This window comes from Chryseobacterium sp. Marseille-Q8038, assembly GCF_965111995.1.
The window spans coordinates 1,499,460-1,557,130 of sequence record NZ_CBCOPN010000001.1; the positions used below are offsets into that span (position 1 = coordinate 1,499,460).

52 protein-coding genes and 1 pseudogene (2 of these 53 cut by a window edge) are annotated in these 57,671 nt (G+C 36.0%); 25 read left to right on the plus strand and 28 right to left on the minus strand.

Annotation, left to right across the window (positions count from 1 at the left end; genetic code table 11):
• The 4 genes in view from ACWPWS_RS06935 to ACWPWS_RS06950 are tightly spaced (at most 21 nt apart) and all read left to right on the plus strand, a layout consistent with a single transcriptional unit that may run on beyond the window.
• Window positions 1-243 carry the end of a TonB-dependent receptor plug domain-containing protein gene (locus ACWPWS_RS06935; protein ID WP_454046007.1) on the plus strand. Its footprint begins 2,553 nt before the window's first position, so only the last 243 of its 2,796 coding nucleotides appear in the window; its start codon lies beyond the left edge, outside the window; it ends in the stop codon at window positions 241-243.
• A 21-nt stretch (window positions 244-264) separates the two neighbouring features.
• Window positions 265-1,485 carry a DUF4876 domain-containing protein gene (locus ACWPWS_RS06940; RefSeq protein WP_454046008.1) on the plus strand — a complete coding sequence of 407 codons (1,221 nt, stop codon included), beginning with the start codon at window positions 265-267 and terminating at the stop codon, window positions 1,483-1,485.
• A 1-nt stretch (window position 1,486) separates the two neighbouring features.
• Window positions 1,487-3,001: a DUF6850 family outer membrane beta-barrel protein gene (locus tag ACWPWS_RS06945; RefSeq protein ID WP_454046009.1), complete on the plus strand. Its 1,515-nt coding sequence runs from the start codon at window positions 1,487-1,489 to the stop codon at window positions 2,999-3,001.
• 7 nt (window positions 3,002-3,008) lie between these two features.
• Window positions 3,009-4,148 (plus strand): cytochrome-c peroxidase, encoded by a 1,140-nt coding sequence (locus ACWPWS_RS06950; RefSeq protein ID WP_454046010.1) that lies wholly within the window; start codon window positions 3,009-3,011, stop codon window positions 4,146-4,148.
• 109 nt (window positions 4,149-4,257) lie between these two features.
• On the opposite strand, the gene ACWPWS_RS06955 is transcribed toward ACWPWS_RS06950, so the two are convergent.
• The 6 genes from ACWPWS_RS06955 to ACWPWS_RS06980 all read right to left on the minus strand — a co-directional run bounded on the left by ACWPWS_RS06955 (window position 4,258) and on the right by ACWPWS_RS06980 (window position 12,548).
• Window positions 4,258-6,621, minus strand: a complete 2,364-nt coding sequence (locus ACWPWS_RS06955; RefSeq protein ID WP_454046011.1) for a patatin-like phospholipase family protein — start codon at window positions 6,619-6,621, stop codon at window positions 4,258-4,260.
• 168 nt (window positions 6,622-6,789) lie between these two features.
• Entirely contained in the window at window positions 6,790-9,477 is a 2,688-nt protein-coding gene (locus ACWPWS_RS06960) for a PD-(D/E)XK nuclease family protein (protein ID WP_454046012.1), read from the minus strand.
• Window positions 9,461-10,009 carry a DUF922 domain-containing protein gene (locus ACWPWS_RS06965; protein ID WP_454046013.1) on the minus strand — a complete coding sequence of 183 codons (549 nt, stop codon included), beginning with the start codon at window positions 10,007-10,009 and terminating at the stop codon, window positions 9,461-9,463. Before ACWPWS_RS06965 ends, ACWPWS_RS06960 begins: the two co-directional genes overlap by 17 nt.
• Entirely contained in the window at window positions 10,009-10,413 is a 405-nt protein-coding gene (locus ACWPWS_RS06970) for a hypothetical protein (protein ID WP_209784791.1), read from the minus strand. The genes ACWPWS_RS06965 and ACWPWS_RS06970 overlap by 1 nt, the downstream gene beginning before the upstream one ends.
• A 63-nt stretch (window positions 10,414-10,476) precedes the next feature.
• Entirely contained in the window at window positions 10,477-11,112 is a 636-nt protein-coding gene (gene rsmG, locus ACWPWS_RS06975) for a 16S rRNA (guanine(527)-N(7))-methyltransferase RsmG (RefSeq protein WP_454046014.1), read from the minus strand.
• A 98-nt stretch (window positions 11,113-11,210) separates the two neighbouring features.
• On the minus strand, window positions 11,211-12,548 hold the full coding sequence (locus ACWPWS_RS06980; protein ID WP_454046015.1) for a M20/M25/M40 family metallo-hydrolase: 1,338 nt from the start codon (window positions 12,546-12,548) through the stop codon (window positions 11,211-11,213).
• Between the two features lie 233 nt (window positions 12,549-12,781).
• Here ACWPWS_RS06980 and ACWPWS_RS06985 point away from each other — a divergent pair, with 233 nt between their 5' ends.
• Entirely contained in the window at window positions 12,782-13,975 is a 1,194-nt protein-coding gene (locus ACWPWS_RS06985) for a pyridoxal phosphate-dependent aminotransferase (protein WP_209784793.1), read from the plus strand.
• A gap of 33 nt (window positions 13,976-14,008) precedes the next feature.
• Window positions 14,009-16,948, plus strand: coding sequence for a M16 family metallopeptidase (locus ACWPWS_RS06990; RefSeq protein ID WP_454046016.1), 2,940 nt, complete (start codon window positions 14,009-14,011; stop codon window positions 16,946-16,948).
• 49 nt (window positions 16,949-16,997) lie between these two features.
• Here ACWPWS_RS06990 and ACWPWS_RS06995 read toward each other — a convergent pair whose 3' ends face one another.
• Together ACWPWS_RS06995 and ACWPWS_RS07000 are read right to left on the minus strand one after the other, a co-directional pair.
• Window positions 16,998-17,840: an IS3 family transposase gene (locus ACWPWS_RS06995; RefSeq protein ID WP_454046891.1), complete on the minus strand. Its 843-nt coding sequence runs from the start codon at window positions 17,838-17,840 to the stop codon at window positions 16,998-17,000.
• On the minus strand, window positions 17,828-18,352 hold the full coding sequence (locus tag ACWPWS_RS07000) for a transposase (protein WP_454046017.1): 525 nt from the start codon (window positions 18,350-18,352) through the stop codon (window positions 17,828-17,830). Before ACWPWS_RS07000 ends, ACWPWS_RS06995 begins: the two co-directional genes overlap by 13 nt.
• Window positions 18,353-18,525: 173 nt before the next feature.
• Here ACWPWS_RS07000 and ACWPWS_RS07005 point away from each other — a divergent pair.
• The 3 genes and pseudogenes from ACWPWS_RS07005 to ACWPWS_RS07015 all read left to right on the plus strand — a co-directional run bounded on the left by ACWPWS_RS07005 (window position 18,526) and on the right by ACWPWS_RS07015 (window position 19,838).
• Window positions 18,526-19,157 (plus strand): annotated as a pseudogene (locus ACWPWS_RS07005) (redoxin domain-containing protein).
• Between the two features lie 124 nt (window positions 19,158-19,281).
• Window positions 19,282-19,590 (plus strand): thioredoxin family protein, encoded by a 309-nt coding sequence (locus ACWPWS_RS07010; RefSeq protein ID WP_105682642.1) that lies wholly within the window; start codon window positions 19,282-19,284, stop codon window positions 19,588-19,590.
• Window positions 19,590-19,838 (plus strand): DUF6952 family protein, encoded by a 249-nt coding sequence (locus ACWPWS_RS07015; RefSeq protein ID WP_123939986.1) that lies wholly within the window; start codon window positions 19,590-19,592, stop codon window positions 19,836-19,838. Before ACWPWS_RS07010 ends, ACWPWS_RS07015 begins: the two co-directional genes overlap by 1 nt.
• Window positions 19,839-20,794: 956 nt before the next feature.
• Here ACWPWS_RS07015 and ACWPWS_RS07020 read toward each other — a convergent pair.
• Genes ACWPWS_RS07020 through ACWPWS_RS07030 form a run of 3 tightly spaced genes read right to left on the minus strand, consistent with a single transcriptional unit; the run spans window position 20,795 to window position 23,036 of the window.
• Complete coding sequence (locus ACWPWS_RS07020; protein ID WP_105682644.1) at window positions 20,795-21,484, minus strand: Bax inhibitor-1/YccA family protein; 690 nt, start codon at window positions 21,482-21,484, stop codon at window positions 20,795-20,797.
• Window positions 21,485-21,516: 32 nt separating this feature from the next.
• Window positions 21,517-21,954 carry a peptidylprolyl isomerase gene (locus ACWPWS_RS07025; protein WP_454046018.1) on the minus strand — a complete coding sequence of 146 codons (438 nt, stop codon included), beginning with the start codon at window positions 21,952-21,954 and terminating at the stop codon, window positions 21,517-21,519.
• Between the two features lie 47 nt (window positions 21,955-22,001).
• Window positions 22,002-23,036: an acyl-CoA reductase gene (locus ACWPWS_RS07030; RefSeq protein ID WP_454046019.1), complete on the minus strand. Its 1,035-nt coding sequence runs from the start codon at window positions 23,034-23,036 to the stop codon at window positions 22,002-22,004.
• Between the two features lie 59 nt (window positions 23,037-23,095).
• Between ACWPWS_RS07030 and ACWPWS_RS07035 the strand changes: the two genes are divergently transcribed.
• From ACWPWS_RS07035 to ACWPWS_RS07075, 9 genes are all read left to right on the plus strand, one after another.
• Complete coding sequence (locus ACWPWS_RS07035) at window positions 23,096-23,446, plus strand: 4Fe-4S binding protein (RefSeq protein WP_105682647.1); 351 nt, start codon at window positions 23,096-23,098, stop codon at window positions 23,444-23,446.
• A gap of 111 nt (window positions 23,447-23,557) precedes the next feature.
• Window positions 23,558-24,622 carry a 3-phosphoserine/phosphohydroxythreonine transaminase gene (gene serC / locus ACWPWS_RS07040; RefSeq protein ID WP_209784798.1) on the plus strand — a complete coding sequence of 355 codons (1,065 nt, stop codon included), beginning with the start codon at window positions 23,558-23,560 and terminating at the stop codon, window positions 24,620-24,622.
• Window positions 24,623-24,735: 113 nt separating this feature from the next.
• Window positions 24,736-25,701 carry a D-2-hydroxyacid dehydrogenase gene (locus ACWPWS_RS07045; protein WP_454046020.1) on the plus strand — a complete coding sequence of 322 codons (966 nt, stop codon included), beginning with the start codon at window positions 24,736-24,738 and terminating at the stop codon, window positions 25,699-25,701.
• 2 nt (window positions 25,702-25,703) lie between these two features.
• Window positions 25,704-26,948, plus strand: coding sequence for a DUF1015 domain-containing protein (locus tag ACWPWS_RS07050; RefSeq protein WP_209784800.1), 1,245 nt, complete (start codon window positions 25,704-25,706; stop codon window positions 26,946-26,948).
• A 54-nt stretch (window positions 26,949-27,002) separates the two neighbouring features.
• A complete protein-coding gene (locus tag ACWPWS_RS07055; protein WP_454046021.1) occupies window positions 27,003-28,406 on the plus strand; it encodes a M28 family peptidase in 1,404 nt (467 codons plus the stop codon).
• Between the two features lie 2 nt (window positions 28,407-28,408).
• A complete protein-coding gene (locus ACWPWS_RS07060) occupies window positions 28,409-29,767 on the plus strand; it encodes a M20/M25/M40 family metallo-hydrolase (RefSeq protein ID WP_454046022.1) in 1,359 nt (452 codons plus the stop codon).
• Window positions 29,768-29,770: 3 nt separating this feature from the next.
• Window positions 29,771-31,129, plus strand: coding sequence for a M20/M25/M40 family metallo-hydrolase (locus ACWPWS_RS07065; protein ID WP_454046023.1), 1,359 nt, complete (start codon window positions 29,771-29,773; stop codon window positions 31,127-31,129).
• 858 nt (window positions 31,130-31,987) lie between these two features.
• A complete protein-coding gene (locus ACWPWS_RS07070; protein ID WP_209784804.1) occupies window positions 31,988-32,218 on the plus strand; it encodes a hypothetical protein in 231 nt (76 codons plus the stop codon).
• Between the two features lie 719 nt (window positions 32,219-32,937).
• Window positions 32,938-34,272 carry a hypothetical protein gene (locus tag ACWPWS_RS07075; protein WP_454046024.1) on the plus strand — a complete coding sequence of 445 codons (1,335 nt, stop codon included), beginning with the start codon at window positions 32,938-32,940 and terminating at the stop codon, window positions 34,270-34,272.
• Window positions 34,273-34,528: 256 nt separating this feature from the next.
• Here the strand turns inward: ACWPWS_RS07075 and ACWPWS_RS07080 are convergent, their stop codons facing one another.
• The 4 genes from ACWPWS_RS07080 to ACWPWS_RS07095 all read right to left on the minus strand — a co-directional run bounded on the left by ACWPWS_RS07080 (window position 34,529) and on the right by ACWPWS_RS07095 (window position 38,142).
• A complete protein-coding gene (locus ACWPWS_RS07080) occupies window positions 34,529-35,104 on the minus strand; it encodes a hypothetical protein (RefSeq protein WP_454046025.1) in 576 nt (191 codons plus the stop codon).
• 165 nt (window positions 35,105-35,269) lie between these two features.
• Window positions 35,270-36,307 carry a peptidylprolyl isomerase gene (locus ACWPWS_RS07085; protein WP_245169878.1) on the minus strand — a complete coding sequence of 346 codons (1,038 nt, stop codon included), beginning with the start codon at window positions 36,305-36,307 and terminating at the stop codon, window positions 35,270-35,272.
• Window positions 36,308-36,388: 81 nt separating this feature from the next.
• Window positions 36,389-36,901, minus strand: a complete 513-nt coding sequence (locus tag ACWPWS_RS07090; protein ID WP_454046026.1) for an FKBP-type peptidyl-prolyl cis-trans isomerase — start codon at window positions 36,899-36,901, stop codon at window positions 36,389-36,391.
• 170 nt (window positions 36,902-37,071) lie between these two features.
• Window positions 37,072-38,142, minus strand: a complete 1,071-nt coding sequence (locus ACWPWS_RS07095) for a branched-chain amino acid aminotransferase (protein WP_105682659.1) — start codon at window positions 38,140-38,142, stop codon at window positions 37,072-37,074.
• Between the two features lie 85 nt (window positions 38,143-38,227).
• Here ACWPWS_RS07095 and mnmD point away from each other — a divergent pair, with 85 nt between their 5' ends.
• Together mnmD and ACWPWS_RS07105 are read left to right on the plus strand one after the other, a co-directional pair.
• On the plus strand, window positions 38,228-38,902 hold the full coding sequence (mnmD, locus tag ACWPWS_RS07100) for a tRNA (5-methylaminomethyl-2-thiouridine)(34)-methyltransferase MnmD (RefSeq protein ID WP_105682660.1): 675 nt from the start codon (window positions 38,228-38,230) through the stop codon (window positions 38,900-38,902).
• Between the two features lie 207 nt (window positions 38,903-39,109).
• Window positions 39,110-39,526: an NUDIX domain-containing protein gene (locus ACWPWS_RS07105; protein WP_142015296.1), complete on the plus strand. Its 417-nt coding sequence runs from the start codon at window positions 39,110-39,112 to the stop codon at window positions 39,524-39,526.
• A gap of 21 nt (window positions 39,527-39,547) precedes the next feature.
• Here the strand turns inward: ACWPWS_RS07105 and ACWPWS_RS07110 are convergent, their stop codons facing one another.
• On the minus strand, window positions 39,548-40,252 hold the full coding sequence (locus tag ACWPWS_RS07110; protein ID WP_209784808.1) for a DUF4294 domain-containing protein: 705 nt from the start codon (window positions 40,250-40,252) through the stop codon (window positions 39,548-39,550).
• Between the two features lie 51 nt (window positions 40,253-40,303).
• Between ACWPWS_RS07110 and chrP the strand changes: the two genes are divergently transcribed.
• Window positions 40,304-41,377, plus strand: coding sequence for a chryseobasin maturation metalloprotease ChrP (chrP, locus tag ACWPWS_RS07115; protein ID WP_062670358.1), 1,074 nt, complete (start codon window positions 40,304-40,306; stop codon window positions 41,375-41,377).
• Window positions 41,378-41,495: 118 nt separating this feature from the next.
• A complete protein-coding gene (gene rpe / locus ACWPWS_RS07120; RefSeq protein ID WP_126650401.1) occupies window positions 41,496-42,146 on the plus strand; it encodes a ribulose-phosphate 3-epimerase in 651 nt (216 codons plus the stop codon).
• Window positions 42,147-42,363: 217 nt separating this feature from the next.
• On the opposite strand, the gene chrI is transcribed toward rpe, so the two are convergent.
• Genes chrI through chrA form a run of 3 tightly spaced genes read right to left on the minus strand, consistent with a single transcriptional unit; the run spans window position 42,364 to window position 44,207 of the window.
• Window positions 42,364-42,849 (minus strand): chryseobasin maturation helper ChrI, encoded by a 486-nt coding sequence (gene chrI, locus ACWPWS_RS07125; protein WP_454046027.1) that lies wholly within the window; start codon window positions 42,847-42,849, stop codon window positions 42,364-42,366.
• Between the two features lie 35 nt (window positions 42,850-42,884).
• Window positions 42,885-43,982 carry an MNIO family chryseobactin maturase gene (chrH, locus tag ACWPWS_RS07130; protein WP_454046028.1) on the minus strand — a complete coding sequence of 366 codons (1,098 nt, stop codon included), beginning with the start codon at window positions 43,980-43,982 and terminating at the stop codon, window positions 42,885-42,887.
• 3 nt (window positions 43,983-43,985) lie between these two features.
• Window positions 43,986-44,207 carry an MNIO class RiPP chryseobasin precursor ChrA gene (chrA, locus tag ACWPWS_RS07135; protein ID WP_454046029.1) on the minus strand — a complete coding sequence of 74 codons (222 nt, stop codon included), beginning with the start codon at window positions 44,205-44,207 and terminating at the stop codon, window positions 43,986-43,988.
• A gap of 190 nt (window positions 44,208-44,397) precedes the next feature.
• Between chrA and ACWPWS_RS07140 the strand changes: the two genes are divergently transcribed.
• Window positions 44,398-46,245 carry an alpha-L-fucosidase gene (locus ACWPWS_RS07140; protein WP_454046030.1) on the plus strand — a complete coding sequence of 616 codons (1,848 nt, stop codon included), beginning with the start codon at window positions 44,398-44,400 and terminating at the stop codon, window positions 46,243-46,245.
• An 80-nt stretch (window positions 46,246-46,325) separates the two neighbouring features.
• On the opposite strand, the gene ACWPWS_RS07145 is transcribed toward ACWPWS_RS07140, so the two are convergent.
• The 9 genes from ACWPWS_RS07145 to ACWPWS_RS07185 form a co-directional block, all read right to left on the minus strand.
• On the minus strand, window positions 46,326-46,742 hold the full coding sequence (locus ACWPWS_RS07145) for a nucleoside-diphosphate kinase (RefSeq protein ID WP_454046031.1): 417 nt from the start codon (window positions 46,740-46,742) through the stop codon (window positions 46,326-46,328).
• A 589-nt stretch (window positions 46,743-47,331) separates the two neighbouring features.
• On the minus strand, window positions 47,332-48,258 hold the full coding sequence (gene rsgA / locus ACWPWS_RS07150; RefSeq protein WP_454046032.1) for a ribosome small subunit-dependent GTPase A: 927 nt from the start codon (window positions 48,256-48,258) through the stop codon (window positions 47,332-47,334).
• Window positions 48,259-48,423: 165 nt separating this feature from the next.
• Entirely contained in the window at window positions 48,424-49,503 is a 1,080-nt protein-coding gene (locus ACWPWS_RS07155) for a chorismate mutase (RefSeq protein WP_105682670.1), read from the minus strand.
• Window positions 49,504-49,905: 402 nt separating this feature from the next.
• Window positions 49,906-50,481, minus strand: coding sequence for a hypothetical protein (locus ACWPWS_RS07160; RefSeq protein ID WP_245169723.1), 576 nt, complete (start codon window positions 50,479-50,481; stop codon window positions 49,906-49,908).
• Window positions 50,482-50,519: 38 nt separating this feature from the next.
• Window positions 50,520-51,605: a DNA polymerase III subunit gamma/tau gene (gene dnaX / locus ACWPWS_RS07165; RefSeq protein WP_454046033.1), complete on the minus strand. Its 1,086-nt coding sequence runs from the start codon at window positions 51,603-51,605 to the stop codon at window positions 50,520-50,522.
• A 99-nt stretch (window positions 51,606-51,704) separates the two neighbouring features.
• A complete protein-coding gene (locus ACWPWS_RS07170) occupies window positions 51,705-52,337 on the minus strand; it encodes a TetR/AcrR family transcriptional regulator (RefSeq protein WP_077414530.1) in 633 nt (210 codons plus the stop codon).
• 5 nt (window positions 52,338-52,342) lie between these two features.
• The gene (locus ACWPWS_RS07175) at window positions 52,343-53,599 is read right to left on the minus strand and encodes an aminotransferase class I/II-fold pyridoxal phosphate-dependent enzyme (RefSeq protein ID WP_105682672.1); all 1,257 of its coding nucleotides are present in this window, start codon (window positions 53,597-53,599) and stop codon (window positions 52,343-52,345) included.
• A 426-nt stretch (window positions 53,600-54,025) separates the two neighbouring features.
• Window positions 54,026-54,379, minus strand: coding sequence for a helix-turn-helix domain-containing protein (locus ACWPWS_RS07180; RefSeq protein ID WP_209784816.1), 354 nt, complete (start codon window positions 54,377-54,379; stop codon window positions 54,026-54,028).
• Window positions 54,380-54,474: 95 nt separating this feature from the next.
• Window positions 54,475-55,212 carry a response regulator transcription factor gene (locus ACWPWS_RS07185; protein ID WP_454046034.1) on the minus strand — a complete coding sequence of 246 codons (738 nt, stop codon included), beginning with the start codon at window positions 55,210-55,212 and terminating at the stop codon, window positions 54,475-54,477.
• Between the two features lie 89 nt (window positions 55,213-55,301).
• On the opposite strand from ACWPWS_RS07185, the gene ACWPWS_RS07190 reads away from it, so the two are divergent.
• Both ACWPWS_RS07190 and ACWPWS_RS07195 read left to right on the plus strand, forming a co-directional pair.
• On the plus strand, window positions 55,302-55,949 hold the full coding sequence (locus ACWPWS_RS07190) for a DUF1349 domain-containing protein (RefSeq protein ID WP_454046035.1): 648 nt from the start codon (window positions 55,302-55,304) through the stop codon (window positions 55,947-55,949).
• A gap of 745 nt (window positions 55,950-56,694) precedes the next feature.
• Window positions 56,695-57,671, plus strand: the 5' portion of a protein-coding gene (locus tag ACWPWS_RS07195) for a sensor histidine kinase (RefSeq protein ID WP_454046036.1). The gene runs 2,014 nt beyond the window's last position; 977 of the gene's 2,991 nt are visible here — the first part of the coding sequence; it begins with the start codon at window positions 56,695-56,697; its stop codon lies off the right edge, out of view.

Consider the following 57,671-nt stretch of genomic DNA (forward strand, 5'->3'; position numbering starts at 1 on the left):
ACAATTCTGGAAAGCCTGATTATCGCTCAGAATGATGATCTATACAACACTTCCAGAAGACCTATGGAAATGAACCTCAATCTGAAAGTAACCAAAAGCTTCAGAAATAAAACGGTTGTGGTCTCGATGTTTGCGAACAGGTTATTCAGTTATTATACCCCTTACAATATCAATGGATTTACCATTAACAGAAAAGGAGCATACGATCCTTACTTCGGAATGGAAATCAATTTCAATTTATAAACAATTTCAATTCAATAAATTATGTTAAAACATGTATTAAAAACACTGTTCATATTGTATACAGTGATGGCTATAACAGCCTGTTCTTCAGATTCGAATGAAGCACTTGAAGCAAAAACTTCATTAAAACTGGAGCTTAAAGTAGTTCCTGAAAATATTCAGGTTAAAGAATACAAAAACCTTACGATAAGTTTCAAAGAGTTAAATTCAGGGTTTACCATCACTCAGGAACTTAAAAACACCAACGTTTTGCAGGTTGTTCTTCCTTCAGGAACTTACAACGTTACTACGGAAGGAAGAATTGTATATGGTGACAACTCCGGATCGGTGGAAGCTAAAGTTGCCGGCGTACAGAACGGAATGGTCATCAATGGCAGTGAAACCAGTAAAACTTTGGAACTTGCCTTGAAATCTGGCAACAGCAGTGATCTTATTCTTGAAGAAATCTTCTTTACCGGAACCAAAACCCCACAGGGAGCAATGTACTTTGGTGACCAGTATTTTAAAATCACCAATAATACAGATAAAACGTTGTATGCAGATGGTATGCTTCTGATACAATCCAGCTTTATGACCAATGAAAAACAGGATTACAGCCCGAATATCATGGCAACTACTCTATCTGCAGGTGCTATCATCAGAATTCCGGGAAATGGAACAATGTATCCTGTAAAAGCCGGAGAATCAATTATTATCGCTGAAGATGCCATTAATCATAAAAATTTTAATCCTTCATCTATTAATCTTTCCAATGCCAATTTCCAGATTTTCAAAGAAGACTCTGATGACATTGACAATCCTGCCGTTCCGAAAATGGTGAATGTTTTTGATAAAATGGTGATTCATACGCAAGGATATTATGCTTATGCTTTGGCACGTATGCCACAGGAAATGACTCATGAAACATTAGTTGCCCAAAATACCTATACATATACCTACAACCTTACCATCAACGGTGATGTATATCCTATGGACGGAACCGCAGTTAAAATCCCTAATGAATGGATCACAGATGCTGTTAATTTAAGCGTACAGGATTCATTCCAATGGCAGGTAACTTCCCCTTCTTTAGATATGGGATGGACTTCCGTAACCACTTTTGACGGTGATAAAAATCGTTTCGGAAAAGCTGTTCGCAGAAAAGTAACAGGGAAAACAATGGAGGGTAAAAATATTCTTAAAGATACCAACAACTCCACAACAGACTTTGAACATGGTGTAAAGCCATCTTTATTCAATTAAAATGAAATATTTTCTTTCCATATCCATCCTGCTGATTTCCTTTTCAGGTGTAAAACTGCATGCTCAGATCAATGATACCATCATAGAGAAAGTACGCGAAGAATATAGCTTTGAAAGGCTTATTAAAAACAGTATTACTCTCAATCCAGCCAGCTATAATGCAGCAAGGAAGCACAGCATCACAACGTTTAATGTATTTACTGAAAAAAGCAATACTCCCAGTCAGCTGCAACAAAAAGGGAGAGGTAAAAACCTATGGGGCGCAGAAGTTTACAGCTTACAGAAGCTTGATGATAAAACAGCTGTATGGGGCAATGCTTCCTATACACAGGGGAAAAATAAGCAGGTGGTATGGAACGAAAATTCAGATTATGACCTTATTTATCCTTATGTAGCGGCGGACAGTGTAGGCGGAGATATGAAATTTGAAAACTATAGTTTTTCAGGAGGCTATTCCAAAAAAATCAATACCTATACTTTGGGGATTACAGGAAGCTATCAGGCAACATTGAGCTATCGGGATATTGATCCCCGACCGAAAAATACAGCAGCTCATTTTTCTTTGGCAATGGGAGCTGATAAACTGGTATTCGGGAAATTCAGAGTTGGAGCCTATGCAAATGCTGAAAAATATACTCAAAAACATTATCTGAGCTTTGTCAGCAATCAGGGATATCCTATGATCTATAATATGAGCGGGCTCGGAAATTACAATGAGCTGCTTTCCGGAAAACTGCGCCAGGCTTATTACGAAGGCTGGTCTTATGGAGGAGGTTTACAAATTTTTGAAGCTGACAGCAGAAACTGGTACTTGAATATGGGTATTAAAAAGTTTAATCTTGATAAACTCTTGACTGAATATGCAGATCTCAATGCCTCAAAAATTAATGAACAGCAATTTACCTTTTCAGCCGGAAAATTCTTTAACTCGGGAAAAACAGTCTGGGGAATTTCCGCTGAAGGAAACAGCACAGAAAGAAAAGGAACTGAAAACCTGTTCCTGAATGAGAACTCAAGAAATTATATCCAGATTGGAAGTGTGGAAAAATACAATCACAAGATCAACAGTATAATTTTTAAAGGTCTTATCCAAATGGGCAATGAAAAAACAAAATCATCTTTAATTCCCTTTTTTGGATGGATTCAGGAAAAAGAAAAATACAGCAGTCCAGCATCAAGAATAGAATTAAGTAAACTTATGTATGGAGCAGATTATCAATGGCTGAAAACCTTCAACCATCAACAGACACTCTCTGTAGTAGCAGGGCTTTCAGCAACCAATGTTTATCAAAAGAATGCTCTGTTCAATAATTCAGGAAAACCAGCCATCAATAGTATGCTTCAGGAAAACTATGCTTTTCAGTCTTCAGATTTGTGGCAGGCAAAACTTGATGTTCATTTTCATTTCAGCTTTCCTGTTGTTAAAAATGCTTTTGTAGGAGGCAAGATCATGTACAGTAATTTTAAAACTGGCAGCAATACTTTATTGGCAGTCAGTATAGGAAGTATTTTTTAAACATATTATGATAAAATTTTCAGATCTTAAATTAGTCGCAGTTCTCGGGGGAATTTCCCTTTTCTTTATGCAGCATACTTTTCAAAAGTACAGGGTTGATTATGGAGAAACGGTAGAACAATATAAAAAGCCTGTAAAATTCTGGCCAAAACCCACAGTGGATGCAGAAGTGAACTGGAGAGAATTTGAGGCTATAGACTGGGATTCCAACTATTATGACACGCAGGAACTCCCTGAAGTAATGCTGGGAAAAAAACTGTTTTTTGATCCTAAACTGTCATCATCCAGCCAGGTATCCTGCAGCAGCTGCCACAATCCTGAACTGGGTTGGGGAGACGGCCAGGAAGTAGCATTGGGAACAGACCATTTGCAGGGAAAAAGAAATACACAGTCTCTTTATAATATTGCAGACCGTCATTCTTATTTCTGGGACGGAAGAGCTAAAACATTGGAAGAACAGCTTGTAGGACCTATTTCTGCTCATAACGAGATGAATATGAAGCCGGAAAAACTGGCCGGAAAACTATCGAAACTTAAAGAGTACAGACAACTCTTTAAAGAAGTATATCAATCTGATAAAATTACATTTGACAAAATCGCAAAAGCTCTGGCAACTTTCCAGAGAACAATCAGAAGCCAGCCCAGCAAACTGGATAAATTCCTGAAAGGTGATTATAAAGCGATGAGTGACAAGGAAATTTACGGAATGCATCTATTCAGGACTAAAGCAAGGTGTATGAACTGTCACTACGGAAAAAATCTTACAGATGAATCCTTCCACAATATAGGACTTACCTACTACAAACGGGAATATGAGGATCTTGGGCTCTATCATATCACCAAAAACTCAGATGATACAGGGAAATTTAAAACTCCTTCTCTGAGAGATCTCGATTATACCGCTCCATGGATGCACAATGGACTGATGGACGATCTGCATGGGGTGGTCAGCTTATACAACAGCGGCATGCAGATGATTAATCCTACCCCCGAAGAAAAGAAAGCTGATCCTAATTTTCCGGTAACCGATCATCTGATAAAACCTTTACATTTGAATGAACAGGAAATGGATGCTATTGTTTCATTTTTAAAAAGTATGTCCGGAAGTTATTATAAAATGCCCAGACCGGAGATTCCCAGAAAATAGATTAAAACAGAATAAATAATTGATCCTGATAAACAAAAATCCTTTTATCTAAAGTGACGGTTTAGATAAAAGGATTTTTAATACCTTCTGGATTGCTCTCAATTATTTTTTAAAATTTGAACCCGATACTGAAATAAATCCTTGAAAAATCAAGCTGGCTGTTTCTGGAAATATTCAGACTGATAGGGCCAATAAGAGATTCATATCCAAGATTCAGTCCATACCCAAACATATCGAAACTGTCATTAAAAGGAGAAAGTTCTTCACTCACTTTTCCATAACTGAAGGAAGGGGTAAGGTAAAGCTTTTTCATGATTCTGTACTGAAATGATAGCGCTGCCTTTGCAACCGAAGTCATAGGAAGCTCTTTCTGGCGAAGACCATTGAATTCAGGGCTTAGCAGATCATAATTATATTCACTTCCTCCCAGATTATACTTTTGGTTCAGGAATAGATACGGAACCTGATCCTCTTTCTTAGCACCGAAACTTGCCCCCAAAAATACATTGGCTTTTACCGTCAGCCTTCTTGTGATAGGATAGAAAAAGTTCTCATTTAATGTGAATGAAACAAGGTTTTTAGGCTCGGAATAGTAAGATTCTTTAGGGTTAAGGATCAGGTACAGGAGAGGCTGCACGGTGTTGAGATCATAAAGCTCATACTGGTCTCCGTAATAAAATCTTGTACTCACCTGAAGATGATTCCCTTTTGTAGTAAAATATCTTTTATTAAGATTGTTCTGCTCAAATTTCAGAAAAGTATTGAAATTACTATGGTTGTATAGTTTCTTGCTATAATTATCCACTTTCGACTGATCTACTTTATCCAGTAAACTGTACATTCTTTCTGTACTGAATTCTGTTCCCAACGATACATAAGCATTTGGACTGACATTATAATTCAGTGCAATCTTTCCGGTTATATTACGGTACATATGGTTGGGGAAACGATCTCCGCCATCTTCACTGATATCATAAAGCCTGAAATTCAGATCATTACTTTTAAGATGAACCATCTTCGCTTCCAGATCCAGCCACAAACGCTCTCCGCTGTCTAAGAATTGCTGGTAAGCAAGTTTAGCTTTGAAACGTTCGGAAATATCCACTGTTGCCAAAAATCGGGATCTGTTCAGAAGAATGTTTCTGTAAGTATAATTGACAATAATTCCTACGGATTGTTCTGTGTCATAGTGCAAGGCAAGTTTAAATGCTCCTTTTTTCGCTCTTTTCACAAAAATATTCATTACAAGACCCTCATTTACATTCGTGTAGGTATAATACACCTTTACATACTGGCGCATTCCGAAAACACGGTCTATGGCTTCGTTAACTGTTTTTGCATCGTAATACTTCCCTTCTGTAAGTCCCATCTGCTTTTTCAGCACTTCAATCTCTGCCGCATCTGTTATAGGAGTTCCGTCTTCTTCATTAAAAGTAAATTGTGTCGTAGGCAGTTTTACCTCTTCAATCATGGTATGCTCATACTTAATACCCAATTTCCTCTGAGCTTCAGCCAAAGCCACAAATTCCGGAAGGTGCTTTCTCGCTTCAACCTCTCCTATTCTGATGATCTTTCTGAATCTGGCAAAATCCTTGGTCGTAATCTCACCCAATGGATCCACAAAGTCTACAAGGATGTTAGAAAGCTCCTTTTGATGTTTAAAATCTTCCACAGAACGGATGGCATGCGTCTGATAAATCATCTTCATTGGGTTTTCAATCTCTTTTTTCGTAAATAGTCTGAAACCGGTATACCCTCCGATCACAAAATCCGCACCCATCTCACGCACCTCATTGGCAGGATAATTACGATCCAATCCTCCATCTACCAAAAGTTTCCCATCAATATAAACAGGAGCAAAAGCTGCGGGAATAGCCAATGTGGAACGAATAGCCAAGGGTAAAGAACCCTCTTTCTGCATCACCAGACCTCCGTTTTCAATATCGGATGAAGTAAGCTGAACCGGAATTCTAAGTTTACTGAAATCGTTGATGTGTTTGGCATTAAAGGTTAGTGTATTCAGTACTTCGCCCATGTATTGCCCTTCTATATAAGAACTTGGAAGAGTTGGAAATCCTTTCACTACAGGAAATTCAAGAATATATTTATCGTACTCGTCTTTTTCACTGATATTAACTTTACTGTAAGGAATTTTATTACTCAAAATCCTGTTCCAGTCCATTTTGTAAATCGTATGCTTCAACTGATCAGCATTATATCCCATTGCATATAAACCTCCAAGAATTCCTCCCATACTGGTTCCGGTAATGTAATCCACTTTAATTCCCAATGAGTCTATCATTTTCAGAATTCCAATGTGGGCAAATCCTTTTGCGCCGCCACCGCTAAGAGCCAGACCAAACTTAGTATCTTTGGTTATACTCTGAAGAGCCGTAGTAAGGGAGTCATTTTTTTGTTGGGAGTGAATAGTAAGAGAGAAAGTAATTGCTAAAAATATTAGAATCTTTTTCATTTATATGCTTCTTCTTGTTTTTGATTTAAACCTTAAAAGTTTCCAAGAGTTAAAGATACACAAAAAACGTACTCGTATTATTAACATTATCAGCAAAGTAAATAATTCTATTTCAGACTATCTGATTGTAATAAATACAGACATTTACCACATTAGAACTAAAAATTTTTAATATGTTTTTATTGTTTCTACGAAATTAATATCCGGATTCAGAATTTCAAGAATAAGGCTTTTGACAGATTTCATGGCATCATCAATATTTCCTTTGTCAAACTGCAGGGAAACCATTCCCTTTTTGGCATCGGCAAAACTCCATATCCCAGTCTCGATGGGGAATCCCCAAAACTCAGGAAGATGTTCTACAACGTAATGGTAAATACAAAGCTGAAGCGCCTGCTTTCTATCGCTGTTATGGAAATATTCGTCTACATTATCCTGATCAATTTTCACATTAAGATTTTTAATCTTTGCTGTTTTATAATCAATGATTCTTAAAGTACCGTTCAGTTTATCAATCCGGTCAATGAACCCGAAGAAAGAAATTTTATCATTCCCATCGAGAGCAAAATCTATGTTTTCAAACCTCCTTTCAATATCAATTATTTCCAGTTTGTTCCCCTGTTTTATCAGCTCAAGATCATGATTAAGAACATTTTCAATTACCTTTTTAGCAATGGCTTTATGAATATAGTTCATCCCTTTTTCATAGAATTCCGGCTGATGCTTAAGCTTCTCAATAGCAATATTTATATATTGATCTATCGCTTTAACTGAATTACTTAAATCACTTTCTTTTAAAACCTTACCCTTTAACACCTCATACACTTCTTGAAGTGAATAATGCACTAAATTCCCGTAATTCTTTATGGACAATTCTTCTTCTATTTCATCTGTTTCCGAAGTATTTAAAATCTTGGAAAGGTAGAAATCAATAGGATTATAGAGATAGCTTGTAAGGTGGGAAGCAGATACTTTTTCCTTCCATTTCTGAAGACGTTCCTGTACGGTCTGGGTCTTGATGATTTCGATGGGTTTGGTGGCAATAGGCTCGGAAGAATTTTCAATAATCAGGTGTTCAATATCATGAGAACTCTCCATTTCAATCTGAGTAATAAAGCGGCTTTTCTCACCGGTATTTACTCCGGAGCTTAAAGCATTATACAGCAAATGTACATTCTGCGCATCCTGAATCAATCTGTAAAAGTGATAGGCATAAATACTGTCATTCTCAAGGAAGGTATGAAGATCAAAGAACCTTCGGATATCAAAAGGAATATAAGTATTCTGGGAGTTTCCAAGGGGAAGTTTTCCTTCGTTTACGGAAAGCAGAATAACGTTTTCAAAATTCAGGAGACGGGTTTCCAGTAATCCCATGATCTGAAGTCCTCTCAAAGGCTCTCCCTGGAAGTCAATACTTTCAGAATTGATATGCTGGTTGATCAGAATTTCCAGCGTTTCCATTTTAATTTCAATATTGTATGGAGTAAGCTGATTTTTGATAATTCTGAACGCATTTTCAAAGTGAGAGACATTCTCATACTGAATATCATCTATTTCAAGCCATTTCACCTGTTGACAGAACGCAATAAGCATATCCAGATAGATATTGGTAGTGGCTGCTTTCTGAAGAAGTCCATAATAAGACAGGCCGCTCAGCAGTTCATGCAAAAGCTTATGAGAGATATACACAATATTCCTCTCTTCTACTTTGGCTTTAAACTCATTGATGATAAGTTCGTCTTCCACAGATTTCGGCAGTTCTTCCAGAATCGGAAAAACATCTCTGTAATAATAGGAGGATTTATTTTTTTCCAGCTGTTTCTGCAGATAGAAAAGACGTTTCACCGCATTGGAGAATGATAAGTTTTTCAATGGGAATCCCATTGTAATGTTCAAATTATCAACACCATGCATCACATCAAGACTTGCCGGAAGCAGATTTTCATCCAGCAGTACTACCGCAGTATTGGAATAGGTTTTATTATTGATCTCTTTAAAGATCTCAGGCAATACTTTAGTCTGGGTTACATTCCCGGACACTTCGTATACCTTAATTTTTTTAGGTTGATTAAAATCATCTTCTATCCATTGGAAAGCTCTGTTATCATCAAACTCTTTCCATGTTTTATGATTTCTAAGAAATTTTCCGGCTTCCTGTCTTTCATCATCGAAATAATAGCGGTCTGCCTGAAAGAAACATTGGGCTTTATTCCACTGCAAAAGACTCCTTACCAGCTTTTCCTCTACCGGAGTAAAGGCATTGAACCCGCAAAAAATAAACTCTTCTTTGGTATTTTTGGCAAAATCAACAATCCTGGCTTTAGCAGCTTCATGAATCATTCCGGAAGTGGCCCAGTTTTTTTCCTGCAGTCTCTCCTTGAGAACAGGGAGAAAAACATTCATATTCTGCCAGAAATTAAGGAATTTCTTTCTTGGGACATCATCATCCTCACCAAGATCCTGAGCCCATTCTTTGATCCTTTCCTCATCAAACATATACTGTAATACCGCCTGATCACTGTCTGAGAATTTGAGAATATCATCCCAGTCCTTCTGCAATGTAGGAAACCATTTCAGAAAGTCTGAAAAATCATCTCTCGGAATAAGATTCAGGCTTCTATAGACATCAAAAGAGAAAAGCCACAGCGGAATTCCCTGAATCGGCTGGTGATCGGCAATTGTATTGATGAGTTCCTCAATCGTAAAAAAGCTGGGAAGAAACCCTGAATAATTGTTTTCTTCCAGGATCTGTCTGATAAACACAATGGGACGTTTTCCGGGCAGAATGATGTTAAACGCAGAAAGATCCGTGTTTTGCGCCAGCAGTTCGTGGATGATTTTATTGAGGAATTTCAAAGGCTTGATAGCTTTTTAAGTTGTCTAATTGTTCAGCAATCGAATTATTATATTCGGACTGTTTTTCTTTATCAATTCCATGACGGGTTTCCCTGTCATAGGCCATCTGGAAGTTTTTATACTCATCCGATATCCCGTCATAAATTGCTTTGAAATATTTGTTGTAGTCTCCTGAGTTTTTGATTTTTTCAGCAACTGCTTTTCTAAACTTTCTCACAAATAATTCTGCAATATCAAAATGTTTCTGCTCATGCAGCAGGATATAATCATCCATTCTTTTGGCATCCTTCCAGGATTTCTCTTCATGAAAAACGGTTTTAATCGTCATCGTAACCGGTGCCTTTGGATCGGAAGATTTTACAGAATAAAATTCCCATCCACAATGGGTATACGCTGCTACATCCGGATTTTTTTTCTTACTGACCGGGCTCTTGAAATTATCCCAAGTCAGTCTTTTACCTTCCTGCCATGTAATTTTCTGTCCGTATACAGTCTGAGCTGCCCATAAACATAATACAAAAGTCAACCTCATTATTCTACTACAATTGTTTTGGTAATCCAATTATTTCCTCCATTCCAGAATTTAAAAGTATAAGTACCTTTTTTCTGCGGACTGAAATTGATTTGATTCACTCCTACATAATTTCCCTGTTTACAAGGTCCGTTGGTAATATATTTATAGGAAGTAACTGTTCTTTCCAGGTTATTGTTGTAAATATAATCATATCCGTAAAAACCCTCACAGTGAGACGGATAGGTGGAATAAGTCTTTATGCTCTGTATCGCAAAAACGTTCATGGTGTCATTAACCATCTTTACGCTGTCTATTTTAATTTTACCAATAGACTCGATGGTATGGTAATCATCATCATTACACGAAACCAGAAGCACGCCAAACACGAATACTGAAAATCCAATATTTAAAAGTTTTTTCATAACCTTTAATTTTCTGATTATTAACCAATATTTAGCAAAAATTATTCCTTATTTACATAAAAATCAGGAATTAAAATTACCTTTTGATACATAAACTACTTTTTTAGTATCAAAAAATTCTTCATCAAAATAGTGTTTAAGATTGAAAATTTCACATTTAATTCCGGCGAGTTCTTCTGCACGATCACCACCTTTTAAATATAAAATCCCGTTATGTTTAGGGTTAAACTGTTCTTTTTCAAACTTTCCTTTCAGCCATCTTAGGAATTCCGGCATCTGGGTCACCGCTCTGCTGACAACAAAGTGGAATTTTTCTTTCAGTTTCTCAGCTCTTCCATGAATAGCCGTTACGTTGGTTAATCCTACTCCATCCGCTACAGCCTGTACCACACTGATCTTCTTGCCAATAGAATCAATCAAAGTGAATGTGGTTTCAGGAAACAGAATTGCTAAAGGAATTCCGGGAAAACCTCCTCCCGTTCCGATATCCAAAACTTTAGTTCCGGGAGCAAACTCCATCACTTTTGCAATTCCTAAAGAGTGCAGAATATGTTTTTCATACAGCGACTCCATATCTTTTCTGGAAATTACGTTGATCTTTTCATTCCATTCATGATACAGATTTTCCAATTGAGAAAACTGTTCTTTCTGTTTTTCAGTAAGATCCGGGAAATATTTTAATAGTAACGATGCAGACATGTGAATTATTATAAACCGCAAAAATAAGTTTTATTTCTCTTGTATTCAAATCTACTTTTCCTGATCCGGCCGTCTATTCCACTTTTCTGCAAAATCCATCATTTCGCAATTCCCGGAATTACAGGCACACCGAGGTTTCCAGACCCGCTGATGGTCTGTACAGCAAAAATATAATTATCCTTCGATAAAGGAACTTTAATAGAAAGTCCTGTTGTAAATATTTTTTTCTGCCATACCGCACTATCCGTCTCCCGAGCCAGCACATAATATCCCATTGGCGTTCCGGATGCCGGCTTTTCCCAATGAAGCGTTGTGGAATTAGTCAATTCTTTAACATCCATTTCTACCTTCTCAGGTTTTGAAGTGGATTTTGCAAGGTTCGCCAAAACCGCAATATTGGCCGCAATATTTTTCTTCAGATATTTAAAATCTATAAATTCCGGAAGATCACCATATTGTTTATTATTTGCCACTCTGATATCCTGATGCTGATGATCATAATTTTCATAATATTCGGTAAGTCTTACAGAAGGAAATCCATTGTTGACAAAGCTGGTATGATCGCCTCCTCGCAAAAATCTGTCATTTCGGTAGATCAGTTTTATTTCAAGTCCTTTAACATATTGTTCTGTGATTTCTTTGATATATCTTGCCAGCTGTCTGGATTCGCTGTCATTTTCAAAACCAAGATTCCTGATTGTCATTGCTTTTTTATCCAGATCTTTGTAAGGCATGCCTTCACTGAATACACGAAGTGTCCGGGTATTGACTTCTCCTGTTTCACCTGCTTTAGGATTACCAATCATATCATTATTCAGAACAGCTTCCAGCTGCAGATTTTCTCTTTTTATTTTTTCCGCCAGCTGTCTGGAACCCAATAATGATTGTTCTTCACCGGAAAATGCCACAAAAATAATGGATGCCGGAAAAGAAGATCTGCTCAATATTCTGGCAGATTCTATAACAGCACTTACTCCACTGCCGTCATCATTAGCTCCTGGCGCTGCTGAAGTTCTGTTCATGACATCCGTTACCCTTGAATCCAGATGTCCTCCGATCAGGAAAATTCTTTTATCGTTCGGATCGGTTCCTTTCAGAAAAGCAACTGCATTCCCAAGATTAACTGTTTGATCAATTCTCTTTCCGTCCGGCTGAATATCTTCCTGCTGAAGGTATACTTCCATTCTGCCTCCGGAATTTTTGGCGTAATCCTTGAATTTTTTAATCACCCAGTTTCTTGCAGCTCCTATCCCCTGTTTGGGATTATCTGTCGCACTTAAAGTATGTCTGGTTCCAAAACTCACCAGTGTACCGATATAAGATTTTAGGGAGTCTTCATTCACCTGCGTGACATATTTTTTCACTTCAACATCTTTTGAAAGCCGCTGAGAAAAAACAGAACATGAGATCAGTAGTAAAAAAACAGAATATTTCATTGGATAGGTCTTAGATCGTTTAAAGATACAAAACCCAAAGCTTAAGAAGTATTTTTTTATTTTGATTATACTCTTTACCAATTAATATTTACCCAACTGCTCAAAAAGGATATAATGATTTCGAAACAGGATAAATTTGGTTAAAACCTGACAAAAATCTTCAAAGCAACCCCACTTTTATTATCCTCACAAGACGTTTTTATTATATATTTGTTAAAATTCAAAAAAATACAATGGACAAACTTTCAGATAGAGTAAAAAGATTAGGATACTCCCAGACATTTGTAATGTCAAACAAAGCCAGAGAAATGAAAGCCAGCGGAATAGATGTGATCAGTTTAACTCTTGGCGAACCGGATTTTGACGTTCCGGACAATATCAAACAGGCCGCTTTCGATGCTATCAATCAAAATTACAGCCACTATTCTCCTGTTCCCGGGTTTCTGGAATTGCGTGAGGCTATTGCTTATAAATTAAAAAGAGATAATAACCTGGAATACAAACCTACCCAGATCTGTGTTTCAAATGGAGCAAAACAGGCTATTATAAATGTTCTGGCAGCCATTATCAATGATGGTGATGAAGTTCTTCTTCCCGCTCCATATTGGGTAAGCTATGATGAAATGGTAAAAATGATGGGTGGAACTTCCGTGATGCTTCCTACCTCTTATATTACTGATTTTAAAGTGACCGCAGAACAGCTGGAAGAAGCTATTACAGAAAAGACAAAAGCTGTACTTTTCAGCTCACCATGTAATCCTTCAGGAGGATACTACACTTATGACGAATTAAAATCCATTGCAAAAGTGATTGCCAAATATCCTCAGATAACGGTAATTTCCGATGAGATTTATGAATATATCAATTACGAAACTAAAACCACATCTATCGCTCAGTTTCCTGAAGTTTATGAACAGACTGCCGTAATCAACGGAATGTCAAAAGCATTTGCTATGACCGGATGGAGAATCGGATACTCTGCATGCCCGGAATGGCTGGCAAAAGCTTGTGAAAAAGTACAGGGACAGATGACCAGCGGAGCTAATACAGTGGCACAGAGAGCTTCTATTGTTGCCCTTAAAACAGACCCTTCCGAATACAGATATATGATTGATGCTTTCAAAAAAAGAAGGGATATTGTCTATGACTTAATCAAAGAAATTCCAGGATTCAAGGTGGTGCTTCCAAAAGCTGCCTTCTATTTCTTCCCGGATATTTCACATTATATCGGAAAAACCCTGGATGGAACAGAAATTAAAAACTCTGATGATTTTGCGATGTTCCTTCTGGAAAACGCTCATGTAGGCTGTGTGGGTGGATTCTCTTTCGGAAGCCCTGAATGTATCAGGTTCTCTTACGCTGCTTCTGAGGAAGACTTAAGAGAGGCTATGAAACGAATTAAAAACTTATTGGAGAAATTCAATTAACAAACTAATAATCAAAAATAAAACACGACAGCAATGAATCTGTTAAAAAAACTAACCATCGCTACAAGCATTGCCGCAGCAAGTTTTGCAGGATACGCTTTTGGCCAGGATTTCCAGTGGAAAGAAGCTACTTCTAACGGCTACAAGTACAAATTCGTAACCAATGACCCTACTTCCGCAAGGTATTACACCTTAAAAAACGGATTAACGGTTATTTTGAGCCCTACCAATAAGGACCCGAGAATTCAAACGTATATTGCAACGAAAACAGGAAGTAAAACCGATCCAGCAGACCACACCGGTCTAGCCCATTATCTGGAACATATGCTTTTCAAAGGAACGAATCAGTTCGGATCTAAAGACTGGGCCAAAGAAAAGCCTCTTTTGGACCAGATTGACGCTCTTTACGAAAAGTACAACCAGACTAAGGACGAAGCCAAAAGAAAGGACATCTACAAAGAAATCGACAGGGTTTCAGGAGAAGCTGCCAAATTTGCAATTGCGAATGAATACGATAAAATGATGGCTGGTATGGGAGCTGACGGAACCAACGCCTTCACCTCTTTTGAACAAACAGTGTATACAGAAGACGTGCCATCCAACGTTCTTGACAAATTCCTTGCTGTACAGGCTGAAAGATTCAGAGAACCTGTTCTGAGACTCTTCCACACAGAGCTTGAAGCCGTATATGAAGAAAAAAACAGATCTCTTGACGACGACGGAGATAAAGTTTTTGATACCATGTTTGCCAACCTTTTCCCTAACAACAATTACGGAAAACAAACAACTATCGGAACGATAGAACATTTAAAAAATCCTTCTCTGCATGCTATCAGAGAATATTATAACAATTATTATGTTCCCAACAACATGGGAATCATTATGTCCGGAGATTTTAATCCGGATGAAGTAATTGCAAAGATTGATAAAGCTTTCTCGTACATGAAGCCTAAGACAATCCCTGAATATAAAGTAGGACAGGAAAAACCAATTACAGCTCCCGTTACAAAAGAAGTGGTAGGTCCTAATCCTGAAAACGTAATGCTTGGTTTCAGATTTCCGGGAGCGTCTACCAAAGATGCAAGAATGCTGAATCTTGTTGGAAATATGCTGACCAACGGACAAGCCGGATTGATCGATCTTGATCTCGTAAAAAAACAAAAATTACTCGGTGCTTACGCAGGGTCTTATGCTTTAAAGGATTATTCAGTTTTACTTTTACAAGGAAAGCCAACTGAAGGACAGTCTTTGGACGAAGTAAAGAACCTTCTTCTTCAGGAAATTGATAAATTAAGAAAAGGAGAATTTTCCGATGATCTGATCCAGTCCATTGTGAACAATGAAAAGAAAGGGATTATTCAGAAGGATGAAAAATATTCGTCAAGAGCAAGTATTCTGATGGATGAATTCACTTCAGATGTTGACCACAAAGCATCGTTGGAATATGTTGATGAAATTTCAAAACTTACGAAAAAAGATATCATGGATTTCGTATCCAAATATCTGCAGAACAATAACTACGTTGCAGTTTATAAAAGAAAAGGGGAAGACAAAAGCATTGTAAAAGTTGACAAACCAACAATCACACCGGTTTCCGTTAACAGAGAAGATCAGTCTCCTTTCTTGAAAAAAATTGACGAAATGCCTGAAAACCCTATCGCTCCGGTATGGTTGAATTATGATAAAGACATTGCTAAAAACAAATTGGCTGATGTGGACGTACTTTCTGTAAAAAATACAGACAATGCCCTGTTCAGAATGTATTATCATTTTGATTCAGGAAAATGGAACAACAAAATCCTTCCATTGGCAGCAGAATATCTTCAGTATTTAGGAACCAAAGACAAATCTTCCGAAATCATCAGTAAGGAATTCTACAAACTTGCCTCAAGTTTCAATGTGAGTGCAGGAAATGAAGAAACTTATGTATCACTGGAAGGTTTAAATGAAAACTTCGGTAAAACGATTGCTTTATTTGAAGATTTGATTAAAAACTGTCAGGCAGACCAGGCTGCTCTTGATGCTTACAAAGTGAGATTGAAGAAAGCCAGAGCCAATGCAAAACAGAATAAAGGAGTAATTATGTCCGGATTGAGAAGCTACGCACAGTATGGTGCTCAAAATCCTTTCAATAATGTGTTGAGCGATGCAGAGCTTGATGCATTAAAAGCAGACGATCTGATCAATGTTCTTCATGACCTGTTTAATTTCAAACATAAAGTATTATACTATGGTCCAAAATCAGGAAACGAAGTAGTGGCAGCTCTGAAACCTGTTCACAAACTTCCTGCAACCCTGAAAGATCTTCCTAAGTCTAAAACTTTTGCTCAGATCCCGACTGATAAGAATAAAGTATTATTTGCTCATTATGACATGGTACAGGCTGAAGTGTTCTGGGTAAGAAACTCTGACTCATACAACCCTTCTACTACTCCTACCGTAAGTTTATTCAATAACTATTTCGGAGGCGGAATGGGATCAATTGTTTTCCAGACGATCAGAGAATCAAAAGCACTGGCTTATTCTACGTATTCTTATTTTGCCCTTCCAAGCAAAAAAACAGACAAGGATATGGTAATGGCTTATGTAGGAACACAGGCAGACAAATTCAATGAGTCCACAACAGCAATGAACGAGCTTTTGACTACCCTTCCAAAATCTGAACAGTTATTCGAAACAGCGAAAAGCGGATTGAAAAAATCAATTGCTTCTGAAAGAATTACCCAGGACGGAATTATCTTCTCTTATCTGAAATCCCAAAGACTTGGAAACAATTTTGATATGAGAAAGAATGTCTATGAACAGGCACCGAAATTATCTTTTACAGATATCAATTCGTTCCATGATAAGGAAATGAAAAACAAGAACTACACCTACTGCCTTGTTGCTTCTCAAGACAAAGTGAATGAAGCAGATATGCATAAATTAGGCGAAGTAAAAAAACTTAATTTAACTGAAATATTTGGTTATTAAAATAAGCAAAAAGCCCTGATATAGAGTGCACCCAAAAGTTTAGACAAAATTAAATAATCTTTTGATAATAAAGAGTTCGATATTCTATCGGGCTCTTTCCTTTTAAATTAAGTCTTATTCTTTCATTATTATAATAGTCAATATATTGATGAATTTCGTCTTTTAATTCTTGTATTGATTTAAACTTTTTCAGATAAAACATTTCGGATTTTAATGTTCCAAAGAAATTCTCTATTATAGCATTATCCAAACAATTCCCTTTTCTAGACATACTTTGGATAATTCCTTTTTGTTTCAAAATATTTTGATATAGCTTCATTTGATATTGCCAACCCTGATCTGAGTGAAGAATTAGGTTCTGTATATTCTTTGTTTTTCTAAAACTCTTTTTCAACATATTAATAATTTGTGCAAAAACAGGTTTTTCTGAAAGCTCATAGCTTATAATCTCTCCGTTAAATAAGTCGATGATAGGAGACAGATATAGCTTGTTTCCAGAAACATTGAACTCTGTAATATCGGTAGCCCATTTTTGGTTAGGATGATCAGTCTTGAAGTTTCTTTTCAGAATATTCGGGGCTATTTTTCCTTGTTCTCCACGGTAAGATCTGTATTTTTTCACCCGAATTAAGCTTTTCAAGCCCAAGTTTTTCATTAATCGCAAAACTGTTTTATGATTGATAATTACACCTTGATTTTTTAGTTCCAGAGTGATTCTTCTATATCCAAATCTTCCTTTATGCTTTTGATAAATTAATTGTATTAAGCCTTTAATATGGCCATATTTATCTCCTATATTAATCCGAGCCAGATGATAATAAAAACTGCTTCTTGCCATACCTGAACAATTCAGCAATATTGCTAAATTATACTTTGGCCTTAACTCTTCGATGGCTTTTGCTTTTTGCTGGCTAGAGCTAAGGCGTCTAACTTTTTTAGATAATCAATCTCTGCTCGAAGCCTTTCATTTTCAAGTAAAAGTTCTTCTTCTCGTGTCAAAACTTTATCAGATTTTCTTTTTTTATCTTTATTATTACTCATTATCTTAGGTCTTCCTCTGGGTTTATTTTCTAACCCTAAAATACCACTTTTCTCATAAGCATGCTGCCAATTTAAAATACTGGATTCTGCTCCTATATTAAACTGTAAGCATGCCTGTTTAATGGAAAGATGACTTTCTGATATGGATTGTAAAACTTTCAGCTTAAACTTGACATCATAAACTCTGTTATGGATGCGAAGAAGACCTCTAGATCCATGTTGATTATAGTATTTAACCCATTGTTTCAATAAAGATTTACTGATCCCTAATTCTTTAGCAACTACGGAAATCGAACGATGTCTTTGTAAAACCTTAACAACACAATCTGTTTTAAATTCTAAACTATACTTTGATTTTCCCATAAAAAATGCCCCTAAAAAGTGTCTAACTTTTTGGGGGCAGTCTAATATCAGGGCTTTTTTATTTTACAACGCACCAAAAACAATTATAGATTTTATTTATCGATATTTGTTTGTTCGATAGATGAATCTTTTATATATTTGCATAAGAAATTTAAATATAAAAACAGAAAATTATGTCTTTAGTAGGAAAAAAATTCCCAAATTTAACAATCGACGCAATGTCTGAAATGGGTGACGATCTAAGAATCAACATCCTTGATGAAGCAGTAAACAACCAGCAAAAAGTTCTTTTATTCTGGTACCCTAAAGATTTCACTTTCGTATGCCCTACTGAGCTTCACGCTTTCCAGGAGGCTTTAGGTGAATTCGAAAAAGAAACACTAAAGTAATCGGTGCATCTTGTGATACTAACGAAGTACACTTCGCATGGTTGAACACACCAAAAGATAACGGAGGAATTGAAGGAGTAACTTACCCACTTTTAGCAGATACTCACAGACAATTGGCTAACACGTTGGGAATTGTTGATCAGGATTTCGAATACAATGAAGAAGGAGAAGAAGTTTTCACAGGTTCTAACGTAACTTACAGAGCGACTTACCTTATCGACGAAACTGGAAAAATCTTCCACGAAGCGGTAAACGATATGCCTCTAGGAAGAAACGTAAAAGAATTCTTAAGATTAATTGACGCTTACACGCACGTTCAAAAACACGGTGAAGTATGCCCTGCAAACTGGGAAGAAGGAAAAGACGCTATGAAAGCTGACAGAACTTCTACAGCAGAATACTTAGCAAAAAATTAATACCTTAATTTAAATACAACAATGTAACAATCTAACAGTATAACAATTTTAAAAGTCTTTTTTTGAATTGTTAGATTGGTCAATTTTTAGATTGTTACATTGTTTATTTTTAAAAAATAAACTTATGTACACAGAATTAACCGAAGATACATTACAAAATATAGTTAACGACAACGAAAAAGTAGTTGTTCAATATGGCGCAACATGGTGCGGAAACTGCAGAATCATGAAGCCAAAATTCAAAAAATTAGCCTCTGAAAATGACACTATTCCATTTTTATATGTAGATGCTGAGAAGCTTCCTGAAAGCAGAAAATTAGCAAAAGTAGACAACTTACCTACTTTCGCCATCTTTAAAAACGGAGAGTTGGTCAACCAGGTTCAATCTAACCAGGCAGAAAGTTTAATTAACCTTTTTAACGAATTAGCATAATGAAATTACCCGTAATCAGACAGTTTTATCAGAATCAGACTCCTGAAAACCTTGAAAAAACATTAGAAGTACTGGAAAGTTTCTGTGAATTCAGAGGAACAAGCGAAGAAGACTTAAATGTTGCAGGAGAATTGATTACTAACATTTGCGGAGCTCTGGAAGTTCACGCTAATGTACAAAGCGGAATGAGTGAAAAAGATGCTTTAAACTCTTTTGCTCAAAAGGTTTTAGGATCAATCGACAAATAACATCTTTCGATTATCCTTAATCAAAAGAGTGCAAAAACACAAACTATACAATACCTGAGGTTTTCCTCATTACTATACTTTTTTCTATTCTTTAAGAATTTTTTATTTCAACTAAAATGTACTTCAAAGGACTTTAATCCGTCACATGAAGCTGGAAGTTGTATGAAAATCCGTCAAGAATAACCAATTAAATCCCGGTGATATTTTCATCAGGATTTTTTGGGTTTACTTCTGAAAACACTAATAACACAAATGATTTTCACAAATATCACCAATAGAATATTACCAATCCATTCATCAAAATAACATGCAATCGTTTGTGTTAATCTTTGAAATCAGCAGAATACTTATAAGTTTTGGCTAAAGCCGTTGGAAGATATCTATACAATATAAAACGGGCTAAAGCCCGCTCCTATTGATCTTATTGAATTCATGTCATTCGTGAAAACATTTGCGAACTTTGTATTTGATTTTTCAAAACCACAAGTAACACAAATATTCCTTCACAAATAAATATACGCAAGTATCCGTATCAATCTGTGGAATTTGTGGGATACTTATAAGTTCCGGCGAAAGCTGTTGGAAGATATCTATACAAAACGGGCTAAAGCCTGCTCCTATTAATCTTATTGAATTCATGTTATTCGTGAAAACATTTGCGAACTTTGTATTTGATTTTTCAAAACCACAAGTAACACAAATATTCCTTCACAAATAACACAAATAAATATACGCAAGCATCCGTGTCAATCTGTGGAATCTGTGGGATACTTATAAGTTTCGGCGAAAGCCATTGATGAGGGTTTATTTAAAGTAAAGAGACTAAAGTCCATTCCTATTAAATTTGTGTTATCCGTGAAATCATTTGTGCCATTTGTGTTTAAAAATATCTGTATAAAAAAATCCCGATGAAAATTCACCGGGACTATTATTTAAAAGCTAAAATAATTTATCAATTAGTTTCTTCTGCTCATCAGAATATTTAGGATATACCAGAACAAAAGCATAATGGAAGCAAAAAGCTGCAAGGCTGCTCCAACATATTGGTTGGTACCATATGAATCTTTCAGTTTACTGGTCTGATATAAAATGGTAGCCGAAGCAAGGATTACCATCCCTACTGAAAACCACAGCCCAAGGTTAAAACCAAAGATCATTCCTCCAACAATCAGTCCGATTGAAATAAATCCTCCGATTACAATGATATTTCTTAAGAAAGAAAAGTCTCTTTTAGAGGTAAATGCTACTGCTGAAATCCCTGCAAACATAGCAATTGTTAAGGTAGCAGCCTGGAAAATCACATTAGCTCCCCCTTCAATATTTGTTGCAATAAAAAGCAGAGGCATGAAGATAATTGCTTCCAGCAAGATATAAAATCCTAATCCCAGATACTGAGTGGATTTACTCTGTGAAAGAGACCATTTTGAAGCCAAAACAGAAGCTAACCAGAAAACTCCAATGATCAGTAACCAGATATATCTCTGACCGAACATCATTGCAATAAGTTCTGCCGGAACAGTTTTTAATAATATCGTTTCAACTCCAATAAAAGCAAGAATCGATAAAGCAACATGCAAATACGTCTTCTTGTAAAAATTCGCTTTCTCCACATCCGAAGAATGAGCGACTAAAACATCTGTCATCATAGTTAATATTTTTTATTTAATCGAAAATAAGTTTATTTCGCAGGCAATACCCCTAAAATCTTTCCATCATCTTCAAATACAGCTGTAATAGCCTCTTTGGAAGATGATTCTCCTACGTATTTATATTTAATACTCGGATGATTCAAGCCATCCATTGTCTTGTAATATCCTGCTTTTAAGATTTCAAGCTTTTTATTGGGATCAATGCCATCTTTAACTTTTTTAAGAACATTATCCGTTACAATTTCCTTCACTTTCTCAGAAAGCAATCCATCAATAGTCTTACGGTCAGAAGCCTGTAAAGCATCAATAAACTTAAGGAAGTTATCGTTATACAAACTGATCTTTTCCTTACTTATACTGGCCTGCTGCTCTTTTTTGGGACTGTTTTCAACCTTTGCACCTGTTACTTTCTGTGCAAAAATCAACTGTCCACCTACAAGAGCAAGTCCGAGCAATAATTTTCTCATAGTATTCATTTTTGTTCTGGTGAAATAAGTGATGGAAGATACGAAAATCAGACCAGTTCTAAAAATTTCATTGTATCTACGTTATCAGCGTAGGTATCCAGGCCTGGATTTTGTGCTTCACCAAAAGCTATTGCATTCAATCCTGCCTCTTCTTTTGCTACTACACATTGAATATTTTCTTCATTTTCTGCAATAAAAGCTTTTACATCATCCAAAGATTCATATCTGCTGAAATTAATTACAGAAAGTGGGCTGAACAGTTTATCATCTTCTTTCAGCATCACAAAATTATTATCCCAGAATTTATCCTGATTTAAAAGATAAACAGCTCGGTTATAGTCATAATTGTTGGCATATTTATTATGATTGATAATATCCTGGAAACCTAAGAAGCTTTCAAACAGTCTGTCAATCACAAAATCTTTCGGAATAAAAATTCTCGTTACATTTCTGCATCCTAAGCCAAAATACTGAAAAATATCTTTTGCTAATAACTGCAGTTCCTCATTCGTTTCATCACCCTTCAGCACAGCAACAGAAGTTCTGTTTTTGCGGATAATACTTAAATGATTTTTAAAATAATATTCAAGATATCTCGCAGTATTGTTACTTCCTGTAGCAATAACGGCATCGAAATTTTCTAATTTTTCTACAAATTCAAAAGTTACATTTTCATTAGAAAACGCACTCCATTTTTTTAATAAAAACGGAATCATATACTTATCCTTTGAAGACAGCTTAATCACAGGAATATGATTGCTCAAAACAACAGAAATCACATCGTGAAACCCTACCAAAGGGATATTTCCTGCTAAAATAAGTCCAACTCTTTTTGAAATTTTAGAGATGGAATAATTTCCAAGCCAGTTTTTGATATTCTCTTCAGTCAAAAGATCTGTCCATTGCTGTAAAGCAAATTTCTGATTATCAATGGTAAACCACGGATTCTCTATTTCAGATCTTTTTAACAATAATTCAATATCAACATCATCTTCATTGTGATCTTCCGGTTTCTTCGCTAAAAACGCTTTTATATAATCACTTAATTTAATAAGTCCTAAAACTTGATTTTCGGTATTCATAATTACTTTAAAATTGGGGAATATTTTGTAATTTTGTGCAAATTTAAAAAAAATTAGCGATGGCTATTAAAATAACTGATGAATGCATTAACTGCGGGGCTTGTGAACCGGAATGTCCAAATAATGCAATATATGAAGGAGCTGTAGATTGGAAAGCTTCTGACGGAACGGCTCTTCAAGGTACTATTACGATGCCGTCGGGACTTACTGTAGATGCCAACGCTCCACAGGAACCTGTAAGTGATGACGTATACTTCATTGTAACTGATAAATGTACAGAATGTAAAGGATTCCATGAAGAACCTCAGTGTGCTGCTGTATGTCCGGTGGACTGCTGCGTACCTGACGAGGATCACGTAGAATCAGAAGATGCTCTTCTTAATAAAAAAGCATTCTTACACGGCGAATAAAAAAATTCCGTCTCATGATCTGTGAGGCGGCTTTTTTTGACCCAAACTCTCATTTAACCAAAAATAAAGCAGAAGGAATGTAAAATCCGGAAGCATCAAAAAAAATAAAATATGAACAAAAAGCACAACTTCAGCGCAGGACCATGTATTTTACCTCAAGAGGTATTTGAAAAATCAGCACAGGCTATCCTGGACTTTAACGGTATTGGATTGTCTCTTCTTGAAATCTCCCACAGAAGCAAGGATTTCGTTGCTGTAATGGATGAAGCGCGTGCCATTGTAAAAAGATTGATGAATCTTGGTGATGATTATGAAGTACTTTATTTAGGAGGAGGTGCCAGCCTGCAGTTTGCAATGGTTCCTTACAACCTGATGAAAGTAGGTGGCAAAGCAGCTTACCTGGATACAGGAACATGGGCAGCCGGAGCCATCAAAGAAGCAAAAAAAGTAGGAACGGTAGATGTAGTAGGCTCTTCAAAAGAAGAAAACTATTCTTTTATTCCTAAAGACTATACGGTAGGTGCAGAATATGATTATTTCCACTGTACTTCCAACAACACAATCTACGGAACTCAAATGAAATCTTTCCCTGAAGTGGATACGCTGATGGTATGTGATATGAGTTCTGATATTTTCTCAAGACAACTGGATTTCTCTAAATTTGATCTGATCTATGCCGGCGCTCAAAAGAATATGGGACCTGCAGGAGTTACTCTGGTAGTGATTAAAAAAGAAATCCTTGGTAAAACAGGAAGAGAAAATATGTTTTCTATCCTGGATTATTCTCAGCACATCGCTAAAGAATCTATGTACAATACTCCACCGGTATTCCCTGTATACGCTTCTTTACTTACCCTTCAGTATCTTGAAAAAAACGGAGGAATTGCTGCTGCAGAACAGAGAAACGAAGCCAAAGCCAAACTTTTATATGACGAAATTGACAGCAATCCGCTATTTGAAACTTTCTGCGTAAAAGAAGACCGTTCATTGATGAATGTTTCTTTCAAAATTACAGATGAAAGCAAGAAAGAAGAATTTGACAACGCATGGAAAGCTGCAGGTATCAGTGGATTAAACGGACACAGAAGCTTAGGCGGATACAGAGCAAGCTTATACAATGCCTTACCTATTGAAAGTGTACAGGTTTTGGTGGATGTAATGAAGTCAATAAAATAGCTTATATTAGGCGACCGAAAAAATAAAAAGATATCAGACAACAGATGTCGGATAACAGACCTCAAAATCTAGCTTCTGACATCTTCAATCTAAAATCTGTAATAAAATAACTCATGAAAGTTTTAGCAAACGACGGAATTTCAAAAGCAGGAGAAAATGCTCTAAAAGAAGCCGGAATTGAAATTCTGGACAATAGAGTGGCTCAGGATCACGTTATTAATTTTATCAACGATAATAATGTTGATGTTCTTCTGGTAAGAAGTGCAACGAAAGTGAGACAGGATCTGATTGATGCATGCCCGAACCTTAAAGTTATCGGAAGAGGCGGTATCGGAATGGACAATATTGATGTGGAATATGCCAAAAGCAAAGGCATTAAAATAATCAATACGCCTACAGCATCATCAAAATCAGTGGCAGAATTGGTTTTCGGACATTTCATTTCACTGGCAAGATTCCTTCACGAATCGAACAGACTCATGCCTTTGGAAGGAGAAACTCATTTCAACGCCATGAAAAAGTCATTCAGCAATGCGTATGAACTTTCAGGAAAAACATTAGGAGTAATCGGCTTTGGAAGTATTGGCCAGGAAGTAATTAAAATAGGAATTGCTTTAGGAATGAAAGTAACCGTTCTGACAAGAAGCCCTAAGACAGAAGTTCTTACCCTGAATTTCTTCAACGGACAGTCTGTCGACTTTGAAATCACTTCCACCAATGATATGGATGCATTCCTTAAAGATGCAGATTTCATCAGTATCAATACGCCGAAAACGAACGAGTATATTATAGACACCCCTCAGTTTGAAAAAATGAAAGATGGAGTCTATATTGTAAATACTGCAAGAGGAGGTGTCATCAATGAAGTGACACTGATTGATTTTATCGAGTCAGGAAAAATAGCCGGAGCCGCTTTGGATGTTTTTGAAAACGAACCCAATCCGGAACTCCCTTTACTGATGAATCCCGCATTATCACTATCTCCTCATGTAGGCGGCAACACAGTGGATGCGCAAGAAAAAATCGGTATCGAACTTGCAGAACAAATTATTAAGCTACAAAAAGAAACTATAAGATAAATATGCCTGTTTTTAAACCTTTCCGTGGAATAAGACCTCATAGAGACTTTGAGAGTACTTTCCCTACCCATCCACTGGATAATTTCACCCAGGAAGAGATTGCAGAGAAAGCTCAAGTTGAAAATACTTACATCAATATGATTAAACCCTATGTTGTAAGTAAATCTAAAGATATTGACCGGAACCTGCGAAAGATCCGTTCTACATTTGAAGAACTTCTGGACGAAAAGAAATTGGTCCAGGACAACTCTGCCTATTATCTTTATGAGCAGATCTATCCTAACAAACAGGTGTTCAGAGGGCTTCTGGGATTAGCTAGCATCGAAGATTTCTGGAGTGGAAAAATCAAAAGACATGAAAGTACCATTCCTCAGAAAAAGGAGAAACTGGCGCATTACCTTGAAAAAGTAAATCTTCAGGCAGAACCTGTACTTCTTACCTACCCAGCCAATTCAAAAATTGAATTACTGATGAACCATGAGGAAAAAAATGTTCCTATCTTCAATCATGTGGATTCTATTGGGATCAGACACAAAATCTGGAGAATAGACAACCGTCTGAAGCTGCAGCAGTTTAAAGAAGTAATCGATCAGATTGATTCATTCTATATTGCAGACGGACACCACAGAATTGGTTCCACAGCTATAAACGCCAAATACCACAAGGAGAAAAACAAAAAGCATAATGGTACAGAGCTTTACAACTTTGTATACAGCTTTATTGTCTCCAATCAGTCGATTAAGATTCATGATTATAACAGAATCTTGCATGACCTGAATGGCATCGCTCCCGAAGACTTCCTGAAGGAACTTGATAAATATTTCCTTATTCACGAAAAAGGAGAAACATCATACTACCCTTCTCAGAAATTCCATATTTCAATGTATATGGATGGGAAATTCTACTCTCTTCACGTGAAGCACGATCTTCGTTCCAAAGAAATGTCTCTTGACAATCTGGATCACCATCTTCTGGACAAATATATTTTCAAAAACATCCTGAAAATTGAAGATCCGGATAGCTCTGAACTTATTTCTTATGTAAAAGGAACTTCCAATATCAACGGGATCAACCTTTTAAAAGAAAAAGTAGACAGTGGTGAAGGAAAAGTAGGTTTCGGAATTTATCCTGTAAGTTTTAATGATATGATTAAAATTTCAGACTTAAAATTAAGTATGCCTCCGAAATGTACATTCATTGAGCCCAAGTTGATTACAGCCCTGTTAATGTACGACATGAAACCTTAATAAATTACTAATTTTTCCCTACTTTTATCAACGGAAAAGATAAGTAAATAAAAAATGAAAAAAATATTCATTATACTTCCACTCTTTTTGAGTGGATTTTTATTTTCTCAGAAAAAGCCACAAAAAAGCCCGGCAAAAAAAGGTACTGTTGCCAAATTCAATTATCATGATGAGTTCAGAAAAATTTCAGATGAAATTATGACCAATGGTAAGGCTTATGATAACCTCGGAGAACTTACCAAAGGAATAGGATCGCGTTTCAGTGCAACTCCAGGCTATGCAAAGGCTGCGGAATGGGCAGAAAAAAAATTCAAGGAAATTGGTATTAATATGATCTGGAGGCAAGAAGCCAAAGCTCCTGTCTGGATCAGAGGAAAAGAATCTTTACAGATAAAATCAGGAAACGGAGACTGGAAAAATATCAGAATGCTGTCCTTTGGAAATTCTGAAGGTACAGGCGGAAAAGATTTCGTAGGTGAAATTGTTTTAATCAACTCCACTTCAGAACTGAACGCAATGTCAATAGGGCAGTTAAAAGACAAAATAGTTTTCGTAAATGTACCTATGGATCCAAAAATTATCAATACCAGTGATTCCTATTTACTGACGGCAAAATCAAAATTAATTTCGGCTTCCGTAATTGCTAAAACAGGTGCGAAAGCATTAATTATAAGATCACTCACCACTGCTAATGATGATACTCCTCATGCTAAAATGATTTATTATGAACCAGACGATAAAGTTAAAATCCCGGCTTTATCAATTGGAGTACGATCTGCAGATGAATTGGAAAGAACCATAAAAAAACAAAAAGTCACAGCAAAAATCAATATGACCGCCGAATCAAAAGGAGATACGACAAATCCCAATATTATTGCTGAAATTGGCGGCAAAAAAGATTCTAAAGTAATCGTTTTAGGTGCTCAGCTTGATTCATGGGATTTTGGCGAAGGTGCAATTGATGATGGAACAGGCGTTGTGCAGTGTATCGAAGTGTTAAGAACGCTAAAAGCGCTTGGATATGAAAATAACCATACCATCCGCGTGGTCTTGTATGCCAACAGTGAAAACGGCGGACAAGGCCGTGAAATGTATGCTGCTTATGTAAAAAAGAAAGACGAAAAACACGTATTTGCCTTAGGAACAGATGCCGGAGGTTATTCTCCACGAGGGTTTTCGTTAGATATGTCACCTCAAAGAAGAAGATTGGTTTTTCCATGGAAAGAATATTTTCTTCCTTACGGAGTTTATGATTTTGACCAAACAGAGGCTATTCAGGACATTTCACCTCTAAAAAAACTCGATATTCCTTTAGCTGAGCTTGTTGTAGACACCCAAAGATATTTCGACTACCATCATTCCGAACAGGATACTTTCGACAAAGTGAACAAAAGAGAGCTTCTTCTCGGAGCAGTGGCAATGACACAGATGATTTTTATGGTTGATAAAAACTGGTAACAATGAAAAAGATATTAGGAACCTCATTATTGCTTTTTGGAATGGCTGCTTTTGGTCAGTCTACAGAAGATTCTATCCAATTCAAAAAGATTTCCACTGAAATTCTGAACAATGGTAAAGGATACAATGAACTGAAAGAGCTCACCAAAAATATAGGACATCGTCTAAGTGGTTCTGAAGCCTATGAAAAATCAGTACAATGGGCAGCTCAGAAACTTCGTGATGCCGGAGCTGATAAAGTATGGCTTCAGGAAGTAATGATTCCGGTTTGGGTAAGAGGAAAAGAATCACTGCATATTCAAACTTCAAACGGAAAATGGAAAAGTCTGAAAATGCTTTCCCTTGGAAATTCTGAAGGAACCGGAGGAAAAGATCTCTCCGGTGATATTATTATGGTGAAATCACTGGAAGAATATGATCAGCTTCCCACAGAAAAAGTAAAGGGTAAAATTGTATTTTTCAACTATCCTTTTCATCAGGAAAATGTACAGACATTTATTTCTTACCGTGACGCAAGTCCTTACAGAAGAACAGCCGCTTCATTGACCGCTCAAAAAGGAGGTAAATTTGCCATCATCCGGTCGCTTTCTTCTGCTTTCGATGATGTTCCTCATACAGGGAACATGCGCTATGACGAGAATACTTCAAAAATACCGGCCGTCACTATAGGAAATACCTCTGCTGATGAGCTGGAAGTTCTTTTGAAAAATCAGAAAGTCACTGCTAAACTCAATTCCAATTGTGGAATGAAAGGGGAAAAACGCTCCCACTCCGTGATCGGAGAAATCACAGGTAAAAAAGACCAAAGCGTTATTGTGGTAGGCGGACACCTCGATTCCTGGGATGTAGGCGAAGGCGCTCATGATGACGGTGCCGGAATTGTACAGAGTATTGAAGTATTACGAACTTTTAAAAAATTAGGAATTCAGAATAATCATACCATCCGTGCAGTTTGTTTTGCCAATGAAGAAAATGGAACAAAAGGCGGCAAACAATATGGTAAAGTTGCCAAAGAAAACAATGAGAAACATCTTTTTGCCATAGAATCAGACGCAGGAGGATTCTCACCACGAGGAATTTCTCTGGAAATGAATGAAACTCAGAGAAATCAGATCAAAAGCTGGGTCAGCCTGTTTCTACCTTATGGGGTGTACAACTTTGAAGGTAAATATTCCGGATCAGATATTGCTCCGCTCCACGAAATGGGAGTGCCCACGGCTGAGCTGGTACCCGATCCACAGCGTTATTTCGATATTCACCACACGGAAGAAGACACTTTTGAAAAAGTCAACCGAAGAGAGCTTTTATTGGGCTCTGCGGTAATGACACAACTTATTTATATGATTGATAAAAATTGGTAAACAATGAAAAAGATACTAGGAACTTCATTATTGCTTTTTGGAATGGCTGCTTTTGGCCAGTCTAAAGAAGACTCCATCCAGTTCAGGAAGATCTCCACAGAAATCCTGAACAACGGAAAAGGATATACAGAGCTCAAAGAGCTTACAAAAAATATAGGCCACCGTTTAAGCGGTTCTGAAGCCTATGAAAAGTCCGTAAAATGGGCAGAACAGAAACTTCGTGATGCCGGAGCTGATAAAGTATGGCTTCAGGAAGTAATGGTTCCGGTATGGGTAAGAGGAAAAGAATCCCTGCACATCCAGGCTCCTAACGGAAAATGGAAAAGTCTGAAAATGCTTTCTCTTGGAAATTCTGAAGGAACCGGAGGAAAAGATATTTCGGGAGAAATCATTATGGTAAAATCTATGGAAGAATACGATAAACTTCCTGCTGAAAAAGTAAAAGATAAAATTGTGTTCTTCAACTACCCTTTCGGCCAGTCATTCATAGAGACTTTCAAAGGATACGGTGACGCTGCAAAATACAGAACGACAGCAGCTTCACTAACAGCAAAAAAAGAGGGGAAATTTGCCATCATCAGATCACTTTCTTCAGCCTTTGACGATGTTCCACACACCGGAGCAATGCGCTATGAAGATAAAGTTTCCAAAATACCAGCCGTAGCCATCGGAAGCACTACTGCAGATGAACTGGAAGCCTTATTGAAAGGCCAGAAAATAATGGCTAAACTTAATTCCAACTGTGGAATGAAAGGGGAAAAACTTTCCCACTCGGTAATCGGAGAAATTACAGGTAAAAAAGACCAAAGCGTTATTGTGGTAGGCGGACATCTTGATTCCTGGGACGTAGGTGAAGGAGCTCATGATGACGGTGCCGGAATTGTACAGAGCATCGAAGTGTTACGAACTTTTAAAAAGTTAGGATTACAAAATAACCACACCATCAGAGTGGTATGTTTCGCCAATGAAGAAAACGGTGTAAAAGGCGGAATACAATATGGTAAAACGGTAAAAGAGAAGAATGAAAAACATCTTTTTGCCATCGAAACAGATGCCGGAGGCTTTGCACCAAGAGGTATTGCTCTGGATATGGATGATACCAAAAGAAACCAGATCAAAAGTTGGTCAAACCTATTCCTTCCTTACGGAGTTTACAATTTTGAAGAGCGCTTTTCAGGAACGGATCTCTATCCCCTTCACGACATGGACATTCCTGCAGCTGAATTGATGCCGGATTCTCAGCGCTACTTCGATATTCACCACACTGAAGAAGATACTTTTGAAAAAGTGAACCGAAGAGAGCTCTTATTGGGCGCCACAGCTTTAACACAGATTATTTATATGATTGATAAAAACTGGTAAAAACCCGAAACCGTCTGTAAAGGCGGTTTTCTTTTTTTAATAGTACATAACTCTTAGATTCAATAGGATCGAACTTTAGTCTGTATACCTATATTTTTTATCAATGAATTTTACTTTGTCTATTTGTGAAATTAGTGTAAAGATATTAGTGTTATTAGTGGTTTTAAGATTAAACACAAATGCCACAAATGATTTCACAGATAACACAAATTTAATAGGAACGTGCTTAGTCTGTTTTACTTTAAATAAACCTCCATCTTCATTTCTAAACTTTTCTGATCGTATTAGAAATATATAAAAAATTTTCACCGTAATATTTTCTACGTTTCAAATTACCAAGCAGGAAAAACGGAAAATTTTTCTTTGTTTAAGGAAATAACAGATAAAAATATGTTTCAGTACAGGTTCTATCAATCCCGTGAAACAAAGTGTTGATCGCGAATATATAACTTTGGCATGATATTAGCATGTAAAATATTGAGAAAAAATTAAAAAAACACTAAGGATGAGAAAAGAGGTTTTCTGTGGATTTTCAGTTTTTCCACTGATTCAATTTCATATCTAGTATATGAATCCTTTTTTTTCTACGATGCCGTACAAGATACGGGTTCGTGATTAATTAACCCCCGTTAGTTTTTCACAGCAATTTTGCACCCCGTATCTAACTGGTATCACGATAGCAAAGAATCTTTATTGATTCAAAAAACAAAAATTTCCCGGACTTTAAGCCCGGTATAACGATATAAATAAATGGCAAAGTCATCGTGAACCTTAGCCCAGTAAAGGAATTTATTCTTTTTACCGTGATGAGTACGCCTTTATTTTTTAATTAATTGTATAACCCTTAAAATGTGAGTAATGATGAGAGCCTTTTTTGAAATGATTTTTAAGAGAAATGAAGATGCTGCAAAATTGCATATATGGAGCCTATTGCTGGTATTAAGTTTTGCTGCATTTTCTGTGTTGGTATACGCCCTAAAACCAAGCTTTAACAGCTTAATTATATACCTGACGGCATTTGCCGCCTATATCGGGTTTGGCCTAGTATTCATCAGTTCCTTAGCTGGAACAAGTATGAAGAAAAAATAACAAAACATATAACTTTCAATTTATTTTTACTGAAAAACTATCCTTTGGGATAGTTTTTTTTATGTCTGATCAGAATAAAATTCCTATCCTTATTTTATTTATAGATAAGAAATATCTCATTATTCATTTCCTCTTTTCATGTGTGAAAAATCATACAAAAATTTCAGAAAAAATTAAATCCCAAGCAGCTTAAATGGAGTTGTTTTCCATAAATCATAGATAAGTCAGCGTTTTTCCACCCCATAATAATCTTTGTATGATAAAACCTCCTCTCCCCTAAGAGGATATGGCATATTTCACATTCAGAAATAAATCAGATTTCTTTTACAGTACGTAAGTAAAATTCAATCTCTGGTATTGCCATCAGAGCAGCTATATTTTCCAGGCATTTTTTTGAGATCCTTTTTAATTATAACATAAAAGGATTCTTTTATCATACTTCTTTAAAAATGAAATTTACATTTTCAGAGATCTGTTTTGATGGGATTACTTATAATTTAAGGGAAGTTGAAATGTTCAATAGATGCATAAAAAAGCATTTCAATATTAAACAAAGGTTTAAAAGTCTGAATTTTTAACAATATTAGCCCAAATGGCGCTGAACAGCGAATGATGTATATTTGATGTATGTGTTTTTTTGGCCACAAACTAAAAAAACAAGGATATTTGCATATAAAAAAAATAACTCTCCTATTGGAGAATAATTAAAAACACATATTATGATTTCGAAAAAATTATTAGTAGGTTTACTATTGGTAAACCTGTCAGTCTATGCCCAAAAAGGGAATGTAGGTATTAATACATCCAATCCGGGAACAACGCTGGATATAAACGGAGCAATCACTACCCGTGAAAGTAGTTTGGCTGTGACTGGTAATGCAGCTACCATCCCAAGTAATGTAAGCCAGGTACAACTTACAGGAACTGCTACAGCAACAGTGGCTATTTCTGCGCCTAATGCGCCTAATGCCGGCCAGCGTTTAATTGTCTATAACAATACAACAGGTGGGTTTGGGGCTACCTTAAACGGTACTACTATTCCTAATGGTAAAATACAGGAATTCGTTTTTACCAATTCATCCTGGAGATCTACTGCCAGCGACACTGGGGCTGCCTCAACAAATATTTATACTGCAGACGGCAGCCTTACCGGAAACAGGACTGTAACACAGGGTTCAAATACCTTAACTTTTACGGGTAACAAAGTCAATGCTTTTTCTGTGGATGGAAGCACTGTTTCTGTGGATGCTGCTAATCACCGCTTTGGGGTAGGTACCGCCAATCCAGATACTAAACTTACCGTACAAACACCGGATAATAGCTTTGGAATCGGTCATAATAATGGATCTGTCAACCTGAAAACTTACATCGGAGGAGGATCTGCATTTATAGGGACCACTACTGCCAATGCATTGAATCTGACCAGTAATAACGCTTCCAGAGTAAGTATTACTCCTAATGGAAATGTAGGGATTAATACTAATTCTCCAGATCGTACATTGGATGTAAATGGTAATGTGAGAATCCACAAAATAGACTATGTCAATAGTGCTGCTAATTACGGAATTGTAGTAGCAGATGGAGGTGGGGCTATTTCACAGATTAATGCCGATAACTTTATGGGCTCATTAAAGATTCCTGAAAGCATCTTTCATGCGGAGCAAAACTCGCCTCTTTCTGCTTCCCTGTCAGGAAATGGAGCTGATCATAAGGTTATATTCAGCTCAGTTAATATTAATAAACCCAATGCTGGTACCTGGAATGCATCTACTAATTCCTATACCGTTGCCAAAACAGGAATATACCAGATTGTAGCAGGAGTAAAGGTTAGAAATACAAATAGTAAGTCTCTATATACCTTATATATTAACACATCAATATCGGGATGGGTTTTTCCGGGAACCCATCTTATTGGAGATATAGTTTCATCAGGAGGAACCTATATCAAATTGCTTAATGCCGGAGATGTAATTTTCTGTTCAACAAGAACAGGGAGCGCACTCTCTTATACCCAAGGTGCTGCATTTATGCATATTATCTATACGCCCCTATAGAAATTGTAATTAAATACATTATAATAACTTAGTTGAAGTACAAAATTTTAATTTAATTAAGACAACAATAAAATAGGCTGCCTGATGGGGAGCCTATTTTGTATCGTCAATGGGTTATTTTACTTTTACAAGCTCAACATCAAAAACTAACCAAGAGTTTGGCGGGGATCACTCCTCCTGCTTCTCTTTCTCTGTAAGCTATTACTATCGGAATCAATAATTTACAATAAAAGTTGATGCTTATTGCTTAGCTTCTTTAAAATTTATCAAGAACTTTCTTTGGTAAGATTTTCACCAGTTCTTTTTTATATTCCTTTTCAAGAACGACAAATTTCCAAGTCTTTCTATCTTTTGAAATCGCACAGGCTTTCATAGTGGCGTTGATGAGATATGAACTTTCATTGGCTAAATATTTTACATTATTCACCCCATATTTGGCGGTTAAAGCGCTGCTCATTTTCTTTTTCATATCATCGTTTAATGAACTCACATTACATTTCAGTTTCAAAAAATAATGAGTAATAGAAAAATATTCCCCAGTAATGAGTTCAGGTTTTTCAATATTTCCGAACTTGAAATCCTGTACTTCAATTTTCATGAATGGATTATTGTAAGTCATATTCAAAATCTGTGTCATCTGCTCTTTTGAAATGATGGTAAAGAATTTTGGATATATACAGCTTACCGCCTGATCTATCTGTTTAGATTGAATACTGTTTACAAAATAAGTAAGTGATTTTTTTATTGCAGCATCGTCAGGATTTGTCTTGGTCTGCGAAAAAGTCATCATCGACAGCAGAACAAAAAGAAACAGAAGTGATTTGGTTTTCATTATTTAATGTTATTACAGATTTTAAGATTACTTCTTATGAGAAAAATTATTAAACTTTCCAGATATTAAAATAGGTCGCAACATATACGCAGATCGTTACAGAATATATTTAAACTAAAAAAGCCGTCCTTATCGGGACGGCTTCATATCTTAAAAAGGATTCAATTATTTTACTTTTACAAGCTCAACATCGAAAATTAACCAAGAGTTTGGCGGGATAACTCCTCCTGCCCCTCTTTCTCCGTAAGCCATTGCCGGCGGGATCAATAAAGTAGCAGTTTCACCTTCTTTCAATAACAGGATTCCTTCATCCCATCCTTTGATTACTCTTCCCATTCCGATTGGAATTTCGATAGGCTCGTTTCTCTTGAATGAAGAATCAAATTCAGTTCCGTCTACCAATTTACCTGCATAGTGTACAGATACGTTGTCACCCGCTTTTGGAGCTTTACCGTCAGCAGTTTTGGTGATTTTATAGTAAAGACCTGATTCAGTTTTCTGCATACCAGCTTTTAGGTTTTCTACCAATTTCTCCTGGTTAGCTTTGAATTCTTCTTCTTTTTTCTTCTTTTCAGCTTCTTCTTTAGCAATAAAAGCTTTATTATTTTCTGCAATTTTAGCTTTTCCTTCGTTGAAAGTCTTAGCTGCATCGTAGTGCTTGTATTCGTCACCTTTGCTGAAAACAGAAACTTTTTCTAAAACGATATCTGTTTTAGGTTTATCCTGAGCTCCTTTTTCAACGTTAGCGATAGCATCAATCACATCATTTCCTTTTACCACTTTTCCGAAGATGGTGTGTCTTCCATCTAACCAAGGTGTAGCCACCTCCGTGATGAAGAACTGAGAACCATTGGTATTCGGTCCTGAGTTTGCCATAGAAAGAATACCTTTTCCTGTATGTTTAAGGTCATTTCTTTCATCCTCGAATTTATATCCAGGATCACCAGCTCCAGTTCCTTTAGGGTCTCCCCCTTGGATCATGAAATCTTTGATCACTCTGTGGAAAATAGTTCCATCATAGTAAGGAACTCCCTTAGCCTTAGCTTTGTTGTCGATTTTCCCTTCTGCAAGACCGATAAAGTTGGCTACAGTTACTGGTGCTTTCTTGTCCTCAAACTTTACAATCAGGTTACCTTTTGTAGTTTGAAGATTGGCATAAAGTCCGTCATTAAGACCTTCGTAAGTTTCTTTGTCTACGTTCATTTTTTTATAAATTGGGGTACAACTCATCAGCGAAATACTTGCCGCTGCCAGAATTATATTCTTGTTAAACAATTTCATGTATTATAGAGCTTTTAATTTTATGATTAATGGAATATCGTTATCTATTTTCTTTTCGTCTCCGTAGGTTCCGTAAGCCAAAGAAGACGGTACCAAAAGCGTTATTTCCTCTCCATCACGTATAAAACGCAAAGCATTCTCCACCGCTCTCAGTTCATCAAAATGCCCGAATCTGGCATCTTTTCTTTCAAAAGGCTGATCGTATATTTTTGTCTGGTCAAAATCGTACAAATCATAAGAATAAGAAATTGTTGTTTCATCCTTTCTTCTTTCCCTTTGATCATAGCCCTCCACTGTCACCCAATAATTAAGCTGCGTAGGATAATACTTTACAGACTGACCACTGATCCAATCCTGAATCTGGCCCCGTTCTATAGTATTAAGATTTTTCATCCTGTTTCTAGAAACATCCAGATCTTTTTGGCTTAAAACACCTCCTACAGGAGGATGGGCCGTCTGTGCATTTCTATTGCAGCTCAACAGGCTTATGGCTGATATGAAGAGTATTTTTTTCATAAACTTTTGCGAAAATACACATTTCGCGAATCAATTACAAAACTTGACAAAGAAATATGTGAATGTAACAATATATTATTTTCCATGCAACGATTCCTCCATAACACTTGAATACATAGATACAAAAAAGCCGGGAAAAACCCGGCTTTAATATAGCTATTTATATCCTATTATACTGTTTCTAAAGCATGATCTACCGTAACTCTCCATCCGAAAGGATCTTCAGATAAGTTGTTTTGTAAATCTACCAGGTCTTTCTTAAGAAGAGCAGCATAGCTTTCTTCATCAGATAATCTTGGAAGCTCCAATTTTTCACCTTGGTACCCTAAAGCCTGGAATTGAGTGGTTACTACTGCAGTACCTACTCCCCATACTTCTTTAAGTTCTCCATTCTTTAAAGCTTCAATTACTGTTTTCACAGGAATTGGTTCTATTTTCACTTCGATTCCTCTTTTCTTAGCTAATTGAATGAAGCTGTCTCTTGTTACTCCGTCAAGGATTTTCTCAGACGTTGGAGGTGTATAAATTGTATCGTTAATTCTAACAAATACGTTCATTGTACCACTTTCTTCAAAATATTCGTGAGTAGCATCATCTGTCCAGATAATTTGCTCATAACCTTCTTCAATGGCCAATTGTGTCGGATAGAAAGAAGCAGCGTAATTACCTGCAGCTTTTGCAGAACCTACCCCTCCGTTTGCAGCTCTTGAATAGTGATCAGAGATTTTTACAGATACCGGTTCAGAATAGTAGCTTTTCGCAGGTGTTGCAACAATTGCAAACATATATTTATTAGATACTCTTGCTTTCAAAGCTTCCTCTGTAGCAAAAATCAAAGGTCTGATATAAAGAGACATTCCTTCCCCCTGTGGAATCCACTCTCTGTCAATATCTACCAATGCCTTTAATCCGTCTAAAAACATTTCTTCAGTCACTTCAGGCATAGCAAGACGCTTAGCAGACTTATTGATACGTTCAAAATTCTTTTCAGGCCTGAAAAGGAAAACCTGTCCGTCTTTGTCTTTATAGGCTTTCATACCTTCAAAACAAGCTTGTCCATAATTTACTCCCATCATGGCAGGTGTAAATGGAATCGGACCGTAAGGAACTAATTTTACATCTCCCCATTTTCCGTCTTCATACTCACAAATAATCATATGATCAATGAAAGTACCACCAAATGAAAAATTGTTAGGGTCAAATGTAGAAATTCTGGAGTTTTCAGTTTTTTGAATTATCATTTTTTAAAATTTTTACGATGTTCTACAAATTTAACATAATTTTCTAAATATAAAAATTTTAGAGTAAATTTGACAAAAAAATAGCTTGAAAAGAGAGATTAAGACCACAAACGACGGAAGTAAAACATTGTTTATCAATGATTTAAATGAAAACTACCATTCTCATCACGGAGCACTACAGGAAGCCGAACATGTGTTTATCAAAAATGGACTAAATTTGATAAATGATTACGAAATTAATATTTTAGAACTCGGTTTTGGAACAGGTTTGAATGTTTTGGTAACAATTAATGAATATTTAAAAACTGACAAAAATCATGTCATCAATTATTTTTCGCTTGAAAAATATCCCATAAATGAATCCGAAGTTAAGGATTTAGCTTACTTTGAACTTTTTGATAACCCAGAGTTTAAAAATATTTATCAGAAAATTCATCTGGCAGATTGGGAAAAGCCAGTAGAAATCATTAGCGGATTCAACTTAAAAAAGATAGAATGTGATTTTTTCGATCTAAAGCATATTGATCTGCCCAAAATTAATCTTGTTTACTTTGATTGTTTTGGGGCAAGAGTACAGCCTGATCTTTGGGAAAAGCCATTATTTGAACTGGTTTCTGACAAAATGTCCATTAACGGATTATTAACAACCTACTCTTCTAAAGGCAGTGTAAGAAGAATTCTCCAGGAACTCAACTTCCAGGTAGAAAAAAAGCAGGGACCTCCGGGAAAAAGAGAAATGATTAATGCAATTAAGATGTAGAAGGAAGCTTGAGGATGGAAGCTGGATGTTTACAGCCGACTGCTTAATTAATTTTATTTTTTAAATAATAATCAATATATAAGATAAGTTAATTCAACATTATTAAGGATAAATAGTGTTAAAAACTTCCAGCTTCACACTTCCAACTTCCGGCTTTTTCCAACAAAATTTCTTACATTAGCTATACAAATATTATACATTATATATATGATAGATAAGATCAACATTAGAGTGTATGCCTGTGCGGTAAAAGATAAACAAGTTCTGACTTTATTTGAGGAATATGCCGGCGAACCTTTAATGAAATTTCCGGGTGGCGGATTGGAATATGGCGAAGGTGTACTGGAATGTCTGCACCGTGAGTTTGATGAAGAACTTAATGTAAAAATCAATATTCTGGAACATTTCTATACTCAGGAGAACTTTCTGGTATCCCGTTTCAAAGAGAATGAGCAACTTCTTACCATCTATTATATAGTAGACATCGTTAATGAGGAAGACTTTATTATTCTGGATCCCTGCATTGAAAAAACAGAATGGATTGACATTGACAGACCGGACAATCCTTTTCCTCTTCCGATAGATAAAATTGTATTCGATAAATTAAAAGAAAAATTCCTGTAAGAATACTTACAGGAATTTATATTATTTCTTTACTTTAAAATCATTTGCTCCGGGATAAGGCTGCAGATACCCTGAGTTCCAATTGGACTGTAGTAATGATTCTATAAATTCATCACTTCTGTTGGTATGGGGATCATAGCGCTCTTTCAGGTCAATATCAGCCATTTTTCCTTTTACATTCCACCAGAAAGCACTCCATCCACCTCTCAATTCTTTGATAATCTCAAATACATTTTTTCCGGTAGCTCTGTTCATCAGTTTGGCAAAAACCTGTCCTTCGGTTGTAGTAAGATCTCTCAGTTGTTTTTCATATTGGTCAGCAAGCATATTCTGTCTTTCTCTTACAAACTTTCTTTTGGCTTTACTATCCATGTCATTCATATCTTTCTGAATATCTCTGTACTGTTGCAGCGCGGTGACAAACAAAGGATATACCCTGTACAGCTTTTTATTCAAGAAGTAATAGTAATTCTTATCCAACTGATTATTAAATCGTGGTTTATTCACCAAAACCAACTCGTCTAAGACTACAACAGGCTCACCATTGATTTCATACACCTTAATCTTCTGCTGTTCGTCATAATAATACTTATTACCAAATTCATCCACTTTCAGGGATTCAGGCGGATACTGATTAAGTGGTTTTGCCACTATACCATCCTTCTGGCCGAAAACACTGACTCCAAAAAAGAAAACAAAAAGGCAGATAATCTTACTAAAATTCATTATTTTTACACTTATAAGAACAAAAATTAAACGCAAAAATCATTCCTTTTTATGAAATTTGAAAAGAAATCTTTGAAATTTTTAGAGAAATATTTAAACACATCATCTCCAACAGGTTACGAACACAAAGGACAGGAAGTCTGGATGGACTATATCCGACCTTATGTGGACAAAATAGAAGTAGACCATTATGGAACCTGCTACGGGATCATCAATCCGGAAGCTGAATTTAAGGTAGTGATTGAAGCGCATGCTGATGAAATCTCATGGTATGTAAATTATATTACAGATGACGGCTTAATCTATGTCATCAGAAACGGAGGCTCCGACCAGACTATTGCGCCTTCAAAAGTTGTGCATATCCATGGAGAAAACGGAATTGTAAAAGGAGTATTTGGATGGCCTGCCATTCATACAAGAACCAACCAAAACGAACCTACTCCAAAAATCGAAAATATCTTTATCGACTGTGGTGCTACTTCTAAAAAAGAGGTGGAGGAAATGGGAATTTTTGTAGGATGCATGATCACTTATCCTGATGAATTCTTTGAAATGAACGACAGATATTTTGTCTGCAGAGCTCTGGACAACAGAATTGGCGGTTTCATGATTGCTGAAGTTGCCAGACTTTTAAAAGAAAATAAGAAATCTATTCCTTTTGGGCTTTATATTACCAATTCTGTTCAGGAAGAAGTAGGTTTATACGGAGCAGACATGATTGCTGATACCATCAAACCGAATATCGCTATTGTAACGGATGTTACCCACGACACAACAACTCCGATGATTGAAAAGAAAAAAGAAGGAGATCAGAAATGTGGTGCCGGGCCAGTAGTATTCTTTGCTCCAAGCGTTCACCATACTATCAGAGAACTGATTATTGATACTGCAAAAACAAAGAAAATTCCTTTCCAAAGAGCCGCTGCAAGCAGAGCTACAGGAACAGACACAGATGCTTTTGCCCATTCTAACGGCGGCGTACCAAGTGCTTTAATTTCCTTACCTTTGCGTTATATGCATACTACGGTAGAAATGGTATCTAAGGAAGATGTAGGCAATGTTATCAAACTTATCTATGAAACAGTTCTTAAGATCAAACCGGAAATGAAACTGAAATATCATTAATAGAATCAAGATGCCAGACACAAGATTCAAGATAACCGAAATACACACATAAAAACACCTGTTTTGACCATGTTTTGGTTCTTGATTCCTGACTCTAAATATCTAATATAAAGTAAAAATGAAAACGAAGCTTATTGCTCCATCCCTTTTATCTGCAGACTTTGGGAATCTGCAAAGAGATATTGAAATGCTGAACAATTCTCAGGCCGACTGGTTTCACATTGATGTAATGGACGGCAGATTTGTACCTAACATTTCATTTGGTTTTCCGGTAATGAAAACTGTTCAGCAGCATGCTAAAAAATTTGTAGATGTTCACCTGATGATTGTGGAGCCTGAGAAATATGTTGATGAATTCATCAACCATGGTGCAGATCTTATTTCTGTACATTATGAGGCATGTACCCACCTTCACAGAACCATCCACCATATTCAGAGTAAAGGAGCAAAGGCAGGTGTGGTTTTAAACCCTTCTACTCCGGTATTAATGCTTGAAGACATTATTGCTGATGTGGATCTTGTATTATTAATGAGTGTGAATCCAGGATTTGGAGGTCAGAAATTCATTGAAAACACATACAAAAAGATTGCTGAAACCAAAGATCTGATCTTAAGCAACAACTCCACTGCACTTATTGAGATAGATGGAGGAGTAAATCTTGACAACGCATCCAAATTATTTGAAGCGGGGGCAGATGTTCTGGTTGCAGGAAATGCTGTTTTCTCAGCTGAGAGCCCTGAAAGAACAATTGAACTTTTAAAGATCTGATAGATTATTCTTATCATACACAAAAGGCAGCCATTGGCTGCCTTTTCTCTTGTTTGGGAATTTAAGTCGTCTTGGTTATAATCTTTTTTTCAAAGTATTGAAAATGTTTAAAACTGTCATACTAACAACACAAAGATCCGAATAAAACCAAACCTGCACATCCGTAGAAATACCGAATCTGATGGGTAAGTATTTTCACTTAATTCCATTATATTTTTCACACCTCTCTGTTCCAGACGCAGGCACAGATCACAAAAATGATAGAAATAACAGAAAAGACTGTTCTTATATTATTCAGAAAATTCCATCTGTTTTCAAAGTTTTCCCGCATCTGCCTGATTGCTTCTGCTGTGGAATTGGAGATATCAAACTTATCTAAAGCATCATTCATGGGAACATTTCCCGCCACCGTTACTCCAAAAACTCCGATCAGATAGGCTAATGTGGCCAGCAGAAGAAAAATAAAAACAGGCTGCTGCCCGCGGAGTAAGAAAGTAGACACAGGAAGGAGGATTACAGTCCCCATAAAACTCATAAAGAAAACAGGATTCAGGATTTCCCGGTTGATACTCTGCATTGCCTTCAGGTATTCCGTATCAGAAAGTTTTCCCAGCCCGAGCACAACGGAGCATGAATAAGCATAGAAAAGTCCTCCTATCAAAGCAGTGAGGACAGCGGTAATGATCAATACTAGTGTTGTCATTTTCATATAATTTGATTTTGGTTACCAGAATAGAATTAATAAGGATTCCATTTTTTAATGATGTTCTGGGCGGTAAGAATCATTTCGGCATCCCAGTTTTCTGTTTTAAAATAATGAAAATCCTGATCTTTAATGGCTTTCACTTCTACATTATCAAAAAGAAGCTTGGCCAGTCTGGATTGCTCCTCATATAAAACCAGGTTTTCTAAAGGCTTTTCCGAAAGTTTCATTTCCTTTTTACTCCAGCCGTTTTTTCCTTTCACTTTCCAGTCTGAAGTTTCAATAATCTTGCTTACGGTATTAAAATCATTCAGGAAATTATCTTTTTCTTCTTCTGTTTTTACCGTATCTCCAAGTCTTTCAATAATAATATATTCCAGATTTTGACATTGTGTAAGTACAGATGGCAAAACAGAAAGAATATCCTGAGGAATAACATCATCATGTGTATCTCTCCTCACCTGTTTGTCCCCATACACACTATCCTGCCAGCTCCCACCCGAAAGATGGATTTCTTTTACTTTATCCAAAGGATACAAATTAATGATTTCCTGAATCGGTACTCCAAAGTTACAGGACTGGCAGTAAATATTATGGAGATCGAGAATCAGAAAACCATTGGTGCCTTCCGTAAGTTTATCAAGGAAAACGCCTTGTTCTTTCACATCATCGATGGAAAATGAAAACGCCAGATTTTCTATACCTACAGGAATATTCACCGCTTCCTGAAGCCTGTATAACCTGTCCTGTCCTATTTCTAAAGTTTTGGGATGTAAAGATACCGGCAACGGCACTCCTTGATGAAAATTCTCAGTATTCATGAAACCAAAATGTTCCGTAATATGATTGTATTTCCGCAGACTGACTTCTTCTGTTAATTTTTTTAGCCATTCTTCCTGCCTTTCTGTCCATCTCGCATCAAACAAAGAATAATACACTCCATGGCCTATCAAACGGTTATTTTCTGCGTAAAAATTCAGTAAATCGTGAAGCCAATCCGGTTCATGGGCATGATAAAGGGTGTCAAAAGACCACTCCATCACTTCTATGGAATTATTTTGCAACAACGGCAAAATAGCAGAAACAAAATCCGCTTCCGCCATCATTGATACTCCTAACATTGGCTTTCTCATCTCCTATCCCATTCCGCAGGCCGGACAGCCATGTCCACGAAGCACAAGCGTATCTTTTTTTACATCTGGTTTAGGAGCTCCCGGTTTTTTCTTTTCAACCGTATCCTGAGAAGTTCCTTTCTTTACTTTTCTAACAGGCTTTTTCGTTTTAGTTTCGGATTTAGTAGTCTGTGCAGATACACCTACCGCTAATAAACTTGCCATTAATATTGCCGGAATTTTCATAATTGCTTTTTTCAGATAAATTTTACAAGAAACGTTCCATTTCCATTTTATTGTGAAAACAAAATTTCTATTGCTCAGTTTTTAAAAATACAATAAAAAAACAAACACTTTAACAGGAATGATTAAATAGCAAGAAATTATTGCTGTAATGTTTTCTTTATTTATATTTAATGTTCAAATAAATCTATATATGAAAAGCAGTCTGATTAAAGCTGTTTTCCTTGGATTGGTATTTTCTGCATATCATACCGATGCCCAGGTTCAAACAGTTGACAACAGCAAAAAAATTGAGTGGTTTAAAAATGCCAAACTGGGTATTTTTATTCATTGGGGAATTTACTCCGTTAATGGAATCTCCGAATCCTGGTCATTCTTCAATAATTATATTAATCACGAAAATTATATGAAACAGCTGAATGGTTTTTCAGCTTCAAAATACCAGCCGGAACAATGGGTAAACCTGATTAAAGAATCCGGAGCAAAATATGCTGTCATTACCACAAAACATCATGACGGTGTTTCCTTGTGGAATTCAAAGGCAGAAAAGGCAATAAGTATTCCTCAAAATTCTCTGGCAAAAAAAGATGTTCTAAGTCCTTTTATTTCCGCGCTTAAAAAATCCGGATTGAAAACAGGTCTTTATTTCTCTTTACCGGATTGGAGCCATCCTTATTACGATATCAATACCCGGACAAAACTACGGTATGAAGTAAAAAATAATCCGACACTGTGGCAGAATTTCATCCGTTATTATCAGGATCAGCTTAACGAATTGTCTACGCAATATTCTCCGGATCTTATTTGGTTTGATGGAAACTGGGAACACACTTCTGAAGAATGGAAAACTACTCAAACCATAGATTTGCTCAGGAAACACAATACTGATATTATTATCAATTCCAGACTTAACAATCATGGAGATTATGATACTCCCGAACAGGGCATTCCTGTTATTCCCCCACAAAACCCTTACTGGGAGCTTTGTTACACCATGAATGATTCCTGGGGATATCAACCTTATGATAAAAATTATAAGACTCCCAATATGATTGTCAGAACCCTTGCAGATGTCATAAGCATGGGAGGAAACCTTCTGCTTGATATCGGTCCAAAATCAGACGGCACCATTCCTGAAGAACAAGTTGAAATTCTAAAAAACCTTGGACGCTGGACTTCAAAAAACCAGCAGGCCATCTATGAAACAACCCGCGGAATTCCTTTTGATAATTACAAAGGAAAATCATCTTTATCAACTTCTAAAAAGTCGTTATTCCTTTATCTTGAAGAAGCCAAAAATTTTACAAAAATCTATGGATTGGCAACCCAACCTCTTTCCGTAAAAATCATCGGAGATCCATCAGCTTCCATTAAAGTGGATTATAACCCAGAAAAAACATTGACCCTGAATTTTTCTAAGGTGAAATTTGACAAAGATGTCACTGTGGCAGAACTTATTTTTGATGCTTCTCCCGTATTTATAAAAGATCTTAAGAAAGAAGAACACTCTCTAGTTGAAATACTGAATAAAAAGAATGCCCAGGAAGCGGCCTACGACATAGCTAATACGTTGAATTATGATAGTAATTTACTGACCCATGAAGGCTTGACCAATGACGGTCTTGACATGCAAATAAAAAAAACGCCTAACACAAATCCAGAAACCCTGGAATGGATAAGCAAACATGCAGAAGCATTAGTTGAGACAGGAAAAGGTCTTCCGGCGGGTCATTATCCGGGAATGAGTGCTTTATCAAAAGACAAACAGACTCTTTATCTCTTTGTAGAAGGAACGCCTACCGGTCCTATCGCTCTGAAAGGAATAAAAAATGACATTTCCCGAATAAGAATCGTAGGCGATGGCAGTATGCTCAGCCATACTATTTACAATAAACTTTACTGGAGTGACCGGCCAGGAATTATTTATATTGATATTCCTAAAGAAAGATTAGATAAACAAATGACTGTTATTGCTGTTCTGCTTGATAAACCTCTAGAACTGTACAGAGAGAATGTAGGAGCCATTGAAAACAACCTTTAATAAGGTTTGAAATAAGAATTCATATAAAAACAAAATCCGGAGAAAATTCTCCGGATTTTTTATTTTGTAAGATGATTTTCTTAGAAAATCTCTCTTCCTGAAAAATGGAACTGAGCTTCGATTAATGCATTCTCGTTAGAATCTGAACCGTGAACAGCATTTTCTCCGATGCTTCTTGCAAACATTTTTCTGATAGTACCTTCCGCAGCTTCTGCAGGGTTAGTAGCACCGATTAATGTTCTGAAGTCTTCAACTGCATTATCTTTTTCTAAAATTGCTGCAACGATAGGACCAGAGCTCATGAATTCTACTAATTCTCCATAAAATGGTCTTTCAGCATGTACTTCATAGAATTTTTTTGCATCAGCAACTGTAAGCTGAGTTAATTTTAAAGCTTTGATTTTAAAACCTCCTTCAGCAATCTTACCCAATATAGCACCGATATGTCCGTCAGCAACTGCATCAGGCTTAATCATAGTGAATGTAATGTTAGACATAAATGTATATTTTTTTAATGGCGCAAAATTACAAAAAATATCTTTGATTTTTATTTTAATTTTTTTTTAACATAAAAATAACTTTTATTAAGAAATCTTAAAGTAATCTTTGGCACAGTAATTGTTTATTCTATTGCGATTCTCATGTTTAATTTGAGTTTTCATGGTTATTAGTTTTTACCCAGCTTCGGCTGGGTTTTTTATTTTCAAAAAACAGGGCTGTTTTTTATTAATTATGTAATTTATAACGTGATATAGATCTATATTTAATGTTATTTCTGATTTTATTTCAATTAATACAATTGAACGGTTTTCTAAAATATTACTTTTCTTTCCACCCAAAATATGACAAAAGTGGAGTTATCTGCCAAAAAAGCAATATTGAAAAGTAGAGTTATCTAAAAACGGATTTTTTTTCATTAAAATCTAAAAAAAATAATCAAAAAAAAATATATAGTTTAAGAAAGTATTAAATCCAATCTTTAAAAAAGCGAATTGTCAGAATATTATTCTTACATAATGAAAAACAGGAAGGTACAGATTGTCCGAATCAATCTGTAATTATTAAAAAGTAAATATCTGTTGCTATTTATTTTTGAGAAGTTTCTTCTGCTTCATCCATCAATTTAATGTAAGTGGCATAGCGTGAATGTTGAATCTCCCCTGTTTCAAGGGCATCCATAACAGCACATTTAGGCTCATTGATGTGAAGGCAGTTATGAAACTTGCACTCTTCTCTTTTTTTGAAAATCTCAGGAAAGTAATGCTGCACCTCTTCTTTTTCAATATCAATCATGGCAAATTCACGAACACCAGGAGTATCAATAACATTTCCGCCAAAATCCCAGAAATGCATCTGTGCAAAAGTTGTTGTATGTTTTCCTTTCAGGTGAGTATCGGAAATTTCAGATGTTTTTAAATTCAGTCCCGGCTGTAAAGCATTCACCAAAGTAGATTTTCCACAACCTGAGTGGCCGAAAAATACTGAAGTTTTATCTTTAAGAACCTCCTGAAGCTGATCCAGATTTAATTTTGAGTAGGAAGAAATTTCCAGGGTTTCGTATCCTATTTCCTGATATAAGAATTCAACGTCTTTTACAATTTCAATTTCCTCCTCGTGGAGAACATCCATTTTATTAAAAAGAATAACCGGTGTAATATTATAGGCTTCACAGCATGCCAGAAATCTGTCAAGGAATCCTAAAGATGTTTCAGGATGTTTCAATGTAAAGATAAAGCAAGCCAAATCAATGTTGGAAGCAATAATATGGGCTTCTTTTGAAAGGTTAACTGATTTCCTGATCAGGTAGTTGGTTCTTGGTTCAATTTTCGTGATCCACGCGATATCATCCTGTTCCAGCTGAAACTCAACAAAATCTCCTACAGCAAGTGGATTGGTAAGTCTTGTTTTTATTAATTTGAATTTCCCCCTGATTCTGGCCTCGAAAATTTTATTTGTTTCCAATTCCAAAACCTGGTACCAACTGCCTGTAGATTTAATGATTTTTCCTTTCATAGATAATGCTGGTGCAAATATACGCAATTAGGGCTTAGCATTCAGGAAATAGGTTTAAAAACACATGTTTCAATTGCCCTACATCCTGATGGCTAAGCCCTAAATAATTTTTTCAGGCGAAAAATTTAGTAAAAGCTTGATAACCTCTTACCTATTATCCGCAATCTATCTCTCGATCATAATATTGTTTTGAACTTCGATAGATTCTTCGTGAATTGCTTTGAATACTTTTTCAATAAACTCCTGAGACATTCCTGTTTCTTTCGCTTTTTGAGTAGCGTATTCTGTGATTACTTTCCAACGTTCAGGCTGGAAGATTGCAATATCGTTTTCCTTTTTAAGTTTACCGATTTTTTCAGAAATTTTCATTCTTTGAGAAAGAAGTTCAATTAACTGGAAGTCAAGATCTGAGATTAAAGTTCTGTGTCTGCCCATTTCTCCTTCAAAACCTGCAAGATTAGAGTTTCTTACTTTCAGGTTACCAATAAGTTCTGCAAGAACCTCAGGAGTAATCTGCTGAGAAGCATCACTCCATGCTTCATCAGGATTGCAGTGAGATTCAATGATAGCTCCCTGGTATCCTACGTTAAGTGCTTCCTGTGTAATATCAGCAAGACCAGTTCTGTTTCCACAAATGTGAGAAGGGTCGATTAGCATTGGAATATTCGGAAACTGACTCTTGAAATCAAGCGCAATCTGCCAGTTCGGATTGTTTCTGTATTTTGTTTTCTGGTATGTTGAAAATCCTCTGTGGATCACTCCAAGATTTTTAATATCCTGACCTAAAAGTCTTTCCAAAGCTCCGATCCATAATGCAAGATCCGGATTAACAGGGTTTTTTACGAATACAGGTTTATCAGTTCCTCTTAAAGCCATTGCAATTTCCTGTACAGTAAACGGATTCACTGTAGAACGAGCTCCGATCCAAAGAACATCCACATCTGCTTCTAAAGCGGCAAACACGTGATGTGCATTGGCAACTTCAGTAGCTGTTTTAAAACCATACTCTTCTTTTACTTTTTTTAGCCAGTTCAAACCAATCACTCCTACTCCTTCAAAACCATTAGGTTTGGTGCGGGGTTTCCAGATTCCTGCACGGAAAACTGACACATTGGCATTAGATTCTTTAATTCTCCTAGCCGTTTCAAGCATTTGAGCTTCACTTTCAGCACTACATGGTCCTGCAATCATTAGAGGCTGTGTAAGCCCATCGATCCACTCATTTTTCAAATCATTTAAATTCATATTCTAAATTTTATTGTTTTTGTATCTATAATTTTTTCGTTGACAGCAATAGCCCTTTGGATTATAAAATTTAATTTATAATTCTTTTCAAAAAATGCCGTTCAAAATTATTTAAAGGAATCAGGAAAATAATAGGGCTCTACTTCTCCTGTATTTTTTGGAAAGAAATTCAGTTAACAGTACCAATAAAATCGGTAATACGTTCTGAAATTTCTATAATAAGAAGCAGAAAAACTAAAATAACCGCTAAAAAAGTAATTAGCGGGTGCAAAAAAAGACAGATATGTGTTAGTCAATTTTTCCATTTTATTCTAGAAATGCCTTTGTTTTAGCTTTTCTGGTTGTAAATTGTTTTTGTCAAAAACTCATTTTCGACAGAAATATTTGACAAATATATAAAAATTATGTCAAATCAAACTTCATTAAATCATCAAGATCTTTCAAAAGTGGATTTTTTTCGATGAATTTTTCAAACATCTTCCTCTTCGTTACCACCTCAATCTTCAGATTTTCAACGTCTCTGACGTATTCTATCTCAATAATATGGTTCTGAATTTTTCTTTTAAAATGATTAAAAAATTCTCCACTTATTTTATCAAATTCTACTTTAGCCGAATCTGAAGGGAATAAAACTTTAATTTTATTTTCCTCAGCTTTTTCCAGTTTGAAAGTTTTTACTGCATTAAATACAAAGCTGTCTTTTTTCTGGAGTTGTTTAAGCATAATTTTCCATTCCATCTGCAGATCAGTATCTGTAAAATGGTTTTGCGGAAGATTTTCAGTTCTCACCACAACGTTTTCTGTTGTTTCTACTTTATCTTCTTTATTCAGGAAAGAATTGATGCTGAAACCGGAAGAGATTCCGGGTCTTGACAATGGCTTGGTTGTTTTTGTTACAGAAGTTTCCTGAGCTGTCTGAGAAACTACAGGCTGCTGTTCTACTTGAACGTTTTTCTTTTCCTGAGTTTTTTCAGGCATTTTGACTTCCAGTTTCTCACTGAGAAACGGAGCTAGAATCAGGAACTTTTTTTTTTAGTATCGCCTAAATTAGCTGTCAGTGAAGCCAGCTGCATTAATGCAATTTCAACCGTAAGTCTTGGGTTTTTCGAATTCTTATAATTAATATCGGCATGGTTGCAGATCTCAATACCGTCAATCAGCTGTTGGGCGACCCACTTTTGTCCCTGTTCTACGAATTTGGCCTTTGTCTTCTCTCCTACTTCAATAAGTTCCATAGTGGAAGAATTCTGTGCCATCATCAGGTCTCTGAAATGATTTCCTAATCCCGCTATAAAAATATGAGGATCAAAACCTTTTTTTACAATCTCATTGAATGCGAAAAGCACTTCAGGAATTTTATTTTCCTTGGCGAGATCCACAATGTTCAGATATTGATCATAATCCAAAATATTCAGTACTTCAGCAGCTTTGACAAGCGTAATGTTTTTCTGGGAAAAAGTAGAAAGCCTGTCGAAGATAGAAAGCGCATCTCGTAAAGCACCATCAGCTTTTTGAGCAATCAGATACAAGGCATCATCTTCGTACTGGATATTTTCTTTTTGGGCAATGTTTCTCAGATGACTCTGGATGTCTTCAATGGTAATTCGTTTGAAGTCATAGATCTGACAACGGGATAAAATTGTTGGAATAATTTTATGTTTCTCCGTGGTTGCCAAAATAAAAATAGCATGAGCAGGCGGTTCTTCCAGCGTTTTAAGGAAAGCATTGAAAGCGGCAGAAGACAGCATATGAACCTCATCGATGATATATACTTTGTATTTACCCACCTGAGGTGCAAAACGTACCTGATCTATCAGTTCCCTGATATCATCTACAGAGTTATTGGATGCAGCATCCAGCTCATAGATATTATACGCAAAGCCATCTTCTGAAACCGAGCCATCTTTCTCATTGATCTTTCTTGCCAGAATTCTGGCGCAAGTAGTTTTACCTACACCACGAGGGCCACAAAAAAGCAATGCCTGAGCTAATTGGCTTTCTTCAATTGCATGTTCTAAAGTATCCGTAATATGAGATTGCCCTACAACAGTATCAAACTCCTGAGGACGATATTTTCTTGCAGATACTATAAAATTTTCCATTGGCCAAAAGTAAGAAATATAGTTTTAATTTGAAAATTAAAAGTTTTCAAATTATCAACAAAAAATGTATTTGTGCTCAAATCGGAAAACTTTTAAGTTCTACTTTTTCTTGCTGTATGCAAAGTCGATCAACTCAACAATAGCGCTTTCTATCTCTTTTCTTCCTTCTTCAGTTTTCAGGTCAATACCACAAAATTTGTTTGCGTTGTATCCTGTATAAAGGTTAAGATAGTAAGCCCCGGAAACAATTAAGGCCATAATTGCCCTGTGTCTTGTTGCCACTCCTTCTCCAAAGTAAGGATCTGAGATGTTTCCAAATAAAACTTCTCCTACTTCTTCACGTTGTTCAACTAATTTTTTAAGGATAGGCTTGCTTTCTGAAAGCTCCCAAAGGATAATTTTCTGAAGCTCTTTATTTTTCTTCAGGTTTTCGAACTGGTTCAATACCACCATTTTGGTAAGTTCATGTCCACCGTCAGAAAAATCCATATCAACATCCTGGTTGACCTGGCTCCAGTAATCCTGAGATTTGATATATTCATCGATCAGCTTATCAGTACTTCCAAAGTACTCATAGATCAATTTTTTATCAAATCCGGCAACGGCAGCTATTTTGCTTACTTTTAATCCGGAATATCCTTTTACTCTTAAAATTTTACCAACTGCAGCAAGCAGTTTCTGTTTTGTTTTTTCTTTGTCCCTAATGGGGCCCTGCACTACTTTTCTAGGCATAATTATTATTTTTTCGCAATATGCAATTTTTTATTAATATCATCAAACGCGTTAAGCGTTTTGTCGAGATGTTCTTTTTCATGTCTTGCAGTCACACTCATCCTGATACGCGCATCTTTTCTTGGTACAGCCGGGTAAAGAATCGGGTTGGTATAGATTCCTTTTTCTATTAGTAGTTTTCCGGCTTCTCCTGTTACATAAGGATCTCCAATTTTAACGGGAATAATTGCGGAACAGGTAACGCCTGTATCTAATCCTAAATCGTCAAGTCCTTTTTTAAAATAATTGATGTTATTCCAGAGTTTTTCTCTCCAGATAGGTTCTTCATCAATTAAATCAATGGCTTTAACGATTCCTGCGGATGATGGTGGAGCTGTAGCTGAGAAAATCTGCTGACGTGAATGGAATCTGATGAATGCTGCTATTTTTTTATCTGCAATAACATATCCTCCCAGATTTCCAAATGTTTTGCTGAATGTACCTGTGATGATATCCACTTTATTCAATAATCCAGCCTGTTCCAAAGTACCTCTTCCTGTTTCTCCAAGGATACCGACACCGTGTACGTCGTCTACCATTAGAAAGGCATTGTACTTTTTCACAAGGTCATAGATCTCATTAATACGGGAGGTATCACCATCCTGGGAATACACTCCGTCCACAATAACGAGTTTCGTACGGTACAGATTTTCAGATACCTTCAAAATGTGTTCCAAAGATTCCAAATTATTGTGCGGAAATGTTTTTTTATTGGTAAAAGCACACCCTTCGTGCACACTTGCATGTACAGCCATATCTAAAATAGCAAGATCCTCTTTCTGCATTAAGCATTGTAAACTCGCACTATTAGCAGTATAACCTGTAGTAAATACTACGGCTTCATCTTCTGTTCTTTTAAAAAAGCTTGAAATTTTCTTTTCTAAAGCATTGTGGTAATCAAAATATCCGCCGATAAGAGGAGTGGCTCCTGTACCGGTACCATATTTTTCTATTCCCTCAATTGCAGCTTGTTTTACTTTTGGGTGTTGTGTAAATCCCAAATAATCACTTGATACGAAACTAACAAACTCTCTGTTGTGGTTTGCAATGTTTACATTCAGTATTGCATTGGTTCCTGAAGTATTCTTCAGTCTGTAATTCATGTGTCCATTAGACTTTACATAGTCTAAATATTCATAAAATATTTCAGCTCTTTGAGCCATATCATTGTCTGGTATATTCTCAAAGTCTTTAATAGTTGCTGTTGTGAAATTGATGCTCATCCTTAATCTTGTTTGTTGTGGTTAAAAAAACAAATATATAACTATTTAAAGGGCCTAAGCTCCCTTATTAAGATTAAATATTATTAAAGACACAATATTTTTATCTTATTATCTGGAAACCAAAGTATTTAAATATACATCTATCTTTTTTAACGTTTTTCGCTTTTGAATTAATTAGTTTTTTCTTACCTAAATTTAATAAAAAAAGTAAATAATAAAGAAATATTAATACATAAATAATAAAAAAAGTAATTATTTTTCACAAACAACTCATTTATAAAAGATTACTTTTCTCTTATTTTAACATTTTAATTCACTAAACAGCATTAAAAAACACAATAATTCGAGCGTTCAAATCCCTATCCTGAGACAAAAAACAGCGCAAATCTCTTGCAACAACAATATTAAACAAAAAAAGTAGTCAATTTAAACTTTTTGAGAATTTCTGAAATTTCCGGGAGTAAAGCCGGTCATTTTTTTGAAAAATTTTGAAAAGTTGGACGGATCATAAGTAAAAATCCGGGCGATTTCTGCTATCGACTTATCGGTAACAATAAGCATCTCTTTAGCCTGCTGAATAATCTTTTCATCATAAAAAAAACAAGGATGCCGGCCGGTTTCTTTTTTTACAGTATCCGTAAGATGCTTATGTGACAGCGCAAGTTCACTGGCAATTTCATTCAGTTCCATAAATTCCGGAATCGTTCCGGAGATCACACCCTGGATATGATTATCCAGAAAAGTAAAATACTGAGAGGTAATTTCTTCACTTCTTTTCATCACGTTGTTTCTTGCTAATGTGTACTCAAGGTATAAAATTACTCATAAGATAAAACATAACATGGTGAACTTTTCGGATATTGGGATCTGAATATTTAAGAAAAACTATCTTTAAAAGCCTGGGTAGAATTTTTCACTTTCAGCTTTTCCAGAATATTCTGACGGTGTCTGCTTACTGTATTAATGCTTATGGAAAGAAGATCTGCAATTTGTTTGCTTGCATATCCCTCTCCTACATATTTTAAAACTTCCAGTTCTCTGGGACTTAAAATATTCTTGTAATCAAGCTTATCTTTTACAACAACATCGCCCTTAATTGTATTAATAATCAAAAAATCAGAAACTGAAGAGGAAGAAATAGCAATATTATAAAGACAAAGCGCAAATCTTAACCTCCCATTATAAGGAGAATACATGTAAAACATGCGATGTTTCACCCATCGGTACTCATCTCTTTTATCTTTCATTCTTATTTTTGACACCACACTGTATGCTGCACGCTCCTCCATTTCAACAGCATCCAATAATTTGAAAAAACGGAGTTCATGAATATACTTTTTCAACCGGTCGTCGGGATGTATCTTTTTCAGCATTTCTTCTTCCCAGATACTTTCTATTTCTGTAGGATTCTCTCCCATCGTAAGTCCTAATTCGGCGGCAGCATGGGATTTATAAATATAACTTTTATTCTCCTGCATATCACTGAGCACACATATCGCTCCTTCCATCTGGGAATATACAAGTGCTCTCTGTTTATAGGTTTCTATATCAAGCAGGCATTTTTTGGAGGCATTATCCAGTAATTTATCACTAAGCTGTTCACGGATTTCCATAATGGTTATTTATCAGTATTGACGCAAATGAAGTTTAATAATACTTTTGCTAAAATAATAATTTACGCTTAGAACTTATCCTAAAGAGAATGAAGAAACTGATTTTCGGCTTTTGCACCTTATTCCTGATTCAAAAGTTTTCTGCCCAGACTCTGGAGAAAATGACCTGGTTTAATGAACCTGAAAAATGGGAAATCAAAAACAACAGCCTTTCCATGTTTGTAACACCGCAGAGTGATTATTGGAGGGTTTCGCACTACGGATTTACGGTAGATGACGCTCCCTTTTATTACACTACTTATGGTGGCGAATTTGAAGCAAAAGTAAAAATAACCGGCAGTTATAAAGCCAGATTTGACCAAATGGGTCTGATGCTGAGAACAGATAAAGAACATTACATCAAAGCCGGAGTAGAATTTGTAGATGGCAAATACAATCTCAGCACTGTGGTAACCCACAATAAAAGTGACTGGAGTGTCATTACTTTAGAAAAAACACCTTCTGCCCTATGGATAAAAGCAGTGAGAAGACTGGATGCAGTAGAGATATTTTATTCTTTTGATGACAAAAATTATATCCTGATGAGAAATGCGCCTTTACAGGACAACACTCCTGTAATGGTTGGCTTAATGGCTGCCTGCCCTGACGGAGAAGGATTCAATGCTGTTTTTGAAAACTTCCAGGTAAAGCATCTGCCGGACGAACGCAGGCTGAAGTGGCTTGAAATTCATAAATAACGATTGAATTACATTTCAATATACAGTTAATTTTATTCACCTCCCATCATTTCCGGGAGGTTTTTTTTGGTAAAATACAATTAGAATATGAAATATAAAAAAGAGACTGTTTACTTTTAATACAGTCCCTTTTGTTTTTGAGATAAAACCGTTTGTGTTCTTAGAATCATTATTTTGACAATAAAGTTTCTTTTAATTGTGATGAGAATATTTTTGCAAAAATATGAATATTCATAAGCCCTGACAAGGTTGTCATGTAGAATAAACCTCCTATTTTTTGTCAAATTTTTACTACAAAAAATCAATTAAACAAAATATCAGTCGCTAGTCAATAAATTGATAAAAAAAAATTCCAATACAACACGATTTATCATTTATAAAATTCTAAAAGAAGTCACAAATCCAGCATAATACTGGGATCTGTAAAAGAAAATTCAAAACGAATTCAACATAAATTTATCACTTATTATTGAAATATGATAATGTTTTGAAATTTTTTAAATGAATTATTGCCTACACTGCATGATAAAACTTACAGAAAACAGATCATGCAATACTAATTTATCTCCATAATTTCACTATTTTTACACGATCAAAAAATATAAAACACAAAAGACCAGAAAACTTCAATGATAAAAATTTATTTTCAATCGTTCCTGCCCATTAAAAAAACTTCGACTTGTACAAATACTATTATTAACCGTCTATTGCATTAGCAGCAGATATAGATCAGTTTTGCACATATATGAGAGTTTGGGCATTAATTTTTGCTTGCATCTATCTAAACATTTCCGGGCAGCACTATACATCTACGTGGCACAACATAGATAATGGGCTTCCACAAAGCAGTGCAAAGGCCATTGTCAAAGACAAATATGGCTTCATCTGGATTTCTACAGAAAACGGACTGGTACGGTATGACGGGAGTTCTTTTATTACTTTTGATAATTTTAGGGTAAATAATCTCCATTTTGGGGAATTTATTGGCGACCCGCTTCTTGACAGTATAACAGTTCTTAACAATTTTCAGGAAAATAAAATCATCATTAAAAACAGATTTCCAAGGCTGGCAAGACTTACCTCCGGAGATAAAATGACCTTTTCCAATGGTACGGATATCCTGCACCGTATTGCCAATAATATCATCACATCAGACTTCCATAGTGACATCCAGTATTTTATTCAGCTTAAAAATTCTGTTTATCATTTTACAGAAAAGAATGCCATTATCTATAAGGAAGGAAAAAAAGAAATAAAGATAGCCCTCCCTTTTACCAATAAAGATCTGAATTATATTTTTGTACTGAATGAACATCTTTTCATCAATGATCTGAAAAAAAGAAAAACCTATTCTATCTACAAAGGACATCTTTCCGTTTCTGATAAACCTACCCTTTTTAATCATCCTGACACTAAAATCTATTGGCAGCAGATTACCAATCAGACTTTTATTATCAATCATGATAACATTTATTTATTAGAAGGAAATGAAAAGGATCTTCGCCTGAAATTTCTTGTAAATTTTGAGGAAATCGGAAATCACTCCTACTGTTCCATGTTTTATGATAAAAATTTCAATAAATTATATCTGGGAACCCTCAATAACGGATTGAACGTACTTCAACTTTCCAATTTCTATGTTTCAAAAAAAGAGGCTGATTTTTCTAATAATGTATATTTTGCCTCTCTTCCTTTCAGCCCAAGTACAATCATTGCTGAGGA

Bases quoted from the DNA above. Each gene is read 5' to 3' on its own strand.
- ACWPWS_RS07160 (WP_245169723.1), bottom strand. From the start codon at position 50,481: ATGCCTGAAAAAACTCAGGAAAAGAAAAACGTTCAAGTAGAACAGCAG.
- ACWPWS_RS06940 (WP_454046008.1), top strand. From the start codon at position 265: ATGTTAAAACATGTATTAAAAACACTGTTCATATTGTATACAGTGATG.
- chrH (WP_454046028.1), bottom strand. From the start codon at position 43,982: ATGAGAAAGCCAATGTTAGGAGTATCAATGATGGCGGAAGCGGATTTT.
- ACWPWS_RS06980 (WP_454046015.1), bottom strand. From the start codon at position 12,548: ATGAAATATTCTGTTTTTTTACTACTGATCTCATGTTCTGTTTTTTCT.
- ACWPWS_RS07075 (WP_454046024.1), top strand. From the start codon at position 32,938: ATGATTTCGAAAAAATTATTAGTAGGTTTACTATTGGTAAACCTGTCA.
- serC (WP_209784798.1), top strand. From the start codon at position 23,558: ATGAACAAAAAGCACAACTTCAGCGCAGGACCATGTATTTTACCTCAA.
- ACWPWS_RS06965 (WP_454046013.1), bottom strand. From the start codon at position 10,009: ATGAGGTTGACTTTTGTATTATGTTTATGGGCAGCTCAGACTGTATAC.
- ACWPWS_RS06955 (WP_454046011.1), bottom strand. From the start codon at position 6,621: ATGAAAAAGATTCTAATATTTTTAGCAATTACTTTCTCTCTTACTATT.
- chrI (WP_454046027.1), bottom strand. From the start codon at position 42,849: ATGACAACACTAGTATTGATCATTACCGCTGTCCTCACTGCTTTGATA.
- ACWPWS_RS07110 (WP_209784808.1), bottom strand. From the start codon at position 40,252: ATGAATTTTAGTAAGATTATCTGCCTTTTTGTTTTCTTTTTTGGAGTC.
- ACWPWS_RS06990 (WP_454046016.1), top strand. From the start codon at position 14,009: ATGAATCTGTTAAAAAAACTAACCATCGCTACAAGCATTGCCGCAGCA.
- ACWPWS_RS07030 (WP_454046019.1), bottom strand. From the start codon at position 23,036: ATGAATACCGAAAATCAAGTTTTAGGACTTATTAAATTAAGTGATTAT.
- ACWPWS_RS07175 (WP_105682672.1), bottom strand. From the start codon at position 53,599: ATGAGCATCAATTTCACAACAGCAACTATTAAAGACTTTGAGAATATA.
- ACWPWS_RS06945 (WP_454046009.1), top strand. From the start codon at position 1,487: ATGAAATATTTTCTTTCCATATCCATCCTGCTGATTTCCTTTTCAGGT.
- ACWPWS_RS07105 (WP_142015296.1), top strand. From the start codon at position 39,110: ATGATAGATAAGATCAACATTAGAGTGTATGCCTGTGCGGTAAAAGAT.
- ACWPWS_RS07045 (WP_454046020.1), top strand. From the start codon at position 24,736: ATGAAAGTTTTAGCAAACGACGGAATTTCAAAAGCAGGAGAAAATGCT.
- ACWPWS_RS06970 (WP_209784791.1), bottom strand. From the start codon at position 10,413: ATGAAAAAACTTTTAAATATTGGATTTTCAGTATTCGTGTTTGGCGTG.
- ACWPWS_RS07050 (WP_209784800.1), top strand. From the start codon at position 25,704: ATGCCTGTTTTTAAACCTTTCCGTGGAATAAGACCTCATAGAGACTTT.
- ACWPWS_RS07000 (WP_454046017.1), bottom strand. From the start codon at position 18,352: ATGGGAAAATCAAAGTATAGTTTAGAATTTAAAACAGATTGTGTTGTT.
- ACWPWS_RS07070 (WP_209784804.1), top strand. From the start codon at position 31,988: ATGATGAGAGCCTTTTTTGAAATGATTTTTAAGAGAAATGAAGATGCT.
- ACWPWS_RS07020 (WP_105682644.1), bottom strand. From the start codon at position 21,484: ATGATGACAGATGTTTTAGTCGCTCATTCTTCGGATGTGGAGAAAGCG.
- ACWPWS_RS07085 (WP_245169878.1), bottom strand. From the start codon at position 36,307: ATGAACGTAGACAAAGAAACTTACGAAGGTCTTAATGACGGACTTTAT.
- ACWPWS_RS07190 (WP_454046035.1), top strand. From the start codon at position 55,302: ATGAAGAAACTGATTTTCGGCTTTTGCACCTTATTCCTGATTCAAAAG.
- ACWPWS_RS07090 (WP_454046026.1), bottom strand. From the start codon at position 36,901: ATGAAAAAAATACTCTTCATATCAGCCATAAGCCTGTTGAGCTGCAAT.
- ACWPWS_RS07170 (WP_077414530.1), bottom strand. From the start codon at position 52,337: ATGCCTAGAAAAGTAGTGCAGGGCCCCATTAGGGACAAAGAAAAAACA.
- ACWPWS_RS07015 (WP_123939986.1), top strand. From the start codon at position 19,590: ATGAAATTACCCGTAATCAGACAGTTTTATCAGAATCAGACTCCTGAA.
- ACWPWS_RS07095 (WP_105682659.1), bottom strand. From the start codon at position 38,142: ATGATAATTCAAAAAACTGAAAACTCCAGAATTTCTACATTTGACCCT.
- ACWPWS_RS07055 (WP_454046021.1), top strand. From the start codon at position 27,003: ATGAAAAAAATATTCATTATACTTCCACTCTTTTTGAGTGGATTTTTA.
- ACWPWS_RS07155 (WP_105682670.1), bottom strand. From the start codon at position 49,503: ATGAATTTAAATGATTTGAAAAATGAGTGGATCGATGGGCTTACACAG.
- ACWPWS_RS07060 (WP_454046022.1), top strand. From the start codon at position 28,409: ATGAAAAAGATATTAGGAACCTCATTATTGCTTTTTGGAATGGCTGCT.
- ACWPWS_RS07065 (WP_454046023.1), top strand. From the start codon at position 29,771: ATGAAAAAGATACTAGGAACTTCATTATTGCTTTTTGGAATGGCTGCT.
- ACWPWS_RS07140 (WP_454046030.1), top strand. From the start codon at position 44,398: ATGAAAAGCAGTCTGATTAAAGCTGTTTTCCTTGGATTGGTATTTTCT.
- chrP (WP_062670358.1), top strand. From the start codon at position 40,304: ATGAAATTTGAAAAGAAATCTTTGAAATTTTTAGAGAAATATTTAAAC.
- chrA (WP_454046029.1), bottom strand. From the start codon at position 44,207: ATGAAAATTCCGGCAATATTAATGGCAAGTTTATTAGCGGTAGGTGTA.
- ACWPWS_RS07180 (WP_209784816.1), bottom strand. From the start codon at position 54,379: ATGAAAAGAAGTGAAGAAATTACCTCTCAGTATTTTACTTTTCTGGAT.
- dnaX (WP_454046033.1), bottom strand. From the start codon at position 51,605: ATGGAAAATTTTATAGTATCTGCAAGAAAATATCGTCCTCAGGAGTTT.
- ACWPWS_RS07080 (WP_454046025.1), bottom strand. From the start codon at position 35,104: ATGAAAACCAAATCACTTCTGTTTCTTTTTGTTCTGCTGTCGATGATG.
- ACWPWS_RS06950 (WP_454046010.1), top strand. From the start codon at position 3,009: ATGATAAAATTTTCAGATCTTAAATTAGTCGCAGTTCTCGGGGGAATT.
- ACWPWS_RS07185 (WP_454046034.1), bottom strand. From the start codon at position 55,212: ATGGAAATCCGTGAACAGCTTAGTGATAAATTACTGGATAATGCCTCC.
- ACWPWS_RS07010 (WP_105682642.1), top strand. From the start codon at position 19,282: ATGTACACAGAATTAACCGAAGATACATTACAAAATATAGTTAACGAC.
- rsgA (WP_454046032.1), bottom strand. From the start codon at position 48,258: ATGAAAGGAAAAATCATTAAATCTACAGGCAGTTGGTACCAGGTTTTG.
- ACWPWS_RS07025 (WP_454046018.1), bottom strand. From the start codon at position 21,954: ATGAGAAAATTATTGCTCGGACTTGCTCTTGTAGGTGGACAGTTGATT.
- ACWPWS_RS07145 (WP_454046031.1), bottom strand. From the start codon at position 46,742: ATGTCTAACATTACATTCACTATGATTAAGCCTGATGCAGTTGCTGAC.
- rpe (WP_126650401.1), top strand. From the start codon at position 41,496: ATGAAAACGAAGCTTATTGCTCCATCCCTTTTATCTGCAGACTTTGGG.
- rsmG (WP_454046014.1), bottom strand. From the start codon at position 11,112: ATGTCTGCATCGTTACTATTAAAATATTTCCCGGATCTTACTGAAAAA.
- ACWPWS_RS06985 (WP_209784793.1), top strand. From the start codon at position 12,782: ATGGACAAACTTTCAGATAGAGTAAAAAGATTAGGATACTCCCAGACA.
- ACWPWS_RS07035 (WP_105682647.1), top strand. From the start codon at position 23,096: ATGGCTATTAAAATAACTGATGAATGCATTAACTGCGGGGCTTGTGAA.